This is a genomic window from Pseudoalteromonas atlantica, from assembly GCA_007988745.1.
Taxonomy (GTDB): Bacteria; Pseudomonadota; Gammaproteobacteria; order Enterobacterales; family Alteromonadaceae; genus Pseudoalteromonas; species Pseudoalteromonas atlantica.
In genome coordinates, this window is the sequence record BJUT01000019.1 from 1 (window position 1) to 56129 (window position 56129).

The window sequence follows — 56129 nt, forward strand, 5'->3', positions numbered from 1 at the left end:
AATTAGTCGCTTGGTGTTAAATTATACTTAACACATAAAAAAGCACGACTTTAAGCCGTGCTATTAATTAAATTTTTTGACAACTGACAACTGACAACTGACAACTGACAACTGACAACTGACAACTGACAGCTTACAGCTTACAGCTTACAGCTTAGTGCTTTTTCGCATATGCTTCGGCTTGCTTCCAAACCCTTAGCGTATTTTCGCTTAAAATCTTTTTAATGTCTGAATCGCTGTAGCCTCTGTCCATTAAGCCTTGTACTAGGTTAGGGTAGCTAGATACATCCTTTAAGCCAATCGGCAACGAATCTCCAACCCCATCGTAGTCAGAGCCAATGCCCACGTAATCAATGCCAATAAGCTCTACAACGTGATCAATATGATCAAGTACTTGCTCAAGGCTTGCAAACGGGAATGGGTTTTTAGCGCGGTACGCTGCATCAAAGTCTTTACTTGGCTTAGTGCCTTCTTTTTTAACGGTCTCTTTAGTGCTTTTAAGGTCTTTGTACCACGCACCGGCTTTAGAGGTTACAAAGCTTGAGCCAAAGTTAATTTGAATAACCCCGCCATTCTTTTTAAGCGCCAATAACATGTCATCATTCATATTACGCTCAAAGCCTGGCGTGTATTTGCGCAGTGAAGAGTGTGAAGCAATAACCGGCGTTTTAGATAGCTCCATTACCTGATAAAACGCATCATCTGATATATGTGATACGTCAATTAGCATACCGACGTTGTTCATTTCAGTAATTAGCTTTTTACCAAATGGGCTTAAACCTTTCCATTTACGGCGAATATCGTATGACGAGTCAGAAATATGGTTGCTTTGCGAGTGCGCAAGCGTGATGTAGCGTACACCTCGGTCAAAAAAGTGCTGAAGGTTTTCCATTTTTCCTTCAATTGGCGAGCCATTTTCCATGCCCATCGCAATTGATAGTTTGCCTTGCTCAAATTGCGCTTCTATATCCGCTGTTGAGCTAGCAATAGCAAATTTTTCAGGGGCGCGCTGTGCAATGGCTTCCATGCTATCAATCATTTGATTGGCTAGCTGGTAGCTTTTACCTTTGCCTTCAAATTCTAAGTGAGCAGGAATATAAATCGACATAAAAGGGGCGTTTAACCCCCCTTGTACTGCGCGAGGGTAGTCAAAGTCGCCGCCGTCGGTGGCTTTAGTTACATCAACCCATTTTTCGTGGATACGATAAGGTACATCAATATGGGTGTCGATTAAAATAGTGTCTTTTGCTAGTTTTACTGCTTTGTCTGACGGGCTTTTTACTTGCTCTGCAAAGGCTTGTGGTGTTAAAGCTAGTGATATGGCTACCACTAGAGTGCTGAGTTTTATCATGTTTTGGCTCTTTGGGTAAAAAGCCATTGTGTACGTTCAGCTCAAAAGTTACAAGTGTTAGGCGTTAATCAAACGACTGTGCTTCATGCTCTTCGCTTTGCAGTGCTTTAAATTCATTTTTTGAAATAATAGTGACCGACTCATGTAGCTCAGAAAAAAACACCATCGCTTCACCATTTCTAAGCTGCTGATTAACCTGCGCTACTTTACTTTGAATACTCACTTCTTGCTCACCATAATCGGTGCCTTCACGAAGCACGTAGCTTTCAATTAGGTTATAGAGGGTGTCTTTATCAAGTTGTTCAAAAGGGATAATCATAACTGCTTACTGCTCGCTTTAGTGGGGACGTGCTGGCCAAAATAATGAGGGACGGCTTGTTCAAGCCAAAATACTGGCCTAAACGGATTATTACCACTAATAAACCCTACGTGGCCGCCTTTTTCAGAGACGCTCAGGGTAACATGCTCACTCACATCTTGCCTACTTGGCACGGCTTTAATCGACAACATTGGATCGTCCTTGGCATGAATTATTAACGTAGGAATCGCAATATGCTTTAAGTAAGGCATTGCGCTGGCTTGGCGATAGTAATCGTGTGCGTTTTCAAAGCCATGCAGTGGAGCGGTTAGTTGATTATCAAACTCTAGTAAATCGTCAATTTTCATTAACTGCTCAGAGGTAATAGGTATTTGCTGCTTAATTTGTGGCAATTTACGCTGCATTGATTTTTTCATTCTATCGAGCAAGTACTTTTGATAAATCTTGCCTAAGCTTTTGCGAATAACATCGCTTGATGATGATAAATCATAAGGAGCCGAGACCACGGCTGCAGCACTTAAGGGGCAGTTTTCGCGCTCTTCGCCTAGGTATTTAGCCAGTACATTGCCCCCTAACGAAAAACCAACAGCCATAATAGGGCGGCTGGGGAATTGCTCCCTTAAATGATTTATAAAAAAAGCTAAATCGGCTGTATCGCCACTATGATAAGCACGGGGTAAGCGGTTAACTTCACTTGAGCAGTTTCTAAAGTGCATAAGTACTACGGCATAGCCTTGCTTTTTTAAGGCTTTCATCATGCCTTTGGCATAAAAGCTATTTATGTTGCCTTCAAGACCATGTAAAACCACAGCAAGGGGAGCGTTTTCATTATGAGGCAGCGACCATGCAAGTTCAATAAAATCGCCGTCGGGCGTATCAAGTTGCTCAAGTTCGTAGGACGTATTGTGAAATGGACGGAAAAAACGCGGCATTATGGTTTGAACGTGACGATTGGTCATCCACCATGCTGGTTTAAACTTATTGATCATGTTTGTACTACGCACTATGAAAAAAACGAAACGTTAGTGTACCAAATTTTTCGCTTTATAAAATAAAAAGCGCCTAATCAGTAACCTGAGTAGGCGCTTTGTGCGTCGTGCTTAATGATGCTCGGGAACTTCAGCCTCGCTAATTTTTTTAATAAAGTAAAAAGCGTAAAATAGGCAAAGAGAAATCACGACGCCTAAAATCCCAAAAGACATAAATAAAACAGGGTCGCTAAAAAAGTCTCTAAAGAATACGTTCATGATTAATCTCCTCGTTCAGTTGATGGAGACATCATAAAGTGACTTTGCAAAGCATAATGTGATCGAGATCAAACTATTTCCCTGCGTGGAAAAAGTAACCAAGTAAAGTTGATGTAGATCATGTTTTAGGGGCTATTCAGTTCCTACTACAGCGCCTATAGGCTTTGAAGAATCAATCGGCTTAAAGATTTTTTGCACAAAGAAAATAGAATGAACATTTAGAAGAGGGTATAAAAACTGACAGCCTAAGTCGCTTTCACATACAGCTCAATATTGTTTGGCTTTACAGCTTCTAAAAAGCTAAGTTTATTCGCTGTATCAATCAGTATTTGCTGTTGTTGCTTTTCAAGCTTTAATTCGGCGCTTAATAGCTCTTGGCGTATTTTTGCATAGTCGCTGATACTTTCTTGATTGGCTTTTAAATACTTGCGCGTTGCACGCAGTGGCTTAAGTGCCTGCGTATCAAACTCATTAATAGATGCTATTAACGCACTGAGCTGCTCGGCATTAATGCTTAGCTTAAGTGAGTCTAAATACAGCAAAAATAAGCACAGATTAACGTTTTTACCTTGCTGGTTTTGTAGCGCCAGCAAGGTTTGTTGTTGCCCTGGCTTTGCGTACAAAGCGCAGGCAAATTGCCAAAAGTCGTTTTTATTGAGCAAGTTCATCGGCAAAGGCCTGCTCTTTTTCTTCCATTTCTTCAAGCGCCATCAGTAGCTCTTCTTCAGTGTCGTTTACTTTAGGGGTAAGCGTTGCTTGCTTAGCGATTAGCTCTTTTAACTGGGCTTTGTTATCGTCGTTGTAGAGTGTGTTGTCGCCAAGGGCTACTTCAACTTCGCTAAGCTCTGCAGTAAATTTATCGAGCTGCTTTTCAAGCTTTTCAATTTGTTTTTTAAGCGGTTGAATGGCTTTTCTAAACTCAGCTTCTAGGCGCTTTTGCTCTTTACGATTAACGCTTGGATTTGCTTTTGGCTCGTCAGGCTGCTGGCTTTTAGCGGCTTCTTTATTTGCATTGAGTAACCATTGGTAATAGGCATCTAAATCGTAACCAAATTGAGTGACTTTGCCATCATCGACTAAATAAAATTCATCGGCGGTGTTTTTAAGCATGTGGCGATCGTGCGATACGGTAACCATGGCGCCCTCAAAGCCTTGTAGTGCCATTACTAGCGCGTGGCGCATTTCTAAATCAAGGTGGTTAGTTGGCTCATCAAGTAGTAGTAAATTGGGTTTTTGATACACTAACATGGCTAGCACTAAGCGGGCTTTTTCACCGCCCGAAAACGGCGCCACGGGCTCAAGTGCTTTATCGCCAATAAATGCAAAGCCACCTAAAAAGTCACGCAATGATTGCTCTGTGGCCTGTGGGTTTAAACGTTGAATATGGGTCACTGCGCTGGCTTTTAAATCAAGAGATTCAAGTTGGTGCTGCGCAAAGTAACCAATATTTAAGCCATGGTGCTGAACCACTTTACCTGCTTGCGGCTCAAGCTCGCCCGCTAATAGCTTTATAAGCGTTGATTTACCCGCGCCGTTACGACCGAGTAACGCAATACGACTGCCAGGAACTAGGTTTAGCGCGATATTATTTAAAATAGTAACATCGCCATAACCTGCTTTTGCTTTATCTAGGGTCATTAGCGGGTTAGGCAGGGCTGTTGGCTCGGCAAATTCAAAGTCAAACGGTGAGTCGGCATGCGCAGGTGCCAGTTTTTCCATACGTTCGAGTGCTTTTACACGGCTTTGTGCCTGTTTGGCCTTACTGGCTTTGGCTTTAAAGCGAGTTATAAACTGCTCAAGATGGGCAATTTGCTCTTGTTGTTTTTCAAACATTGCTTGTTGTTGTAACAAGCGCTCTGCTTTTTGGCGTTCAAACTGTGAGTAGTTACCTTTGTACACATTAATAAGCTGTTTATCGACATGCCAAATTTGATCAACCACGGCGTCTAAAAACTCGCGGTCATGAGATATAAGTACCAAGGTGCCTGTGTAGGCGCGTAAAAAGCGCTCAAGCCAGTAAACGGCATCTAAATCAAGGTGGTTGGTAGGCTCATCGAGTAATAGTAAGTCGGCATCGCGAATAAGTGCTTGTGCAAGGTTTAAACGCATACGCCAACCACCAGAAAACGCGCTTACAGGGTTTTCTATTTGGTGATTAGCAAAGCCTAAGCCGTGCAGTAATTCGCCCGCTTTTGACTCTATGCTGTAGCCTTTAATATTTTCAAGCTGAATATGTACTTTGGCTTGGGTGTCACCATCGTTTGTTTGCTCGGCTTCACGCAGGGCAATGCGCAATGCATAGTACTCAGGGTGGCCTTGTAGTACGTAATCAATGGCGCTTATTTCAAGGGCTGGGGTTTCTTGTTTTACAGAGGCAATAGACCAATCTTTCGGTATATTGCAATCACCCGCATCGAGTTGCAGCTCAGATTTTAATAAACTAAATAAGGTAGATTTACCACAGCCATTAGCGCCAACTAAGCCCACTTTGTGCTGAGGAAATAAAGTAGCCGAGGCATTTTTTAATAAGGCTTTTCCGCCACGAAGTAGTTCTATTTCTGAGATTTGGATCATGAATGCGTTACTTTACTGTGCCCTGGTTAAGTTGGCGCTATCATACCATAGAACGTATTGCTCTTATCAAGCGTATCAACATAGGAAGTTATACGATAAAATATGTGCAGTTCAAACCACAGGAAAAATGTTGTGAGACAAAAGAAGCGATTTATTGCTGGTGCATCGTGCCCTGAGTGTAAAGCCATGGATACCATGATGCTGTACAGAGAACATGATGTTGAAAAAGTAGAGTGTGTAGAGTGTGGCCACAAAATGGCGCAACCCGATAACGCTGTTCAGGCATCTACTCGCCAATTTGAACAAGTAATTGGTGTATTTAAACCGGGCGATTAACCCGGTTTTATTTTTTACCCACCTTAGTAATGTGGCGGAGGCGGCTCTTGCATTTGCGACATTAGCGACGGCTGCTGCGCTTCTTTAAGTTTTTCTGCTAGTAACTCAGTTTGGCGCTTCATTTTTGCAAGCTGCTGTTGGTGTGCCTTTAGCTCGTCATTTAATATTTCTATTGTTTCGTCTTGAAAAGCAACTTTTGCCTCAAGCTCCATTAAACGATTTTCAATTGTGTTCATTTGCTTCTCGTATTGTAAAGTGCTCTGCAATTCCGCTCGAGCTCTCGGTTAACAACGACTTGCCGTTATCTATAAACGTTACATCTAGCACCACAGCCGATTTAGGCTTACTGCCTTCACGTGGTGTGACTTGCCAAGTTTGAATTTTCTCTCCGCTGGGTAACTGCCATAAATCAACGCGCTTATTGGGCGAGCCTGTGGCCAGCAATGTACCTTGTTCGTTAAAGCGTACCGCAGTAAAAATTTTCTGACGCGCAATATACGCCAGTTTACTCACAAGATCACCTGTAGTCAGCTTCCATACATGTGCTTGCTTCATACTATCTGCGGTAAATGCGTAGCGACCTTGTGGGTCTAGTGTTACTTGGGTAACACGAGTCGGGTGATTAAAGCGATGAATTACTTGCCCTGTACGTGTATCCCAAAAATAAGCAACGTAATCGTTTGAGCCGCTTAAGGCGTAGCGCCCATTAGGCGACAAATCAACGGTGTTTACTTTGTCTTGGTGGCCTAAAAACTCAATGCGGCGTCCGGTTTCTAGGTTTAAAAATACCACTACGCCGTCGCTTCTGCCGTATAAAACACTGCGGCCTTGGTTACTTATCGCAATATCGCGAATAGTGGCTTGTTGAATTTTATAATAGCCGCGGTTTTCGCCGCTGCTAATATCCCACACGGCAAAGGTGGTTTTTTCTGCGGTAACGGCCACGCTATTATCAAAGGCAATAGCCACAGCATACACTAGGCTTTCTTGTGATTGCTGTTGAAACCATTGATATTTTAGTACCTGCTGTTGATTATCCCACAGGGCGACCCCATGGTGAATGGAGGAGACTAGGCTGTATTTACCATCGTTAGATACTGCCGAGGAAAACGCACCCTGTTCTGCGTGTTCAAAGCGTTGTGCAGCTTGCTGTTTTTGATCGCTACAAGCTAGGGCTAATAAACAGCTAAAAGCGATTAAAAAAGTACGAAATATCGACATATTACAGGTATTTCCTCTTAACTCTTAGTGACTGAGAGGTTAGACTAGGTCACGTTGAAGGCCTAGGGTGTTTGTCTAATCACTATAATAGGTTAGGTTTTAATTTAGTTAGTTATTAAACAAGCAGCCTATCATGTAGGCCGTTAATCTTTAACTAGTAATAATACAATAAATGACAACTGCAAAGTGTGTCGGAGATTTAAAATGAAAAAGACGATTAGATTGTCATTGATTGCAGCGTCGGTTTTAGCGCTTACAGCTTGTAATCAAGAAGCAAAACAAGAACAAGCTGAAGTTAAATTAGACACTGTAGAGCAGCAGCAAGCATACGGTATTGGTGCATCAGTAGGTAACTTTTTAAATAAAGACCTAGCTGATAAATCAGAGATTGGTATTGAACTAGACCAAGCACTATTAATTCGTGGTTTTGAAGACGCGCTTGCTGGTAATGCAAAAATCGATGAAGAAAAAATCCGTGAAGTGCTAACTGAGCTAGATACATCAGTGCGTGCAAAGCAAGAAGCTAAAGCTAAAGTTGAGTCTGAAAAAAGCAAAGAAGCAGGTAAAAAATACCTAGAAGAAAATGCTAAAAAAGAAGGCGTAACAGTAACTGAGTCAGGTCTACAGTACGAAGTACTTAGCGAAGGCGAAGGCGAAAAGCCAGCAGCAACAGACGTAGTTAAAGTACATTACAAAGGTACTTTATTAGACGGCACTGAGTTTGATAGCTCTTATGCGCGTAACGAGCCAACTACTTTCCCTCTTAACCGTGTAATTGCGGGTTGGACTGAAGGTTTACAGCTTATGTCAGTAGGGTCTAAGTACAAGTTCACTATTCCTTCTGAACTTGCTTACGGCGATCGTGACCTAGGTAAAATTCCAGCTAACTCAACGCTTGTTTTTGAAGTAGAACTACTTGAAATACAAGATGACGAAGCACCTGCGCAATAAGCGGTAGCTTATAACGCAAAAAGGGACCATAACGGTCCCTTTTTTGTAGGCTATTTTATTAATCTGTGTGGTTAGAAAACAAATTATCTATTAGCTCATCTTCTAGTTCAAAACGCGCTTCTAACGTTTCGCCAAGTACCGACAAATCGTTATCAAACTCTGCTAATAAGTCCTCTTTATCTACTTCTGCGTATTTATCGTTAAAGTCTAAAGCAATATCTGTTGTGCTAGAAATGCGCGGGTAAATTGTATTTGCCAGCTCTTGGCTTTCAAGGCCTTTGCTTTCACAGGCTTTTGCAATGTCATCGTACACTTCAAAATGGCCGGCAGATAAGTAATCCATTAAAATTTGGCAAAATGATTGAATTTGTTCTGGCTCTGGTAAGGCGTGATCTTTTTTGTCGTATGGCGAAAACCCAGCCATTTTACAATAAAGTACAATTAACTCTTGGCGCTCGTTTAACCATTTATCAATGACAGTATGGCTACCACCCCATTTTTGTTGAGCTTTCTCTACGCGCGTCAGCATTACTGTTCTCCTAAGCTGGGTCACTTTTATGGTTAAATTTAAATTTTCTTATACATCAAGATATATTTTATTTAAGTGTATATCAACAAGTAAAAGGTATGAGCTGGTGCATGTGTGTATTTATTGTAGGTAAATTATTATTTTATTGCAGGCAAGAAAAAACCACCGGTTAAGGTGGCTTAATTTCTTGTTTTGGCCTGTTAATACAAGCTTTCTTATTGTTATAGAAGATTTTTGTTATTTTTATTATAAATATTTTTGTTATTGTTGTTTAAGATTTTTATTATTGTTCTTGTTAACGCGGGACAAACAATACCAAGGTTTTTGTTATGTTGCAAACATATTAACAAAAAGTTTTTATTGTTAGTTCTTTTTGGTTGTTTAATGCTCAAATGTGACTAAATAAGCAACAAACTAGGTTCTGTTAGCTGTAACACATGTTTTACGAGCTTAGCGATAGAGAGCCGGAGAATATGGTGGTACAATCTTGAACAATTTCTATAAGCCTCAGGATTATTTACGCTATGAGCGAATTAAAAAACGACCGTTATTTACGTGCACTTGCAAAACAACCCGTTGATGTAACACCGGTATGGATGATGCGCCAAGCAGGACGCTATTTACCAGAGTACCGTGCTACACGTGCACAAGCGGGCGATTTTATGAGCCTGTGCCGTAATGCTGAGCTTGCATGTGAAGTAACACTACAACCACTTCGCCGTTACCCGTTAGATGCTGCTATTTTATTTAGTGACATTTTAACTATTCCCGATGCTATGGGTTTAGGTTTGTACTTTGAAACCGGTGAAGGCCCTAAATTTGAAAACCCTATTTCGTCACTTGCTGATGTTAAAAAGATTCCTAAGCTAGACCCAACTGACGAGCTTGGCTATGTAATGAACGCAGTAAGTACTATTCGCCGTGAACTTAAAGGCGAAGTGCCACTAATTGGCTTTTCGGGTTCACCGTGGACACTAGCAACTTACATGGTTGAAGGTGGAAGCAGTAAAGTATTTGGTAAAATTAAAAAAATGGCGTTTGCAGAGCCGCAAACACTACATTTATTACTAGATAAACTAGCTGATTCAGTCATTGATTACTTAAACGCACAAGTAAAAGCTGGTGCGCAATCGTTAATGGTATTTGACTCGTGGGGCGGCGTATTAAGCCCGCGCGATTACAACGAATTCTCACTGCAATACATGCATAAAATTGTTGATGGTTTAATTCGCGAATACGACGGCCGTAAAGTACCGGTAACGCTATTTACCAAAAATGGTGGCCAGTGGATTGAAGCAATTGCAGCAACAGGCTGTGATGCAGTAGGTCTTGATTGGACTATTAATATTGGCGACGCTAAACGCCGTGTAGGCGATAAAGTTGCATTGCAAGGTAATATGGACCCGTCAATGCTTCACGGTACGCCTGATCGTATCCGCCAAGAAGTAGGCACTATTTTAGAAGACTTTGGCACAGGTGATGGCCACGTATTTAACCTAGGCCACGGTATTACACCAGATGTAGACCCAGAAAACGCCGGTGTATTTATTAATGCAGTACATGAGCTAAGCGCGCAATACCACAAATAACAGCAGTGGTATTAATAGCTATTAAAAAGCCCGCTATAATTAGCGGGCTTTTTGCTGTGTAGTAATCGGGTTAAGTAAATAATCTATTTAATCCATTTAACGCCGCAACACGGTAGGCTTCTGCCATCGTTGGGTAGTTAAATGTGGTATTTACAAAGTAGTCAACGGTGTTGCCAGCCCCTTTTTGTTCCATAATGGCTTGGCCAATGTGAACAATTTCTGAGGCACGCTCACCAAAGCAATGCACGCCAAGTACTTCTTTTGTTTCACTGTGAAACAATATTTTTAAACTACCTACTTCTGTACCCGCAATTTGCGCACGAGCCAAGTGCTTAAACTGAGCACGGCCAACTTCATACGGTACTTTTGCAGCGGTTAGCTGTTGCTCTGTTTTACCTACCGAACTCATTTCAGGAATAGTATAAATACCGGCCGGTATATCTATAATTAGCTTATCTTCGCAATTACCGCAGGCAATAGCATCGGCAGCTATACGGCCTTGATCAAATGCTGCACTCGCTAAACTTGGGTAGCCAATTACATCGCCTACTGCGTAAACGTTGTCTACCTCAGTTTGGTACATTTCGTTGACTTTAAGCTGGCCTCGACCATCGGCTTTTAAACCAATAGCTTCAAGGTTTAGCGTATCGGTATTACCTGTGCGCCCGTTAGCAAATAAAATACAGTCGGCTTTTACACGCTTGCCCGATTTTAAATGCATTACAACGCAATCTGAGCGCGTTTCTATACGGTCAAACTCTTCGTTATGACGAATAACAATACCGCTGTTCCAAAAGTGGTAGCTAAGCGCGTCAGAGATTTCAGCATCCATAAAGGCTAATAAGCGGTCGCGCGTGTTTACTAAATCTACCTTAGCGCCTAAGCCTTTAAAGATTGAAGCGTATTCACAGCCAATAACACCCGCACCGTATATAAGTACACGTTGTGGGTCGTGCTCTAGGCCTAAAATAGTATCGCTGTCGTAAATACGTGAATGGCTAAAGTCGACTTCAGGTGGGCGGTATGGGCGTGAGCCGGTAGCAATCACAATAGTTTTAGCGGTAATACGCTCTGCTGAGCCATCAAGGCGCTTAATTTCAACCGTGTGTTTATCTACAAAGCTCGCATCGCCTTGGTACATATGAATGCGGTTACGGTCGTAAAAGCTGCTACGTAAGTTTGACTGCTTAGAAATAACAGAACTTGCATGGCTTAAAATATCAGGAAACGTTAAGCGGCTAGGGCGCTCGCCAACATTAAAAAGTGGGTTTGCTTTGTATTCAATATAGCGGCTAACCGAGTGGCGTAATGCTTTTGAAGGAATTGTTCCCCAATGTACACAGCCACCGCCAACAGCTTGTTGGCGCTCAATAACCGCTACTTTTTTATCGTTTTTAGATAGGTTCATGGCGGTGCCTTCACCGCCAGGGCCCGTACCAATAATTATTGCGTCATATTGGAAACTTACGGGTGCTTTTTTCTGTTCTGGTTGTTTGGCCACAGCCACTCCTAAATTAATTAAAAGAGGCTTTTAATAACCTCGCATTAAGTGCTAGCCATGCCTGTTTTTGATTTTCCCAGGCGGCTTCCAGCTCATGGTATTGTGTCATTAATGCTGATTGTTCACACTGCTTTGCCATGTTATTTTTTTTAGCTTCTAACACTTGTTTTTGTAGTGAACAGTAATTTTGCAGCTTTTTCAGCAGTAAATCGTACTCTTGTTGTAATAATGTAAGCTTATCTTGCGCTAAAGGCAATTTTGAAAGGCGCGTTTGCGTTTTACTCATTAGCGTTTCGGCTTTGGCTTTTTCTATGCGCTCAACCGGGGTGCGCTTTAATTTACTGGCTAAACCGAGCGCTGCTAAAGAGCGGATCATCCATTTTGTTGGGTCGTAATGAAACCACTTAATACCGTTACGGTAATCGCTTGCAAAAATATGGTGGAAGTTATGGTAACCCTCGCCATAAGTAAATAACGCTAAAAAGCCATTATCGCGCGCAGTGTTTTTCTCAGTGTATGGGCGTGAGCCCCAAATATGAGCCAATGAATTAATGAAAAAGGTAAAGTGCTGGCTCAATACTAAGCGTAATAAACCTGCAAGTAGTAGCATACCCCACACATCGCCTACTAATAAACCAAGCACAAGCGGTAAACCGACATTCATGGCTATAACAAGCTTTAAGTAGTGTTTATGCTGCCACATAACAATTTTATTGCGCTGTAAATCGCGACAATTACTGTAATCGTTATAACTGTCGCCTTGGTAATCACGTAGCATCCAGCCAATATGGCTGTACCAAAAACCGTTAGTTGCGGCGTAGGGGTCTTTTACTGGGTCATCTACTTGGCCGTGGTGTATACGGTGATCGCTACTCCAGTGCAACGCACTGTTTTGCAAAGCAAATGCGCCACCAAGGGCAAAAATAAATTCTATTGCAGGGTGTACGTTATAGGCTTTATGCGCCCATAATCGGTGGTATCCGGCAGTAATAGATAGGCCTGCGTAAAACATACAGCCTACAAATGCAATCCAATGCGCGCTGGTAAATCCGTAATTAATGCCGTACCAAGGTACAAGTGTGACAGCCGCCAAAAAGGTTAGGCTAAAAAATAGGACGTTTGTCCAAATAATCGGTGGTTTATTCATCGTTTTTACTCTCAGCGTACAACTGTAAGCTAAAATAGTGTTTCAATCTCTTGGCGTCAAGTATTAGACTAGACAATTCGGCTAATTATCATTAAAACTTCATATAAATTTACTCAGGGAGCTGTGGATGTCGGGTGTTAGAGCACAACAGAAACAAAAAACACGACAAGCCTTAATAGAGGCGGCATTTAATCAGCTTAGTGCTGATCATAGTTTTTCTAATTTAAGCTTACGCGAAGTTGCCCGCGAAGCAGGTATTGCCCCCACCTCTTTTTATCGCCACTTTAAAGATATGAACGAGCTAGGTTTAACCATGGTCGACGAAGCAGGCTTAACCCTTCGCCAGCTTATGCGCCAAGCCCGCAGACGTATAGCCAGTGGCGGCAGCGTAATAAATACCTCGGTTGTAACCTTTATGGAGTTTATTGATAACTCAAGCAACCAATTTAGATTACTGCTGCGAGAACGTTCTGGAACCTCAAAAGCCTTTAGAGCCGCCGTAGCTCGTGAGGTAAAACACTTTATTTTAGAGCTTGCGCATTATTTAGAAAGCGAAACCAAGTGTGATTCAATTCATGCTTATATTCAGGCCGAAGCCATGGTAACACTGGTATTTAATGCCGGCGCTGAAGCACTTGATATAGAAGGTCAACAACGTGAAGAACTCATTGAGCGGGTTATTTGGCAGCTACGTTATATTACCCGCGGTGCAGGTCATTATATACGTGAAACAAATAATCAGGTTTAGCTTAAAAAATTAGCAATAAGTTAATCTAAACACGTAAGTTTACTCAACACATTAATTTAAGCTAAAAAGTGTAGCTGTGTGATTTATAAAACCCGAATGTGCTATTTTTAGGTATATAAATTTCTTTAATATAGGGTTTTCATTCCCTTGTTTGGAATATTTATGCTTGCACCAACAGCTTTGTAATGTTAAAAATAGGCCTCACTGAACACACACACAAGAAACAAGATGCAAAATATTCGTTTAATTACACTAAAACTTAACCTCTTACTGCTATGGTCAGTGAGCGGGGATTAGTGTGTTTGCATCGAGTTAAACACTAAAAACCCCGCAATTGCGGGGTTTTTTATTATCTCGCGGCTGGGATAAATTGAAATTTGGGTAACAGAGGAATGAGGGGCAGTTATGCAAGACAAAGATAAAGTATGGATTTTTGATACCACCTTACGTGATGGCGAGCAGGCACTTAAAGCAAGCCTTACAGAAGACGATAAAATTCAGCTAGCGCATACTATTAGCCGCTTGAACGTGGATGTGATGGAAGTGGGTTTTCCGGTTTCGAGCCCCGCTGATTTTCGCTCGGTGCAACGTATTGCAACCGAGGTTAAAGGCCCAATTATTTGTGGTTTAGCACGTTCAGTAGCAAAAGACATTGAAGCCTGTGGTGAGGCGCTTCGCACAGCACAGCAAAGCCGTATTCATACTTTTATTGCCACAAGCCCTTTGCACCTTGAACACAAATTACGTATGAGCCTAGACGATGCAACGGCCATGGCGGTTAAATCAATTAAATTAGCGCGTAACTACACTGATGATGTTGAGTTTTCGTGTGAAGATGCCGGGCGTACGCCGCACTGGGATTTATGTAAAATTGTTGAGCAGGCAATTAACGCCGGTGCCTCTACTATTAATTTACCTGATACCGTTGGCTTTGTAACGCCAGACGAATACGCCGCAATGATCCGCCATTTAATGAATAACGTGCCGAATATAGATAAAGCGCGTTTAAGTGTACATTGTCATAACGATTTAGGTTTAGCTGTAGCTAACTCGGTAGCCGCGGTACAAGCCGGTGCTCGCCAAATTGAATGTACAATAAATGGTATAGGTGAGCGTGCGGGTAACTGCTCGCTTGAAGAAGTGGCGATGATCATGAAAATGCGCAAAGACCACTTAAACGTTCACACCGATATTAAAAGCGAAGAAATTTATCGCGCATCTCGCCAAGTGGCAAAAATATGCAATATGCCGGTACAGCCAAATAAAGCGATTGTGGGCGAAAACGCCTTTGCACATAGCTCGGGCATTCACCAAGATGGCGTATTAAAAGCGCAAAATACTTATGAGATTATGTCGCCAGAAAGCGTCGGTGTGCCAAATAACCAATTAAATATGACCTCGCGTTCGGGTCGTCATGTTATTGAGCACCGTTTAGAAGAGTTAGGTTATCAAAAAGCTGACTACGATATGGACAGCTTATATGAGAGCTTTTTAGCGTTAGCTGATCAAAAAGGCACCGTATACGATTACGACCTTGAAGCCATGATTTACTTTAATCAAATTAACGACAAAGACGAAAAATACCAATTAGAGTTTGTAAACTCAGCGTCTAACTCACAGTCGGTAGCCAGCTCTACCATTGGGATGTTAATTGATGGCGAAGCAAAACAAGAAGCTGCTACAGGTAATGGCCCTGTTGAAGCCTCATTTGCGGCTATTGAGCGCTTAACTGGTATGAGCGTTGAAATGATTGAATACAATTTAGAAGCCACTGGCCAAGGCGCAAGCTCGCTTGGTCAAGTAAACATTATTGCTAAATACGATGGTCGCCCTTATCACGGTGCGGGTATTGCTGCGGATGTGGTAGAGGCGTCGGTACGCGCCATGATCCGTGTTTACAACTTAATTTATCGTGCACAAAAAGTGTCTGATTTAAAACAACAAAGGAAAGCAGGATGAGTAAAACAAACTACAGCGTTGCCGTATTAGCAGGCGACGGTATTGGCCCAGAAGTAATGGCAGCAGCAGAGCAAGTACTTGATGCTGTAAGCAATAAGTTTGGTTTTACCCTGAACCGTCAGCATCATGCTATTGGTGGCGCAGCCATTGACGAATTTGGTGAAGCATTACCACCAAAAACGCTAAGTGCGTGTGAAAACGCCGATGCCATTTTATTTGGCTCAGTAGGTGGCCCAAAATGGGAAAACCTACCCCCTAACGAGCAACCTGAGCGTGCATCGCTTTTACCGCTTCGTAAGCACTTTGGTTTGTTTTGTAACTTACGTCCAGCACAACTTTTACCAGCGCTTAGCGCAGCATCGCCATTACGTGCAGATATTAGCGAAAAAGGCTTTGATATTTTATGTGTACGCGAGCTTACAGGCGGCATTTACTTTGGTGAAAAAGGCCGAAGCGGCGAAGGCGCTGAAGAAGCTGCATTTGATACACAAACTTACTCGCGTAAAGAAATTGAACGCATTGCCCGTTTTGCCTTTGAAGCAGCAAAATTACGTAGCAACCATGTAACGTCGGTTGATAAAGCAAACGTGCTTGCATCAAGCGTATTATGGCGTGAAGTAGTTACCGAAGTAAGCAAAGACTACCCAGAAGTAAGCCTAGATTACATATACGTAGATAACGCAGCTATGCAATTAGTTAAACAGCCTAGCCAGTTTGACGTGCTACTTTGCGATAACTTATTTGGTGATATTTTGTCAGATGAGTGTGCGATGATCACAGGCTCAATGGGCTTATTACCATCGGCCAGCTTGAATCAATCGGGTTTTGGTTTATACGAACCAGCCGGTGGGTCAGCGCCAGATATTGCTGGCAAAGGGGTTGCAAACCCGATTGCGCAAATTTTAAGTGCTGCACTTATGCTACGTTACTCATTAGGGCAAGACGAAGCTGCGCGCACCATTGAAAAAGCCGTAGCCGAAGCCGTAGAAGCAGGCGTTGGCACGCCAGATATCTACCCACAAGGTGGATACAGCACAAGCGATGTGGCAGCTGCCATCGTTTCACGTATTTAATATATAAATCGCAGCACCGTTATGCTGCGACTTAACAAAGTAGGGAATTAGCAAGTGGCCCAAACGTTATACGACAAAATTTGGCAAGCACATACCGTTGCCAGCATAAACGAGCAAACTGATTTACTTTATATTGACCGTCATTTAGTACACGAGGTGACATCACCGCAGGCTTTTGCAGGCCTACGTGAAAAAAACCGTACGGTACGTTGCCCAGAAAAAACCTTTGCAACAATGGATCATAACGTATCGACTAAAAGCCGATCACTTGATGCCGCAAGCGAAGTATCTAAAAACCAGTTAATGGCACTTGATGCTAACTGTAAAGAGTTTGGCATTGTACTTTACGATTTAAACTCAATTAACCAAGGCATAGTGCATGTAATGGGGCCTGAACAAGGTATTACCTTACCTGGCACTACCATTGTATGTGGTGATAGCCATACTTCTACGCATGGCGCGTTTGGCGCATTAGCGCACGGTATTGGTACGTCTGAGGTTGAGCATGTATTAGCAACGCAAACGCTACAGCAAAAAAAGGCAAAATCGTTAAAAATTCAAATTAACGGTGTGCTTCGCCCAACAGTAACTTCTAAAGATTTAATTATGGCGGTTATTGGTAAGTTAGGTACAGCTGGCGGTACAGGTTATGTTGCTGAATTTTGTGGTGAAGGCATTGAAGCACTTTCAATGGAAGCCCGTATGACGTTATGTAACATGAGTATTGAAATGGGTGCAAAAGCAGGTTTAATAGCACCAGATCAAATCACGTATGATTACTTAAAAGGTCGCCCATTTGCACCTAAAGGCGCTGACTTTGACGCCGCAGTTGAATACTGGGAAACCTTAAAATCAGATGAAGGCGCAGAGTTTGACTTGAGTGTTGAGCTTGAAGCTGACGACATTCAGCCGCAAATTACGTGGGGTACAAGCCCAGAGCAAGTAATTGGCGTTGATGAATGCATACCAGATCCTGACCAAGAACCAGATTTAATTAAAGCTGATGCTATACGCAGCGCACTTAGATACATGGACTTAAAAGCCGGCGATAAATTATCAAGCGCAAAAGTAAATACAGTCTTTATTGGCTCATGTACTAATAGCCGTATTGAAGATTTACGTGCAGCGGCAAAAATTGTTGAAGGCAAGCAAGTAGTCGCAGGCATTGAAGCACTTATTGTACCGGGCTCTGGTCTTGTTAAAAAGCAGGCCGAAGACGAAGGCTTAGCCGATATTTTTAAAGCGGCAGGTTTTGAGTGGCGCGAGCCGGGCTGTTCAATGTGTTTAGCAATGAACGACGACCGCTTAGAAGCGGGCAAACGCTGTGCATCTACGTCTAACCGTAACTTTGAAGGCCGCCAAGGCCGTGGCGGGCGTACGCACTTAGTAAGCCCTGCAATGGCAGCGGCTGCTGCAATACATGGTCACTTTGTTGATATAAGAGGAGAAGCCTAATGAGCGTATTTTTTAGTGGCTTAATGGCCCCACTTGATAAAAACAATGTAGATACAGACCAAATTATTCCTAAGCAGTTTTTAACATCAACTAGCCGTGATGGCTTTGATGCAGCACTGTTTTACGATTGGCGTTACCTCGAAAACGGCGAACCAAATCCTGATTTTATTTTAAACCGCCCATGCTACCAAGGCGCGCAAATATTATTAACGCGCGACAACTTTGGTTGTGGCTCATCACGCGAGCATGCACCATGGGCGCTTAAGCAATATGGTTTTGAAGTAATTTTAGCGGAAAGCTTTGCTGATATTTTCTTTAATAACTGTGGCAACAACCAAATGCTAGCCATTGCGCTACCCGCTGATACGCTTGAGCAATTGTTTGTACTTAGCGAGCAACACGACGATATAAACATTCAAATCGATCTTGAAAACCAAACACTAACAAGCGATAAGTTTGCGCCAATTAGTTTTGATATTCGTAAAGACGTAAAAGAGCGTTTATTAAGTGGCTTAGATTTTATTGGTGTGACCGAAACGCTAAATCCACAAATTGATGCGTTTGAAAAACAACTTGCTGCTGAGCGCCCTTGGCAGTAACGAAAAGCAATTAATTACATATGAAAACAAAGCGCGGCTGAGTATATAAGCCGCGCTTTTTTTATGTTTAACTCTTCAAATTATTAATGTCTAAAATCTGTCATTAGCGCAGGTATGCCTGGCAGCATACCAACAATAGCCATAACGGTAGTTAAAATAACAAACATAATTAGCGGAATAACCCAACGGCTCATTTTAGTTAAATTAGCACTGCGCTCTTTACAGCCAATTAAGCCTAAGTTATCAAGCAGCATAGTCAGTGACCAACCAAAAGCAGGGTTAACCAAGCTTGACGCAAATACAACAATAGCGGCCGATTGCGTTGTTTTACCTTCGCGTGTCATTTCCATACCCGCCTCAAGCAGCGGAATAAACACACCTACAATAAGCGCAACACACAGCACAGGTTGCCAAATGGCTAAATCCATTGGGTAGCCCCATAAACCCGCAATAATACAAAATACGGCTGTTAAAATGGCGCCCGCCGGGATAGGGCGTTTAGCAATAGCGGCAGGGACAATGTAAGTCCCCCACGATGAAGTAAAGTTAGCACCACCGGCCAGCGAGCCAAAGGTTTGTCTAACCGATGCGCTTAGCATGGTGTCGTCTATGTTCATTTGAACTTTTTCAGTGCGTTGCGGGTAACTAATTTTTTGAAATACTTGATGCCCTAAAAAATCCGGTGACCACATAGCCACAGCCAATACCGCAAACGGCAGCACAACCACAAAGCTTTCAAGCGTAGGTAAGCCAAGCATCCAGCCTGTGTTCTCGCCCCACCAATAAGCTGGGTTCATATTTGGTAAGCCCGGCGCGGTATTAAATTCAAACGGCGCACCGAGTGCAAATGCAACCACACCGCCAATAAGGCAGCTAAGCGGCACAGCTAACCAGCGCTTTTTAAAGTGCTCAAGTAACGCATACAATAAAATGGTCGCCAAAATAACAATAAATGCAATGTGCGCCATATCAATGGCCTCAGCCCATGCAAACAGCTTTTTAACCTGCGAAATTGTGCCAATAAAGCCTAAATATATAAGTAAGCCCCCGCACACGCCTTTACTCGTTAAGCGTGCCAGCAAGCTCCCTCCTTTGGTTATGGCTAAAATAAAGCCAAAGGCACCAATCAGTAAGCCAAACGCCATAGGGTGGCCACCAGCGGCAACCACAATAGGAATAAGAGGAATAAGTGGCCCATGAGTACCTGCTAAGTTAGCGGTAGGTAAAATAAAGCCCGAAAACAAAATAATAAAAATAGAAACAATCAGTAATTCATAGCGTACGTTTTCTAACACAAACGCATCGCTTAAACCCAGGGGCGCTGCAAATGTAGCGGCAATAGCACCCACCATAACGACTTTACCAATGGTGCCCGCCATGGCAGGAATCGTGTCTTCAAATTCAAAGCGGTAGTCTCTAAATGGTAAATTAGGCCGCCAGCGTTTAGGCTGCATAATTTGCAGCTCGTGCTCTAGGTATTCGTCGCGGGTATTAAACTCTGAACTAGCTTTATGCTTATTTTGATAGCTGTTGGCATCATCTACGTGCGGTGCGCTTGTTTTTTCTGGCTCGTGACCCTTTGGGGTTACTGACATAGTCCCTCCTGTTACTCGTTGCTTATTTATTAATACGGCTTTTGTTAAAGCAAATGAATAGTGAAGGAGCAGAGTAGATCAGCTTTTACTCAGGAATGTATAGGCAAAAGGTCGTGTATGGCTTTATTTTATGCTAAATCATTGTGTTGGCATTCTTAAATGTAAAGTATATTTTGTTTAAAATCAGTGTGTTGATTTGTTTTTTTATGTGTTCTAATTTGGTGAAACATTGTAAAAACAAGGCTGTTATCCTTTAGTCTAAGTAGTGGCTTATGTATTTTAATTGAACTGAAATAGCGCATCTGCTAGGTTCAATGGTTACTCAAATAATAAGAAATACAATGCAAATTCAATCTCCTAAATCAATTGGTATTTTACTCGGTACGCTTTACGGCATATTTATGCGGCTGTTTGTGGAGCTGCTTGATACTTATAATTTAAGTAGCCTTGTATCCATTTCATTTATGTTTTTAGTGCCCGTTGCAATTGGCTATATTCGTATTCATTTTGAATTTAAAAGCTCAAATACATTAACTAAAAGGCAAATGGTGACAATTGCTTGGCAGCCAATTTTTGTTTTTTTACTTGTAAGCGTTATTACACTGCTGGAAGGCAGTATTTGTGTGGCAATGGCTTTGCCTGCCTTTATGCTCTTTGCAAGTATGGGTGGTTTACTGGCAGGCTTTATTAAAAACCGTCAAACAAAAAACGCTAACAGGCCTTTACTTTCAATAGCTTTGCTTCCTGTATTGCTCTCACCGATTGAGGTAAATTATTTACACTTATCAAAAACGTACGAAGTCACCAACTCTATAGTTATTGAAGCGCCTATAAATCGTGTGTGGCAGCAGCTTACAAATGTAAGCACCATAGAGCCAAAAGAATTGCCATTTTCGCTTACCCAATTAATAGGTGTACCTAAACCTTTAGAGGCAAATATGAATGCTACGGGGGTTGGGGCTGTTAGAACCAGTAAATGGCAAAAAGGAGTTAAATTTAAAGAAGTGATTACGGATTGGCAGCCAAATAAACAGATGCTTTATAGATTTGAGATAGACCCTGATGCTATTCCCGATGACGCACTCGATAAACACGTAAAACTAGGCGGGGAATACTTTTCACCTCTGTATGGTGGGTATGCGTTAAGTGAAGATAAAAGCGGCAATACGATTTTAACTTTAAAAACGACTGTGCAAGATAATACAAATTTTGGTGTTTATTCGCGAATATGGGGTGAGATGATTTTTCAAGACTTCCATTATTCACTTTTAACATTAATGAAAAACAGAGCAGAAAAGCCACTTGTCGCAGCTATTTCCCATTATTAACTTAAACCGCTATGGTATTAAAAAACTATTATAAGAGTACTTTATGAAATTATTAACGGCAGCAACGTTATTACTTGCCTCATCAGCGGCTATTGCGCGTCCTGCGCCTTTGGTATCTATACCTACACACGATGCATTTTTTAATAATATAGCTGCACATTGTGGTAAAGCGTTTGAGGGCAAAGTAAGCGTAGATAACGCAAAAGGCCCAAGCTCATTTGAGAATAAAAAACTAATTATGCATGTTCGTAAATGCACAGATAGCGAGCTACAAGTACCATTTCATGTGGGAGATGATGCATCGCGTACATGGCTCATTACTAAAACGGGCAGTGGTTTGAGCTTAAAGCATGATCATCGCCATGAAGATGGCAGCGACGATGCCTCAACTATGTATGGCGGTCATACTCTTGATGCGGGTTTTGCACAAATGCAGTCTTTCCCGGCCGATCAATACTCTAAAGAGTTATTTGTAGCACAAGGGATAGCGCAGTCGGCAGGTAATACATGGCAAATGTATATTTATCCTGAGGTATTTACGTATCGGTTAATTCGCCAAGGGCGCGAGTTTAAGGTGGACTTTGATTTAACTAAACCAATTACTCCACCAGCAGCGCCGTGGGGCTACGAAAAATAAACTATTTTTCTTTTTTCTTGGGTGCGTCACATTGTAGTAAAACGTTTAATGGTGGTTGATAAGCGCGTGGTTTAGTAGGAAAACGTTCGTACTCTTGCACGCCTTCAAGCACTTTTAACATAAAGGTTCTGCCGCGGCATAATCTGTCTGCGTGGCGCAGTAAAAACATACTTTGATTAGCAAAGTGTTTGTAATCGTCTGATTGTATTTCTATTTTATAGTTGTCTTCACCAATTTTGGTTTGGTAATAATGTACTTTGTTATCAAAGTCGTATGACTTTTCTTTTTCGCCTACTTCTGCAAAGGCGCTCCCTATACCAGAAAAGGCTAGCAATGCAGCGCCAACAACTAAATGCGGTGTGTATAAGCCTTTCATAAAAATGTATCCTTTAATTTGCGAACTTAATACCCATTAATAAAGCATTAAGTGCGATGTATTTAAGTTAAGTCTAACACCCAAAAAGAGAATATGTGATGTTCAAACAAATAAAACAACTGTTTGCCGCTTTTGACGAGCAACAGCCAAGCATAGAGCAGCATGATCTAAAAACAGCGGTTGCTGCGCTGCTTATTGAAGTAATGCGTGCTGATTCTAAGCTCGACCATAATGAACAACACACCCTGACTGTAACCTTAAAAAAATACTTTAATTTAACAGAATCGGAAGTTGATGAGCTCACCAACAATGCCGCTGGTAGCTTAGATGGGGCTATTGATTACTTTCAATTTTCTAAGCAGATTAACGATCACTGCAGTGCGGCGCAGCGCATTGAAATAATTGAGCTATTATGGCGATTGGCGTATGCTGATGGAGAGATAGACCCCCAAGAAGAGTATGTAATACGCAAAGTGGCTGGGCTTTTATATGTAGCGCACACCGATTTTATCGCTGCTAAATTAGCAGCGACACAATCGTAAAAATTAGCTTAATTTACTAGCAACAGAAACGAGCTGCTGCGTTAATACGCTAATTTTTTCTGCTGTGGTTGGGTCGCTAATTTTTCCATCTTCGTCAAATACAGTAAATGCAGATGGGATAGCGAGCTGATCGGCAAGTACTAACGAGCCAATCCCGCTTAAAATATCGCGTACATGGTTTAAGCCGCGCAAACCACCAAGCCCACCCGGTGATGTAGCAAATAACGCCACTACTTTGTTGCGAAATGCGGGGACTGCGCCTTGCTCAGTTCGCGATGCCCAATCAATTGCATTTTTAAGTGCAGCAGTAATTGAGCCGTTGTACTCTGGGCTTGCTAGTAAAATACCATCAGCATTACGCAGTTTATCTTTTAATAGTTGGGCATCGGTGGGTGTGCCTTGCGCTTCAATGTCTTCGCTAAATAATGGCAAATTTAACTCAGCGAGTGTAATTACTTCCACTTCAGCACCGGTTTGCAGAGCAAAACGAGCTGCTTCGTTAATGAGTTTTTGGTTAAAGCTGTCTTTACGCAGGCTACCCGCGAGCGCGATAATTTTTGGTGCTGACATAATTAAGACCTTTTATTGGTTGGGTATGACACTAATGTAGCAAATTTTTGCTTGTAGAAAACCCGAATAAACGCAACACTTATGTGCGTATATGCACATAAGTAGAAGGTGGGTAGCGTGGCAATAAAATTTGACGACTGGCAAGACGTAAAAGTTGCCTTTGAAGTGGCAAGGCTAGGTACTTTGACCGCCGCAGCAGAGGCATTAAGTGTGCACCATAGCACAGTGCTGAGACGCATAAATAACTTAGAGAAAAACTTAAATGTACGGTTATTTCATCGCCATGCGCGCGGATATAAAGTAACCGAAAGCGGGGCAAAATTATTTGAAACCGCACAAGCAATAGATAACTCACTCGAAGGTTTACATAATGCCATTGCCGCAGCCGATAGTGAGCTCAGAGGGAGCTTGTTACTGACTACCGTAAGTGGTTTTATGGATATGCTAAGCAACGTGTGTGAGCAATTTCAAACATTGCATCCGCAAGTGCAGCTAGAAGTGATTTTAGAGCAAAAGCGCTTAAGGCTTGACCACGGACAAGCTCATATAGCAATACGTGTAGGCCCCAAACCTGATGAAGGCGACTATATAGCGCAGCACTTAGCTAAGCTATCGGCCGGCCTATATGCGCACAAACGTTATATTGCTAAACACGGCATGCCAAAAACCTTAGATGACTTAAAGCAGCATAATTTTATATCGGGTATTGCGGGATTTAATGCGCGTGTACCGTACTTTAGCTGGGTTGATGAGTTTATTCCTCAGTCGCAAATTAAATTAAGAGTATCAGAAACCTCAGAAGCGGCGCGCGCGGTTATTAAAGGCTTAGGCATAGGGGGGTTGCACCAAAGCGCGATAGAAAATAACCCCGACGTAGTGCCTATATTGCACGACAAATTACATTGGGAGTTTGACTCTTGGTTGGTTACTCACCATTTAGTACACCGCACCGCGAAAGTACAAGCTTTTGCTGGCTTATTAAAAACCTACTTTAGTAACATGCCACACGTTAAATAGTTTTTTTAACTTTAATGCCTAGGCGTTTGGCAAGCCTAACTAGGTTGGCTCTGTCGAGTTCAAGGGTTCGTGCAGTAGCTGCCCAATTATAATTATGCTGTTTTAATTGCTCGGTAATAACCGTAAATTGCAAAGATTCAACGGCCTGTTTTAAAGGCTGATGATGGGCAGTGTGGGCGGTAATTGGCGTGCTAACGTGCGCGTTGTTGTTTGGTTGTTGGGTTAAATCGCAGTGCTCGCTTGTAATTGTTATTATTGGGTTTTGCCACTGGCTTTGTTTAGCTTTTAATGCGCTGCGGCTAATAACATGCTCAAGCTCGCGTACATTACCAGGCCAACTGTATTGGTTGAGCAATACTTGCGCTTCAGTGCTTAGCTTTAATTGTTTAATACCTAATTTACGGGCAGTTTGTTCAATAAAATAACCAGCCAGTAAAGTTATGTCGTGCTCGCGTTTATTAAGTGGCGGCACGGTAATAGGGTAAACACTTAGCCGGTGATATAAATCGGCTCTAAAGCGGCCTTGCGCTACCTCATGTTTTAAATCACGATTAGTGGCTGCTATTACCCTTACATCCACATATTTTGGCGTGTCTTCTCCCACTGTTTGTATTTCACCACTTTGCAACACCCGCAATAATTTGCTTTGCATAGCCAATGGTAGCTCGCCAATTTCGTCTAAAAATAACGTGCCGCCATCAGCTAGCTGAAACTTACCTTGGCGGGCATTTTGTGCGCCAGTAAATGAGCCTTTGGCGTGGCCAAAAAACTCACTCTCTGCAAGGTTCTCGGGAAGAGAGGCACAATTTAAGTGAATCAGCGGTTGATCTTTTCGGGCAGAATTTAAGTGAATATTACGCGCTACTAGCTCTTTTCCTACGCCCGTTTCTCCTAACACCAATACACTAAAATTAGAGGCCGCTACGAGTTTTATTTCATTTTTAAGCGTTTGCATTACAGGGCTTTGGCCAATAATTTCGCCGCCATCGCGAGTAAGTGCATCACGCGTTAGCGCTTGTACAAGGGCGTTTGAATGCTGTGCATGGTGTTTGTAATGGGCAAGCTCCAGGGCTGTTTTAAAATGCGCACTGCACAGTGTTTGTAAGGTGCTTAGCGTATCCACGCTGATACTGCTAAAGGCATTTGCGTTTAAGCTATCGAATGTAAGCACGCCTAGCAAAGTGCTTTTATCGTAAAGGGGTAAACCTAAGCAAGCATGCACAGGAATATCGCCCGTTTTGGCCAGCAGCAGGCCGTCGTATGGGTCGGGCAGGGGGCAGTCGTGTGCAAACTGTAATGCGTGGTTTGCACTACAAATGGCCGCTAATCGAGGGTGCTCTGCTATTTTAAAGCGCCTACCAAGGCTATCGGGCATCAGACCTTTGATGGCTAAGGGCTTAAGTTGCTCGCCCTGCACCACAAGTAATGCACTGGCATCACTAGGTATTGCACGTTCAACCGTTGCCAATAATTGATCAAAGCTGTGCTCGTGCAGCGTGCTTTGGGCAAGCTCTAAAGCCACTTGGGTAAGGTTGAATTGTTGGTTCATGTCAAAATGACCTATTCGTGTTTTTATGATTTAAATTAGAGTGTGTCATAAAGACTCAATTTGTAAAGTGTTTATATTTAACTTACTGAATATTAGTGTTTTATTTTATTGGCACACTATGTGTAATAGCTAAGTAACGTTAATGGTTGCTGAGGTAGTTATGAACACACTTACACTAAATAATGTAAACAACCAGGTTGAGTTAGGCGCATTTTTTAAATCGCTATTATTTACTGCTAATACAGTATTAGGGCTTAGCGCTATTTGTATGGTTGTGAGCATTTTAATTAGTTACCCGTACGCAGAGCACTTTTCGATGCAGGTACAAATATCAGCGCATATTAGTACGATTGTAGTGGCAGCTATTTTAAAAGTTAGTTATGTGCTGCGTTGTGTTGCTCAACATGGTTTAGGGCAGGAAGTACGCTAATGCGCCCACTAAATTTAACAGAGCCAATGCCAGCGCACATAGCTATTCATCACGTAACAAAATGGCCGTTATGGATGCTTGCATTTAGACCCTACTTTTTAGCAGGCGGTTTGCTGGCATTTTTATCGATAGGGTATTGGCTACTTATTTTAACGGGCTATGCTAGTTGGCACTTAACCATGCCAGCCACACTTTGGCACGCGCACGAAATGCTGTTCGGCTTTGCAGGAGTGGTAGCCGTCGGTTTTTTACTTACGGCGGCACAAACTTGGACAGGCGTTGAAAGTATAAATGGCAAAGCACTTATGCTGCTTACTTTTGTATGGATAAGTGCTCGTTTAGCGTTTTTTATAAAGCTGGCTGATTTTGCTAATGCTAATTTATGGCTTGTTACTGTGCTACAGCTAGCATGGTGGCTAGGGGCAATTACGGCACTGGCTAATATGCTAATAACAGCACGCAGTAAAAATAATTACCCTTTTTTAGTTATTTTAAGCGTGTTGTGCGCCCTTAATACTCTTTATTTACTACTTGTTTTAAATAACAACATGCAGCTTGCATTAGCTGTGGTTGACACTGCGGTACTGGTTGTCAGTTTACTGGTCGGCATTGTAGCAGGGCGGGTTATTCCTTTTTTTACAGCTAAAGGCTTAGCGCTTAGCGAGCAAGTACGCACTCATAAAATTGATAAAGCACTGCTGTATTTATCAATATTGGCAATTACTTTATTTTTTATCAGTAAATTATTTTTAAGCTCAATTAGCCCTGCATTAATTGTTGCAATAGTGGCTGCGCTTCACTTAATTCGCGCAAAACTTTGGTGGCATGCAAACGTGCTAAAAGTGCCTTTATTATGGTCTTTGCATTTTTCTTATTCTGCTTTAGGTGTTGGCTTAATGATGATTGCACTGAGCTTTTACACAAGCGAAGTACATTTTAAAGATGCGCTCCACCTTATCACTATTGGCACAATAGGGATGATGATTTTAGCCATGATGACCCGTGTATCGCTAGGGCATACAGGGCGCACGCTTAATACACCTAAATATATATCTGTTGCTTTTGCGCTTGTGCTGGTGGCAGCTATTACTCGCTCCATACTCCCTTTAATTATTGCGCCACACTTTGCTTGGCAGATCAGTGCCTTGCTGTGGTTAGTGGCTTTTTTGTTATTTTTAATTTACTGCACACCTATATTAACGCGGCGTCGTGTTGATGGGCGCCGTGGTTAGTTTACCTACAGGACTACATTATGTTATCTGATAAAACCATTGAGATTGTTAAAAGCACTGTTCCGTTATTAGCGCAAGCCGGCACGGTTGTGACCGATCATTTTTATAAGCGACTATTTAGCCATAACCCAGAGCTTAAAAATATTTTTAATATGGCTAACCAAAACACCGGGCGCCAGCAATTTGCTTTGTTTAACGCCTTAGCGGCATACGCCCAAAATATTGATAACTTAGCGGTGTTAAAAGAGGCATTAGCGCGCATTAACCATAAGCACACCAGTTTAAATATTTTACCAGAGCACTACCCCATTGTTGGTGCTCACTTAATTGGCACCTTAAAAGAGCTAATACCAGAGCAGTTCACGCCGGATGTAGAATACGCTTGGCGTGAAGCTTACACACTGCTTGCTGATATTTGTATTACCGAAGAAGCGGCTTTATATGAGCACAGTAAAAATAAACACGGTGGTTGGGCGGGCACGCGCCAATTTGAAATAACCAACAAACAGGTTGAATCAGCACTCGTAACAAGTTTTACACTAACGCCTATAGATGGCAAAGCGGTGATTACCCATAAACCAGGCCAGTATTTAGGGGTTAAAGTTAAACCAGCGGGCGCTGAATATGAAGAAATTCGCCAGTATTCTATTTCACAAAAAGCCAATGGTAAAAACTACCGTATTAGCGTTAAAAAAGAGCTACAGCCAAAGCCTGGCATGGTGTCTAATTATTTACACTCACTAGCTCAAGGCGACGTAGTTGAACTGTACCCGCCGGCAGGTGATTTCTTTTTACGAAATAGTAAAAACCCAGCGGTACTTATTTCAGCAGGTGTAGGGCAAACCCCAATACTTGCGATGCTCGAAACGCTATTAAGCGATAACCCTAAGCAAAATATTATGTATTTACATGCGTGCGAAAATACGCAGCAGCACTCGTTTGCACACTATTTAAATGAATTAAGTACGGCTTATAACAGCTTGCAAACTATTACGTGGTTTAATCAAAGTAGTGAAGGGGCTGATTTTACAGGGTTAATGGACTTAACCGCCATAAAAACACAGTTACCTCTTACAAATGGCGATTTTTACTTATGTGGCCCCGCTGGGTTTATGGCGTTTGTGAAAAGCCAATTACTGGCACTCGGTGTTAAAAACGAGCATATTCATTACGAAGTGTTTGGTCCGCATCAAGACTTATAAACCAAGTGAAAAACGATAAAGGCACACAGTATTAATGCTGTGTGCCTTTTTAATAGTATTTTATTGTGCTTTACAACTTACGTTTTTAAGCTCAATAGACATATCTTTTTTAGGATAATAAAGCACGCACTGCTTGTCGATTATTTGTAAAACAAACTTTTCTGGCTTGATATTATGCGCGCCCATTATGGGCATACCATTTGAGTCTTTACTATTTCCATGGCTTAATAATAGCTCGCTGCGTTTAGTAAAAACGGTGTCGGCCAGTGTAACTAGTGTGCCGCCCTTTGCTTTTATAATCGCTTGCTGGAGCGTGGCTATAACGCCTGGGTTTACCTCGGTTAGTAGTGCAGGCTTAGCAGTGGCATTATTCATACTGTTACAGCCTCCAATAAATAATAAGGTTAATATTGCCAGTAGTTTAGCCATTACTTATCCTTATTTAACGTAGGCCATGTTAAATCCATATTGCCACGGTTAACGTTATTAGGTGCGTTTAAAGGTAATAGCTGCTTGCTATCGCCAGCAGCGCTTTGTACTTGCGTTTTAATACTCGCAGAGGCGGTGCTAACAGGGCACGTGCCGTTATTATCAATATGATAAAGCGCAGTAGAGAGTATCCCTTCGTTTGGATCGCCTAATTGATTATCAAAGTCGTCACTGACTACACAGCCTTTTACATCAGCATCAAACTGCGGTGTAGGCGTTGGCGTAAAGCCTGCTGCATATTCACCAAACCCTTTACTGTTAATACCGCTAAATTGAATGGTGTAATAGGTGGTGCCACAGTTATGTGTTGGGGTAAAACCGTATGGTTTACCGCAGGTTGTGTCGCCAATGAGCACAACTTCGGCGTCAATGCCTTTTAAGCCATTAATAAAGGCTTCTGATGCCGAACACGTACCCGATGTACTAAGCACATACACCTTAGATAGGTTTAAATCGGGGAGGCTTTCGCCAGTGCTAAAAAAAGTTGAGTAATCAATTTCTTCATCTATAAACGGAAAAGGCGACTCTACCGGTTGTTTATCGTTTTGCTGAGTTTGGTAATAAATACGGTTTTGAATGTTGGCGCTGCCCGCCACCATGTAAGCCAGCTGCGAAGAAAGCGCTAATAAACCGCCTCCGTTATATCTAAAGTCGATAACAAGCTCTTCTACGTTATCGGTTTTAAATTTATTAACTGCAGCAATTAAGCCTTCTTGGGCAATACCTATATGGCTATTAAACTGCATGTACCCTACGCTAGTGCCATTTGCAGTGGTAATGGTTTTTACGTTTTGTACAGGTGTTTGCTCTATGTTGCCGGCAGTTACGTTAAAGGTTTTTTCAGCGCCATCGTTACTGCGCACAACGATGGTGTGCGAGTCGCCATTAGTGGGGCTAAATAATCCTTCGTTTAAGGTATCTACGCCTGCTTGTGTGCTGGTATTAATGCTTACGCCATCAACTTCAAGTACGGTATCGCCACGTTGAAAACCAATTTGGCTTGCTGGTGAGTCGTCTTCTAGGTAGGCAACACGTAAAATTCTATCAGCTGGGTCGCCAATAAATGCCCAATTTATACCATAGCCTGAGGTTACACCTGATTGCGCTTCTTGAAAGTAGTCCTCAGAAGGCTCTGAAAAATGAAAATTATCTTTTTTATCACCAGAGTCGGTTAGTTCTTCGGTTTTTAGTTGGGCAAAATAATCGGCCACTGTAGCAAAGTTTTCAGGGTCGTTATCGGCTATTTCATCATACCAAAGGTAGGTTTCGTCGCTCCACGAGCGAAGCCAAAGCTTTTCGTAAAGTGCTGAGCCTGCTTGGTCAGGGTAGGGCTCATTATTATTAAACGGATCGTTACCTGTGCGTGGGTTTTCGCAAAAGTTTTTTAACTCCTCCGATGGCTCAAATACACCTGCCGTCCATGTCGGGGCTGTGTTTGCAGGAGGTGTGACGACTGGGTCGGGCGTTTCATTCATGCTGCTACCACCGCCACAGCCCACAAGCGTTAGGCTTGAAAGTGCAGCAATAATAGCGAGTGTTGCTTTATTATTTTTAAACATACAAAACTACTTTTTGTAAATAAGTTGTTTAAAATACTACAACACCCGCTCATTTATTCAACGTATTAGGTTCTAAATTATGTAAATGAGTGTATACATTTAGGTGTGCTACAGCTTACTTGCGCTGCTTTTATCTGCAAATGCTTGTTTTTGCCAGGCATCAAATAGCTTTTGTTGTTTAGCTGATATTTTTAAGCCGTATGTTTTTTGCATATAGGCGTAGGTGTCGGCAATGCGCTTACGGGCATAAAAAGGAGGCTCTACAACGCGTTGTTTAAAGTTAACCTTTACTTGGCAGCGGCCATATTGGGTAGCGTTTTCGCTAAGCATGCCAAAGCGATAGTTAGAGCGATCTGCGTTAATTTCGCCAATAGCAGGGGCTAAATTGTTTATATCGGCTTCCATTTTTCTAAATTTAGCACTGACCTTGCGACAGTTTTTACGACCACCGTTTTGCCAGCATTGTAGCTGGTGACCAAATTCCCACGCCGGCACTATATGCTCCCACTCTATACGCAGTGCACGTACATTAACCTTGCCAGAGGAAGTTAACGTATTACGTGGAATATAACCACAGTTGCTAGGGTCGGGGATTAGCTTTTTACCTTGTTTTTTAATGTTGCAGCCGCAGTAAAGGCTTTTGGCGTTTTCGGGTAGGGTTTTAATTAAGTGCCTTTTAGCCGTTGAAAAACGGGTAAATTCTTCACTCGATGCAGAAAAACAAATACAACAAGCCACAAAGGCCAAAATAAATTTAAGCATATCCATCACATACGTGAACTACAGGAGGCGCTAGTCTAAAGTTTTGCTGCTAAAAGATAAAGCCTGAACAAATTTGAATCCGCAATGCTTAGTACACTCTATACTGATATAAAAATAGCGAGGAGATGACTATGCTAGGTGCTTTTTCAATAAGTTTAACAGTTAAAGATATTAGAGCCTCAAAAGCGTTTTACGAAAAGTTGGGCTTTAGCGAGTTTGCAGGTGAGATAGAGCAAAACTGGCTAGTGATGAAAAACGGTGAGCATTTAATTGGTTTGTTCTCGGGTATGTTTGATAAAAACATGCTGACCTTCAATCCTGGCTGGGATCAAAACGCACAAACCGTTACAGAGTTTAAGGATGTTGATGCGCTTAGCGAATATTTTCAAAACGCTCATATCCAGGTTGAACCTGTGGGTGATAAAAGTTTTATTATTACCGACCCAGACGGCAACCCTATTTTGATTGACCAACACGTGTAAGTTTTTTTAGCCTAACGTTTTGTATTAATAAAATAATACCGCATAAACAAAATAGTACGCTGGTGGCTGCAAAACTGATGAGAAGCGGGTTGTTAAAATCTTCACGCTCGTCGTAATCCATTATGTGTAGCATCCAAAAAAAGTCGAATATGTGCCATAGTGTGCTGCGAACGGTGATAACTTTGCCGTTAATTGCATTTAAATACAGCGTAGTATTAAAGGTGTCGTTAAATTGTACTTGCCACACATTTGTTTTGTATCCCACCTCTCGAGTGCCTTGTTTTAAAAGCGTTGTGCTAATTGGCTTAGCATCGATGAGTAAATGCGCTTGTGCATTAGCGGTAATTTGTATTTTAGTCGGTGGCTGAAAAGGGCGGCCCGTTAAACCATTAAAGCTTTGCTGCTCGCCACTATTAATAACAGTAATAAGCGGGGTCGTTAAAAAGTGCTCAAACACTATTTGCGTGGGGTTAGGCACTTGCGCAGTAATATTATCGAGTGATGTGGGGTAGTCTGCTTGAGTAAATGGGTTTGTAAGTATGCGCTTAGCAAGGTGTTTACCGTGTACGTATTCAAGTGGTATCGCGCTCATTACTAAGCCGCCTAAAAGCCAAGCTAAAATTTGTAAGGCAAGTAAATAGCCTAGCCACTTATGTAGTTTTCGAGCGCGCTTAAATAGTTGTTTTCTCATTTTGTGCTTCTTATTATTTTTAGCGTTAGTGTATTACAGCAGCCCATGCTTTTACTGCGGCATTTTGTCGCAGTTATTCATAAGCTTACTCTAACTTTATAAAAATAATAAAAAGGAGCGGTAAAAAATCAGTGAGGCTGTGTTTAATGCTCACGTAAGGCATTTATTAGCCCTTGTTTGCTCATTTTTGAGCGGCCGCTAATGCCGAGCTCTTTAGCTTTATTGTACAGCTGCTTTTTAGTGCGCTGCTCATACTTTGAGGCTTTGCCGCCTTTAACTGCGGTTTTATGAGTATTGCTATTAGCAATGCGCGCGGCTTTTTGTTTGCTCATGCCTTCATCTCGAAGCGCATCGTACTGATCGTCGTTTTTAATTTGCGGGCCATGATCTGCCATAATTGTCCTCCTGAAGCGTTTAATTACACAGTGTGTGTATAACTTTCATACATAAACGGTAAAATTAAGCGTAACTAGCCTAACCCGTTTTATAAGGCAAATTAGATGCCAATGGCGTTTAAACAGGTATTTTCTATTAATAAAGCCATGTTTAGCGCTTAGTTGATTTGGTATAAAAGTAAAACTGCGTTAAAGTTTGCGATGAAACTATAAGAGGGTAAAAAGCAGACAATGTCGGAAATTCAATTTTTAAATGTAGATCTAGAGCTTGAGTCTAAACAAGATATTAGTGCCCTAGTGGCAGACTTAAAGAAAAACGCGATGGTTTTGCATTATGACAAAGACGAATATCGTCAATTGGCGCGTATTGAAGCCTCAGGTGATATAACCACGCCAGACAAAGCAATCAACCACTTATGTGAATTAATAGAGTCGTGTTCACGTAATGCGCTTAAGCAGTGGCTAAGCTGTTCGCGCAGAACGTTTGATATAGGCTTTGAGTCGGGCACGTCACCTAAGTGTTTTAACCAAGCTCTACATGCAGATACACTGCTACGTATATCTGCAATTGGCGCTGGTATGGAAATAACGATTTACCCTATCGAAAAGTAGCCATAGTTAATTATTTGCGCTCGACAACCGCTGCGGTCATTTTTGATACGCAGCAAAGCTCGCCGCGGCTATTGGTTATTTTTATTTCCCATACAGAACTGCGCTTACCAATATGAAATGCACGAGTAACGGCGGTTAAAGTGCCATTTCGAGAGGCCTTTAAGTGGCTGGCGCTAATTTCCTGTCCAACACAATAAAATTTTGTAAAGTCCACTACAAAGTTAGCGGCGTAGCTTGCTACGGTTTCAGCAAGTACCACATTTGCGCCACCATGTACCATACCAATAGGATTATGATGCTCAGGAATAGCAGGCATGGTAGCCACTAGGTAATCATCTCCTATTTCGGTTATTTCTATGCCCATGGTTTTCATCAGCGTGCCTTGGCCGTTTATTCCCTCATCTAACTGTTTGCAAAGCTCTAATGTGATGGGTTGATGCCAAATACTCATAATTACTCCTTTATATTGAAAGCAAATTTATAGCATTTTAAATACTGAACGTCTGTAATTACCTAAAATTTATCCAGGTGCGGTGTATTTAGCTATTTTAAAGCACAATTTAAATTTGCGATTTTTATTTAACTGTATATACTCACAGTTAAATGTACTGTATGGAAAACCAGTTGTATGCGACCATTAACTAAACGCCAAGCTCAAATACTCGAACTAATAAAAGTTTTTATTAAAGACACTGGTATGCCTCCTACACGTGCCGAAATTGCGCAAACACTCGGTTTTAAAAGTGCCAATGCCGCAGAAGAGCACTTAAAAGCGCTTGCCAAAAAAGGTGTTATTAAAATGAAACCAGGCGCAAGCCGTGGTATTCAATTGGTTGAAGAAGAGGAGCCTGAGCAACTAGGTCTACCATTAATAGGTAGAGTTGCAGCGGGTTCGCCTATTTTGGCGCAAGAACATGTTGAGAGTCACTGTAAAATAGACCCACTTATGTTTAAACCAGCCGCCGACTTTTTATTGCGTGTTAACGGCATGAGTATGAAAGATATAGGTATTATGGATGGCGACTTACTTGCTGTACACCGTACTCAAACAGCAGAAAACGGCCAAGTTGTGGTTGCACGAGTAGATGAAGACGTAACCGTAAAACGCCTAGAAAAAGCAGGCCGAAAAGTATTATTACACGCCGAAAACGAAGAGTTTACGCCAATTGAAGTAGACCTTGAAAACGAATCTTTTAATATTGAAGGGTTAGCCGTTGGCGTAATAAGAAATGCCGACTGGATGTAATTTTTAACTGTTTTTAAGTAATATCTATAAATGCGCACTTTTTAGTGTGCATTTTTGTTTTAAAAACAGACCTTCCACCATCTCAAAGCGCCCTAAAATTATTTAGGCTGTAAACTTTTTTTCACTCATACTTTTATCTTCCTAGGCGTGTTACATCCCTTAATTTTGCTCGTATCTTGGCTGTTAAATAACAATTTAATACGCCGTCATTTAGTCAATTTTAAAATATCACTTGATTGTTTTTTATACTAAAACTTGCTTGTTGTACGTTTTTTAGCTAATCATTAATGTGCTGGACTAACAATAACTCACAGCTTTTTAGTTATGAGAACACACAATATACACAAACCTTTTGTTGTCCTAGCGATACCAATTAAAAATAAGATTGGTTAAAAAATAAAAATAACGAATTGGCGTTTAAGCCGTATGCCTCTTCGCTTTGCATTCGCAATAGCATCAAAGGAGCCGTCACATGGGTAAACTGACCTCTACCTTGTGGCTTGTGTTGATTATGTTCCCGCAGCAAGTGCTGGCTAATAGCCAATACAATATGCGCAAGGGCGTAACCGATATAAGTAATAATGTATATCAGCTACACATGACCATATTTTTAATATGTTGTGTGATTGGGGTGATAGTGTTCGCAATAATGTTTTGGGCACTGATTCATCACCGTAAATCTAAAGGGGCAGTTCCTGCCCAATTTCATGAAAGTACCAAAGTAGAAATTCTTTGGACTGCCATTCCGTTTGTTATTTTAATTGCCATGGCAATCCCTGCCACTAAAACCCTCATTGCGATGGAAGATGCCAGTAAGGCTGACTTAACCATTAAAATTACAGGGTCACAGTGGAAGTGGCATTATGAATATATGGGCGAAGACGTAGAGTTTTACTCTATTTTATCTACCCCTCAAGACGAAATAGCCAACCTTGCTAATAAAAACCCTAATTACTTACTTGAGGTTGATAAACCTTTAGTACTGCCAATTAATCAAAAGGTGCGTTTTTTAATGACCTCTGATGATGTTATTCACTCTTGGTGGGTACCCGATTTTGCCGTTAAAAAAGATGCCAATCCGGGGTTTATCAACGAAACGTGGACCAACATTAACGAAGAAGGTATTTACCGAGGACAGTGTGCAGAGCTGTGCGGTAAAGATCATGGTTTTATGCCCGTGGTGGTTGAAGCTAAATCGCAAGAGGACTTTAACGCATGGCTTGCAGATGCTAAGCAAGCTAAGCAAAAAGCCGCACTTGCTGATGAAGCACTGCTTGAGACAACAATTCCTAAAGAAGAGCTAATGACACTAGGTGAGCAAGTGTATATGGCAAGTTGCGCTGCGTGTCATCAACCTACAGGTATGGGCTTACCGGGCGTATTTCCTGCGTTAAAAGGCAGCCCCATTGTTTTGGGTGATATAAAAGATCACATTGATGTAGTGATTCATGGCCGCCCAGGAACTGCAATGCAGGCATTTGCAAAGCAGCTCTCAATTAAACAACTTGCAGCGGTAATTACCTATAAACGTAATGCGTGGGGTAATGAAACGGGTGATGTCATCCAACCTAGTGAAATTCAGGCAGCACTTGATGCGGAGGCGAACTAATGAGTAGCATAGTAGAACAACCTAACGCCAATGACGCTCACCACGGCCACCACCCAGCCAAAGGTTTTAAACGTTGGTTATACACAACAAACCATAAAGATATTGGCAGCATGTACTTAATTTTTTCGCTGACTATGTTTTTAATTGGCGGTGCAATGGCCATGGTTATTCGGGCTGAGTTATTTCAGCCAGGATTACAATTGGTAGACCCACACTTTTTTAACCAAATGACCACAGTACACGGTTTAATTATGGTGTTTGGTGCTGTAATGCCAGCCTTTACGGGACTTGCTAACTGGATGGTACCGCTCATGATTGGCGCGCCAGATATGGCACTGCCTAGAATGAACAACTGGAGCTTTTGGATTTTACCCTTCGCTTTTTTAATTTTATTGGCCTCGTTATTAATGCCTGGAGGCGGCCCCGCATTTGGCTGGACGTTCTATGCGCCGCTTTCAACAACGTACAGTAACGACAACACCGCAATGTTTGTGTTTGCAGTGCACATTATGGGGATTAGCTCAATTATGGGCGCAATAAACGTAATTGTGACCATTGTTAATTTACGTGCCCCAGGCATGACATGGATGAAACTACCATTATTTGTTTGGACATGGCTAATAACCGCATTTTTATTAATTGCTGTTATGCCCGTACTGGCCGGAGCGGTCACTATGGTGCTCACCGATAAATACTTTGGAACCAGCTTTTTTGATGCGGCAGGCGGCGGCGATCCGGTGATGTTTCAGCACATATTTTGGTTTTTTGGCCATCCCGAAGTGTACATCATGATTTTACCCGCCTTTGGTATTATTTCGACCATAGTGCCTACATTCTCACGTAAAAAACTATTTGGTTATGCTTCAATGGTTTACGCAACCTCCTCTATTGCATTACTGAGCTTTATAGTGTGGGCGCATCATATGTTTACGACTGGTATGCCCGTTGCTGGCGAGCTATTTTTTATGTACGCGACCATGCTGATATCGGTGCCTACAGGGGTAAAAGTCTTTAACTGGGTAGCCACTATGTGGCGAGGGTCAATAAGTTTTGAAGTGCCCATGCTATTTAGTATTGCCTTTATTGTGCTGTTTACTTTAGGGGGCTTTTCGGGGCTGATGTTGGCTATAACCCCTGCTGATTTTCAGTATCACGATACTTACTTTGTGGTGGCGCACTTTCATTACGTGTTAGTTACGGGGGCAATATTTTCGATTATGGCGGGGGCTTATTATTGGCTGCCTAAGTGGACGGGCAACATGTACAACATTGCCTTGGCTAAGTGGCATTTTTGGTTATCGCTGGTAAGCGTAAATGTATTGTTTTTCCCTATGCATTTTGTAGGGCTGGCAGGCATGCCGCGCCGTATTCCCGATTACGCCCTGCAGTTTGCTGATTTTAACGCAATCATAAGCATAGGTGGGTTTGCCTTTGGTTTATCGCAGTTACTCTTTGTGGCGGTGGTAATTAAATGTGCCCGAGGGGGCGATAAAGTCCCTGCAAAAGTATGGGATGGTGCTGAAGGTTTAGAGTGGGAAGTGGACTCTCCTGCGCCGTATCATACTTTTTCTACGCCGCCGGAAATTAAATAATGACACATGCACCGCTATTAAAGCGCCTAATTCTTATTTGTATAGGTATGTTTGCTTTTGCATTTGCCTTAGTGCCCTTATATGACGTGTTTTGCGACATAACTGGGCTTAATGGCAAGCCGTCGCTTGAGCAAGCTAAACAAAGTACACAGGTTGCACAAAACCGAGAAATAGGTGTGAGCTTTACAACCCATGCGCAAAGTGGTGCGCCGTTTATTGTTAAATCTAAAGAATACAGTGTTGATGTGAAACCAGGTGCCATGCGTGAGGTAATGTTTAGCGCAAAAAACACCAGTGATATTGATAAAGTAATGCAAGCGGTGCCTTCTGTATCGCCCGGAAAGGCAGCCAAGTACTTACATAAAATAGCGTGCTTTTGCTTTGATCAACAACCGCTAAAAGCGGGTGAAGAGCTTGAGTTTAAGCTGCTGTTTTATGTTGATACTGCACTGCCGAGTGATGTAGAAGAGCTAACTTTATCGTACACCGTATTTGATATTAGTGAGCAGCTAGTAGCAAGTAATAACTAGCCTGCATGTCTAGTGTAAAACTAGGAGCAAGTAACATGAATCAAGATTATGAAAACTACTACGTACCCGAGCAAAGTCCTTGGCCCATAGTGGGCGCGGTGGCGTTATTTTTTATTGCAGTGGGTGCGGCTTTAACAGTCATGAACTTAGAAAGTGAAGGGGGCAGCGGTGTGTACCTGCTGTATGCAGGCATTGCAGTGCTGCTGTATATGATTTTTAGCTGGTTTAAAAATGTAATTAGCGAGTCTGATCAGGGCTTATATTCAGCGCAAATGGACCGCTCATTTCGACAAGGAATGAGCTGGTTTATATTCTCTGAAGTTATGTTTTTTATGGCCTTTTTTGGCGCATTATTTTACGCCCGCATACTGTCGGTGCCTTGGCTTGGCGGCGATGGGAATAATGCGATGACCAACGAGGTGCTTTGGCCTACCTTTGAGGCCGTATGGCCACTACTAACCACACCAGCAGGTGAAACCACGCAAGCTATGGGGTGGCAAGGCTTACCCCTTATTAATACGCTTATTTTATTAGCGTCTTCGGTTACTTTGCATTTTGCTCACGTAGCCATTGAAAACAATAAACGTAAACCGCTAAAAGTGATGCTAGGGGCAACCATTTTATTGGGTGTGTGCTTTTTAGCATTGCAGGTAGAAGAATATATTTATGCCTACAACGACTTAAACTTAACACTAGATGCAGGCATTTACGGGAATACATTCTTTTTGCTGACAGGTTTTCATGGCATGCATGTGACCCTTGGTGCCATTATTTTGTTTGTTGTATTTGTGCGTATTTTAAAAGGCCACTTTACGAAAGATAAACATTTTGCGTTTCAAGCAGCGGCTTGGTACTGGCATTTTGTTGATGTGGTGTGGCTGTGTTTATTTGTTTTTGTGTATGTGTTGTAACGGCTAATGGTGAGTGATTAGCCTTTATAAAACCAAGTTTTACAGCGGCTATCACCATCACCAAAACCACCACAGAAAACAGCACGCGACGGCCTAAAAAATGCGACATAGGCCGACCGCCAGATTTATCGGTCACCATAATAAATAGCGCTCTAAACAAGTTGAAAAGTATAAATAGTAACAGCAGCACAATAATAATTTTAATAATCACTGGGTTGACCCTTTATGCAGTTAATTTTAAGGCGTAAACAAAAGCTTAGCTCATTTATCGCACTTTGCGTTGTGGTAGCTGTGGTGCTGGTATGTGTACGTTTAGGGTATTGGCAATTAGCAAGGGCTGAGCAAAAGCAGCAACAGCTAACAGCTATAGCTAACATGCAAACCCAAGGCGTTATGAGCTGGCAGCAATTACAGGCAATGCCTTCAAAGTGGAATAAAACAGGTGTAGTGGTTGAGCTTGTCGGAAAAATAATAAATCAGCAATACTGGCTTTTAGATAACCAAGTTTACCAAGGGCAAGTCGGTTACGATTTATTGGTGTTATTTAAGCCAAGCCAAGCAAGTGACGCTTTACTCGTTAATTTAGGGTGGGTAAAAGCGCCTATTTCACGCAGCGAATTACCTAACATCCAACTTCCTAAACGTAATATTACGTTTAAAGCGCAGATAAAAGAGCGAAATTTAACGAGCTTTAACTTACAAACCAATGCGACAAAACAAGACCTTCAAAAACGAATCCAATCAATAGATTTACAAAAGCTAAGTGAGCAGAGTAATCAATCGTTATTTAATTTTATGGCTTATCGTCAAGGTGCAGGAGATGCGCTAGCTATACCGCATTATAAAGCGGTGGTGATGAGTCCGCAAAAGCACCAAGCGTATGCAGTGCAATGGTTTTTAATAGCCTTAGCCTGTGTAGTGGTGGCCATTTTTGCCAGTAAAAAGAGGACTAACAATGAAAAATAACCCCTTAGTTTTGTTTGTTGTATGTTGCGCTGTACCGCTAATACTTGCATACGGTGCGCTAAAGCTAGACTGGTTGCCAAGCGCTATTACCAATAATGGCGAGTTTTTACAGCACGAAGTAAAGCTTGAAAACTGGCAGCAACATAACCCTAAGCAATGGACAATTGCGCTTAATTACTCCAATAAATGTAACGCTTCGTGCAATGAGCAGCTCAATGCGCTTAATAACTTATATATCGCCTTAGGAAAAAATCAGGGCAAGGTTGATATGGCTGTAATGGGAGCGCCTAAAGTTAAAAACATTCCTTGGAAAACCTTTAACGCGCAACAAAATTTGCAGCCCGCTAGCCTATATTTAATCGATCATATGGGGTTAGTGGTGCTTGAGTATCCGTTTAAAGAGCAGCCACAAGAAAACCGTTTAGTGCAAAAAGGTTTATTAAAAGATTTAAAAAAACTACTTAATTATTCTCGTTCAAGCTAATTAATAGCGCATTGTTAATGGGAGATTCCTATGTATAAAAATTATAAAAACTGGGTACTTGCAACGGGGTTACTTGCGCTGCTGGTGGTAGGGCTAGGTGCTTATACACGTTTAAGTGACGCAGGTCTTGGTTGCCCTGATTGGCCCGGTTGCTATGGCTTTTTAACTGTACCAAAGCATGAAGCCGATATCGCATTGGCTACCCAAAGTTATCCAGATATGATGTTTGAAACCGCCAAAGCGTGGAAAGAAATGATCCACCGTTACTTTGCAGGCGCGCTGGGGTTGCTTATTTTAGCGCTATTCGTATTGGCTTTTGTAAAGCGCCATTACTCAAACACGCCGGTTAAATTACCGCTAGCCTTATTATTGTTAGTTATATTTCAGGCTGCGCTGGGTATGTGGACCGTTACTATGAACTTGCAACCACTTATTGTGATGGGGCATTTGCTGGGGGGGTTTAGTATTTTATCGCTAATCACTCTTTTATACCTACGTTTAACTACTAAACCCATAGAGGGCGGAGATAGTAGCGCTAAAGGCTATTTTTCATTGAGCTTAGTTGCATTGGCTGTGTTGGTTATTCAAATTGCATTAGGAGGATGGCTTGCAGCAAATTATGCAGCGCCACACTGCAATGGCTTACCGCTGTGTAGTTATGCGCAGCCATTTTCACTCAGTAGTGTGTTTCAGCTGCCGCTTGAGCACAGTAATTATGAGTACGGAGTGCTATCGCAACAGGCGCGTATGTCTATTCATCTACTACACAGAATTTGGGCGCTAGTTACATGTGTTGTGTTGGCGCTAATTATGTGGCGTATATACAGTCAGGCGCAATCTGCAAAAATAAAACACTGTACTGTCAGCGTGCTTGTTGCGCTACTTTGCCAAATTAGTTTGGGGCTTGCAGTGGTGCATTGGCACTTTCCGCTTGGAGTGGCGCTGGCACACAATTTAATGGCAGCTATCTTGTTATTGACTATGGTTAGGTTGTGTTACTACCTAAAAGCACGCACTTAAAGGGGAATAATTATGGCACTCACACTCGACAAAAAAGAACTACAGGTTATTAGCGCACACCCTTTTATTCAACGTGCTTATAATTTACTGCAAGATTACTTAGCTATTAGCAAGTTTAAAGTAGTGGCTATGTTGGTACTTACTGCCTGGGTTGGCTTGGCACTGGCGCCTGATGTAGGGCGAGGCATTGCAGTACAATTTATTAGTTTATTAGGCATTGGTTTGCTCTCTGGCGCTGCGGCGGTAATAAATCATGTTGTTGATAGCGAAATAGATACAAAAATGGCGCGTACACGCCACCGCCCTGTAGCCAAAGGCCGGCTTAGTAAAACCCATGCGCTAAGCTTTGCAGGCGTGATAGGGGTTGCTGGTTTTATAATGCTAATGCTTTGGGCAAACACTCTAACAGCCGTACTTACTTTGTTTGCATTAGTTGGGTATGCTTTTATTTATACCTCTTTTTTAAAGCGTGCCACACCGCAAAACATTGTGATTGGTGGCTTAGCTGGGGCAATGCCGCCTTTATTGGGTTGGGTTTCTGAAACCAATCAAATGGCAGCCGCGCCATGGTTACTCGTAATGATTATATTTACGTGGACCCCACCGCATTTTTGGGCACTGGCAATAGCACGCAAAAGCGATTACGAACGCGCTAAAATTCCTATGCTGCCAGTAACTCACGGTATCGACTTTTGTAAAACTTGTGTTGTGGCTTACACCATATTACTGGCGCTTGTATGTGTATTACCTTATTTAATTGGTATGTCGGGCGGTATTTATTTAGTAGGCGCATGTGTACTCAACGCACTCTTTTTGTATAAAGCGGTTAAGCTTAAATTAGCCCCTCGCGATGACACCGCAATGGACTTATTTCGCTTTTCAATTGTGCATTTAATGGTACTCTTCGTGATCTTATTTATAGATAAATGGCTCCCTTTATGAAGCAGTTACGGATTAGCTTAGTTGTAATTTTTTCGTTTTTATTAGTCGCTTGCTCAGAGCAAAATAGTGCACCCGATGTGCAAGCCTTAGTGTATGAGCAAGCAAAGCCTCTTTCTGATTTTACACTTAACGACCAAAACGGTGAGTTAGTCACCAAAGCGCAATTTTTGGGGCAGTGGAACTTAGTGTTTTTAGGCTATACCAGTTGCCCAGATATTTGCCCATTAACGCTTGCTAAACTAAACAGCGTGTATAAAAAGTTACATAACGAATACCCACTGCAAATTTGGTTTATGTCGGTAGACCCTCAACGCGATACGCCGGAAAAACGCAAAGCGTATATTGATTATTTTAACCCTGACTTTTTAGCTGTTTCGGGTGAGCACAAAAACCTATTCCCGGTGGTTAGAGAGCTTGGCCTAATTTATGCCATTAGTGACTCACAAGAATCAGAATATGCGGTCGATCATAGTGCTTCTGTGGCTTTAGTTGATGAAAATGGAGCGGTAAGAGCCATATTTAAGCCTGAGTTCCAACAAGGAAATGTGCCCCTTATTAATACCACTCAACTCATTAGCGAATTTAAACAAATAGCGGATTACTATAAAAACTAGTTTTAAACTTTTCACGCATTTTAAAAGGAGCTTAGGCTCCTTTTTTGCTTTTTAGCGCCACTTTTAAAAGTTTTATTAATTTTTTTGAGCCTTTTATGGCAATTTTAATAACTAAGGCTAAGCTTTTGTTATGAATTGAATTGACAGGGAAAGTCCTGAAAAAATGCTAAAACTTCCAAGCGAACTTGCGATTATGCAAGTAGAGACTCTTCACCAAGATTTATTACAAGAACTCAATAGTAACAACGATATTTGTTTAGATGTCAGTGAGGTTGTTTCAGCCGATACCGCGTCAATTCAACTTTTGTGTGCCTTACAAAAACACCTACTTACCATACACCATAAAATTGTATGGGTAGGCAGCAGTGATGCACTTCAAAACGCCATTAATCAACTTGGCTTAAGTCAATATTTAACACTTGAAAGTAAAGGTTAGAGGTTTATATGAAGAAAATTTTAGCGGTTGATGATTCTGCGTCAATGCGTCAAATGGTGAGCTTTACGCTTAAAACCGCAGGGTTTGATGTTACCGAAGCAAAAGATGGCAGCGAAGCCCTCGCGATTGCCAAGCAGCAAAGTTTTGATGCGGTAATTTCAGATGTAAATATGCCCATTATGGATGGCATTACGCTTATCAGAGAGCTCAGAGGCCTTCCTGATTACAAATTTACGCCGCTACTTATGCTAACTACAGAGTCAGGATTAGATAAAAAAGTAGAAGGTAAAGCAGCTGGCGCAACAGGCTGGATTGTAAAGCCTTTCAACCCGGATCAGTTACTAGCGGTACTTAAAAAAGTAATTCGTTAACTGAGGAGTGCGGCGTGAGTATAGATTTAAGTCAATTTTTTGAAGTGTTCTTTGAAGAAAGTTTTGAAGGCCTAGATACAATGGAGGCCGAGCTATTAAATTTAGAGCCCGGCGAAGAAGACTTAGAAACAATAAATACTATTTTTAGAGCTGCGCACTCAATTAAAGGGGGCAGTGGCACCTTTGGCTTTAACTCTGTTGCTGAGTTTACCCATGTGCTAGAAACCCTACTGGATCAAATACGCCAAGGTGAGCGCGAACTCACCACCGAGCACGTTAATTTATTGCTTAAAGCTGTTGATTGCTTGCGTGGGTTACTCGGTGAGCTGCAAGCAGAGCAAGAGCCTGATTTATCACACGCTACAACCTTAAAAAAACAGTTTGAAATTGTACTCGAAATGCAAGCCGATTCAGCCCCAAGCGAGGCAAGCGAAGTAACGGCTGCTGCTGAGGTAAATACCTTTCAAATTGATTTTAAACCGCATCATCACCTTTTTAAAACAGGCAACGAGCCTTTATTTATGATCAGCGAATTAGCTGAACTCGGTGAGCTTGAAACACAGGCATTTTTAGACGATATCCCAGATATTAAAGATTTAAGCAGTGACGAGTGCTACTTACACTGGCGCTTTTTTTTAAATACCAGCGAAAAAGAAGCCGCCATTAAAGAGGTATTTGAATGGGTAGAAGATGATGCCGATATAAAAATAGAGCTTTGTGGCGGGTTATTTGATGAAGACACTTCTCACACCGCAAACGCTGATGAAAAGAGCAACGATAGCACAGCTCAAACACAGCCTATTAGCGATGCTAAAAAAGCACCCGACAAACCTAAAAGCAAACCCACAGCCGATAAAAAGCCAACATCAGCACCAGAGTCTACCTCCATAAGAGTAGGAATAGACAAAGTAGACTCGTTAATAAATATGGTTGGTGAGCTGGTAATAACACAAGCCATGTTAAATCAGTTGAGCGAGCAAGAAATTAGCGAATCAACCATTACGTCATTACAAGAAGGTTTGGCACAACTGGCGCACAATACCCGAGACCTGCAAGAAAATGTTATGCGTATTCGTATGTTACCGATTAACTTTGTATTTAGCCGGTTTCCGCGTTTAGTGCGCGATATAGCGCAAAAACTAAATAAACAGGTGGAGTTAAAATTATTAGGCGAGCAAACCGAGCTAGATAAAACGGTAATGGAAAAAATATCTGACCCCATGGTGCACCTAGTCAGAAATTCGCTCGACCATGGCCTTGAAACAATTGAACAGCGGGTTGCCGCAGGTAAAGACCCAGTGGGCACCGTGACCTTAAATGCCTTTCATCAAGGCGGCAATATCGTGATAGAAATAATGGACGATGGGCAAGGCTTAAATACGCAAAAAATTAAAGAAAAAGCCATTGCTAATGGGCTGATCACCGCTGATTGTAATTTAACAGATGATGAAATTAACGAGCTTATTTTTATGCCCGGCTTTTCTACCGCCGATGCGGTTAGCGACTTATCTGGGCGTGGTGTAGGAATGGATGTTGTTAAGCGCAATATTCAATCTTTAAATGGCTCGGTTGAGGTTTCATCAGCGCCTGGCGTTGGCTCTACCTTTACAATTAGGCTGCCCCTTACACTTGCCATTTTAGATGGTCAATTAGTTAAAGTTGCCCAGCATACTTATATTATTCCGCTTATTTCTATTGTTGAATCACTACAGATTGATATCACTAAAGTAAGCCGAGTGGGTAAAGACTTAGATGTACTAAGGCTGCGTGACGAATACATTCCTATTTTACGCTTATATCAAATTTTTAATCATCAAAACGCCATAGAGTCATTAGACAAAACCTTGCTGGTGGTTGTTGAAACCGACAACCAAAAAGTGGGTTTGCTGGTTGATGACTTACTTTCGCAGCAGCAGGTAGTCATAAAAAGTTTAGAGGCCAATTACCAAAAAGTAGATGGGGTGTCTGGAGCAACTATTTTAGGCGACGGGCGTGTATCGTTAATTGTTGATATTAGCGGCTTAATAAAATTATCAGGGCTTAAAAAACCAGGTAGCCAAGAGCTAATCATAGAATCAAAAACACCTCTGGAGGCTTCATGATTAGTGAACAAAGCGAGCTAAACAACAAAATTGATTTAGGGCAACAGCAAGGCGTTAAGCAGTTTTTAACCTTTATTATGGCTGGCGAAGAATACGGCGTAGATATATTAACCGTGCAAGAGATCAGAAGTTGGGAAGAAATTACCGTACTGCCCAACGCGCCGGATTTTGTTAAAGGAGTGATAAACCTTCGCGGCACTATAGTGCCAATAATAGATTTACGCTTACGTTTTGGCCTGCCAAGCACTGAATATGGGCCATTAACGGTTGTTATTGTTGTAAAAGTTATTTTTGAAAACGATTCAAAAATAATGGGCATCGCAGTAGATGCGGTGTCAGATGTTTACAGCATTGCAGAGCAAGACGCCAAGCCCGTCCCTAGCCTGTCTGATTCGAGTAATTGTGAATATGTCGCAGGGTTGGTGAACGTGGGCGAAAAAATGGTCTCGTTAATTGATTTACAAAGAACAATGGATATATAGCCACAGCGCTATGTAGCAACAAAAACAAACATAAAGGTGGTGATGGGCATGGGATGGTTTAGTAATCCGAAGCAGTCAGAATCAAGTAATGACTTAATCGTTAATGCATTAAATAAATCATTAGCGGTTATTGAGTTTGAACCCAGCGGCAGAATAATTACGGCTAATTCAAACTTTTTAAATGCAATGGGATACCGTTTAGAGGAAGTGCAAGGGCAGCACCACTCTATGTTTGTTGAACCAGATGAAGCACAGAGCAGCGAGTATAAAAATTTTTGGCAACGCTTGCGCGGTGGTGAGTTTATTTCTAATGAGTTTAAGCGTCTTGCTAATGGAGGGCGAGAGGTATGGATCCAAGCTACCTATAACCCAATTATTGATAGCCAAGGGCAAGTGCTAAAAGTAATTAAATTTGCTACCGACATTACCGAACAAAAGAAACAGGCCGCTGAAGCGCAAGGCCAACTTGAGGCAATTAGTAAATCTCAGGCGGTGATTGAGTTTAATCTTGATGGCACAATCATTACTGCCAATGACAATTTTTTAAATGGTTTAGGCTATCAACTTAGCGAAATAAAAGGCCAGCATCATAAATTATTTGTCGACCCAGAATACGCTAAAACAAACGAGTATAAACAATTTTGGGATAAGTTAGGACGAGGCGAGTACGACTCGGGCGAGTACATGCGAATAGGCAAACAAGGGCAAGAAATATGGATTCAAGCCTCTTATAACCCTATTTTCGATTTAAACGGCAAGCCTTATAAAGTTATTAAATACGCCAGTGATATCACCGCGCAAAAACAGCTAGAGCGCGAGTCTAAAAAGGCTGCCGATTTAGCAAGTGCGTTAACTGTTTGCCAAGCTAATGTAATGATTGCCGATAAAGACCTAAATATTGTATTTGTAAACGATCAGGTTAAGTTAATGCTCAAAGCGCGAGAAACTGAGTTGCAAGGTGTGCTACCTAGTTTTTCTGTTGATAATTTAATAGGCACGTGTGTTGATGATTTTCATAAGCACCCAGCTCATCAACGCGAACTATTAAAAAACTTAAAACAACCTTATAAAACTGAGTTACGTTTAGCGGGGCTTATTTTTAGTTTAATTGCTACACCGTGGATAAATCATGAAGGTAAGCATTTAGGCACCATTGTTGAGTGGGAAGATATTACCGATAGCGTAGCAAAAGCAGAGCAAGAACGTGCTGAAGCACAAGAAAACTTACGAGTAAAACAAGCGCTTGATACCGTAGCAACAAACACCATGATAGCCGATGCTTCAAATGTAATTGTATACATGAACAACGCGGTTAAATCGATGATGAGTATTGCCGAAGATGATTTGAAAAAGGAGCTGCCAAACTTTGATAGCACCAATTTAATGCAGCAAAACATAGATATATTCCATAAAAATCCGGCTCATCAACAAAACCTACTAGCTAAACTTACAGCAACTTACCGAGCCGAAATAAAAGTAGGCGGGCGCACCTTTGGTTTAGTTGCAAACCCTATTTTTACACCAGAACAAGAACGCATAGGCACCGTAGTTGAGTGGGAAGATAGAACGGGCGAAGTTGCAATAGAAAAAGAAATTGCACAATTAGTCAGCGATGCAGGAAATGGCGATTTAGAAACCCGAGTAGATGAAAAAGGTAAAGAAGGCTTTTTCTTACGCTTAGCGCAGGGCTTAAACAGCTTAGTTGAAATTGTGGATGATGCCGTTAGTGATACCGCGCAAATGCTTGATGCAATGGCCAATGGCGACCTATCAAAACGCATAGAAAAAGAGTATCAAGGCTCGTTTGATAAGCTCAAGCAAGATGCTAATACCACAGCAGATAAATTGACCGATGTGATTAACCGAATTAACTCATCGGCCACGTTAGTGGCCAGTGGCGCAGAGGAAATTTCGCAAGGCAACGCCGATTTAAGCCAGCGTACCGAAGAACAAGCTTCATCACTTGAAGAAACGGCGTCAAGTATGGAGGAAATGACCAGTACCGTAAGGCAAAATGCAGATAACGCAAAAGTCGCTAACGATTTAGCCGAAGAAACCTGTGAGAAAGCAATTCAAGGTGGTGAAGTAGTTAATAGGGCTGTAACGAGTATGTCGGCCATTAACGAGTCGAGTAAAAAAATTGCAGACATTATTGGCGTGATTGATGAAATTGCCTTTCAAACTAATTTACTGGCACTTAACGCCGCCGTTGAAGCAGCCAGAGCGGGTGAGCAAGGCCGTGGCTTTGCCGTTGTTGCTGGTGAGGTGCGTAATTTAGCGCAGCGCTCAGCTGGAGCAGCCAAAGAAATTAAAGAGCTTATTAGAGACAGCGTTGCAAAAGTTACCGATGGCTCTGTGCTTGTAAATGAGTCGGGCGAAACACTCAGAGAAATTGTTTCAAGCGTACAACGTGTTACGCAAATGATTTCGGATATAACCGAGGCCTCTGAAGAGCAAAGCGCAGGCATTGAGCAAGTTAATAAAGCGGTTGCCCAAATGGATGAAATGACCCAGCAAAATGCGGCGCTTGTAGAAGAAGCGTCTGCGGCGGGCGAGTCAATGGCTGAGCAAGCAAACGAGATGCGTCAGTTATTGCACTTTTTTTCACTCGGGCAGCAAGGCATGAACACATTGCCAAATACGCACTTTGAACGCTCAGCGCCCCCTGCGCGCCAACCTAGTGGCTATTTAAAAAATACCCAACCCAAAGGCGAAAACTTTATAGACTCAGCAGATGAATGGGAAGAGTTTTAGTCATTACTGGCTTGCTAGTTAATACCCTAGCAAGCCTGCTTTACAAGGGATGGTATGACAATGAAAGAATTTTTATGTACCGATAAAGATTTTAAAGACATTGCCACTTTAGTTTATAACGCGTGCGGAATTGTGCTTGGCGATCATAAACGCGAAATGGTGTATTCCCGCTTAGCAAGAAGGGTAAGAGAGCATAAACTTAAAAACTTTTCTCAATACTTAGAGTACTTACACAATAATAAAGAGGCTGAGTTTGACGCATTTATTAATGCTATTACCACTAACTTAACCTCCTTTTTTAGAGAGCCCCACCACTTTGAGTTTTTAAAAAACACCATAGTGCCGCAGTTACTTAGCAGTAACAAAGTAACAAAACGAGTACGCGTATGGTCAGCGGGTTGCTCTACAGGCGAAGAGCCTTACAGCTTAGCAATAACCCTTGCCGATTTATTCCCAAGTTCTTGGGATGTAAAAATTTTAGCAACCGATTTAGATTCTAATGTATTAGCCAAAGCACAAGCGGGTATTTATACCGCGGCTAATGTAAATGGCTTAGAAAACAATGTACTTAAAAAGTGGTTTTTAAAAAGCAAAGACGGGCAAACATATAAAGTAAAACCACAGTTAAATAAGCACATTTTTTTTAAACGCCTTAACCTTTTACAAGAATGGCCTATGAAAGGGCAGTTTGACTTAATTTTATGTCGTAACGTGGTTATTTATTTTGATAAAGAAACAAAAGACACCTTGTTTAAACGTTATGCAAATGCACTTAATCGTGACGGTTATTTGTTTTTAGGGCACTCAGAGAGTATGGGAAAAGAGCATTCTGAGTTTAAAAATTTAGGGAAAACCATGTATCAAAAGCAACACAATGCACGCACAGTTTAGGCCGGTGCTCCCAGGGTTTGAACATATAAAACGTTACTGGGATGCAGGGCGCACAAGCGTGGTGGCAAAAATATTACCTGGCGAATTTTATGTCTCAAAAAATGATGAGCTTATTTCTACAGTGCTTGGGTCGTGCATAGCCGCGTGTGTTTACGATGAAAAAGCCGGTATAGGTGGCGTAAATCATTTTATGTTGCCAGTAAAAAAAGGCCTAGAATTAAACAGTGCCCATAGTTTGAGCTGCCGCTACGGAAACTGGGCAATGGAATACCTGATCAACGAAGTACTCAAAGGTGGTGCTGCGCGAAAAAATTTAAAAATAAAACTCTTTGGTGGCGGCAAAATAATTAGCGCAATGACCGACATAGGGATAGGTAATATTAGCTTTGCCAATGCGTATATTCAGGAAGAGTCGCTCAATCTTGTTGCACAAGATATGGGAGGGCCGTGGCCTCGAAAAATTTTTTTTCATCCGCATACGGGCAAAGTCCACGTAAAAAAGCTGAAGAATTTGCACAACAATACAATTGAAAAACGCGAAGTGCGCTACCTGCAAAACCTTAAGCAACAAGATAAAGCCACCGAGACTAACATAGAGCTGTTTTAGGAGCCGTAATGGTTAAAGTTCTGATAATAGATGATTCACCACTGATAAGGCGTTTGCTGAGCGAAATATTATCTCAGGCTAGCGATATCGAGGTTGTTGGCTGTGCTGAAGACCCTTATCAAGCACGAGAAATGATTAAATTGCTCAATCCGGATGTGCTTACCCTCGATGTAGAAATGCCAAAAATGGACGGCATTAGCTTTTTAAGAAACCTAATGCGCTTAAGACCTATGCCCGTTGTGATGATTTCTACACTAACCCAGCAAGGCTCGCCTATCACCTTAGAAGCGCTTGAGCTTGGTGCAGTGGATTTTATTGCTAAGCCAACGGTGAATGTTAAGCAGCAAATGAGTCAATATGCATATGTTGTGCAGCAAAAAGTGCGTGTGGCGGCAGGTGCAAGGGTAAGAAGTTTTAAAAAGGTAAGCACCGTAAGTGAGCCTTTACCTAGCAATGCACAATTTTTATTAAACAAGGTAATAGCGATAGGGGCTTCAACAGGGGGCACAGAAGCAATAAAAGAAGTGCTTATAAAAATGCCGACCAATTGCCCTGCGATCGTGATTACCCAGCATATTCCTCCGGTATTTAGTACCTCGTTTGCCCAGCGTATGGACCGCACCTGTGCAATTAACGTAAAAGAAGCGCAGCACGGCGACAAGCTAACTGCAGGATGGGCTTATATAGCCCCTGGTGGTTTACACTTAAGCATAAAAAAAAGAGGGGCAAGTTTATATTGCGAGCTTGATGATTCTGAGCCTGTTAACCGCCATAAACCGGCAGTAGATGTATTATTTAACTCGTTACTTGAGTGCGGTGCAAAAAACATTGTGGCAGCGTTACTAACCGGTATGGGGAGCGATGGAGCAAAGGGCTTGCTTAGCATTAAACAAGCGGGTGGCTACACCATTGCACAGGATGAGTTTTCTTCTGTGGTGTGGGGAATGCCCAAAGCGGCGGTTGATTTAGGTGCCGCTCACGAAATTGTTGCGCTTGATAAAGTAACCCAGCGCTTATTGCATCAGGCTATAAAGGTGTAATTGCTACTGAATAACCCATGGCTGCGAAAACCAATAGTAACTACCAGGGAACTCAATAGAAGGGGCGGTACAATTAAAGCGTGAACGGCCTTTATTTAGCGCCTTTGGCGAGTCAATTTTTACAGTTGTGTCGTTTATCCAAGTTAACTTAGCCTGCCCAACACTTGAGACATAACACGCAAACTGACTTTTATGAAAATCACCCATTTCAAATTCAATGCTGAGCGTTGGTGGGTTTTGTGAGGTTACACTGTCTTGGTAATCTAGGGTTTTAATACTAAACGCCCGAGAGTTTAATTTTGTAATTAACGTATCTAATTTACTGTAAAAGCCAGAGGCTGGAAAACGCGGTAAGCGGGTAAAGTTAGCGTTTTTATTTACAGCGCCTGAGTGCTGACCAATGCCAATAAAGCCAAGCTCTTCTACAAGCGCTTGTAGTTTGTTATTAAACTCACCATACGGGTACGCTAGGTATTTATAATCGTGGCCTATTTCTTCTTTAATACGCTGTTGAGAATGCAAAATATCTTGTTTTATACGTGCTTGCCACTGTGCATCGCTCTCATCTTTTAGCTTAATATGCAGGTAGTCATGCTGGGCAGTGTGATTGGCAATTAGCGCCCCTTTGCCTGCGAGCTCTTTTAATTTATCCCACCCCATTACGTAGCCTTTGCCTTCATCAATAAGGGTAGGGTTTACAAAAATAGTATAGGGGTAACCAAATTTTTCTAAAATAGGCGCTGCTTGTTCGTAGTTATTGTTGTAACCATCGTCAAAGGTGATAGCGACTGTTTTCTCAGGTAAGGTTTTGCCTTGTTGTATAGCGCTTATTAGCTCATTTAGTGCAATAACATTAAAATTATGCTCTTTTAAGTAGCTCAAATGCTTGGTAAACGTATTTGCGCTTACACTGGTCACAGCCGGAAGGGTTTCGCTTACATGGTGATACTGTAAAATAACCGCCGCATGAGCACGTACAGATAAACAAATGAGAGTAATTAAAACTAAATGAAACAATTTCTTAAACATAATAAGGCACACCATAAAAGCTTGCTGTTGCTAGCGGGTCCAATGATATTATCAAATATTACTGTCCCACTGTTAGGAATTGTTGATACCGCTGTTATTGGCCACTTAGGTAGCGCACATTACTTAGCGGGTATCGCACTTGGCTCAGCTGTTATTTCTATTTTATTTTGGCTCGCCGGTTTTTTACGTATGAGCACCACAGGGTTAGTGGCCCAAGCATACGGGCAAAATAACTTAACACAGTTAGCAGCGCTTTTAAAACGCAGCTTATTACTTGCCGTGTGTGTGGCGTTAGCGCTTATTGCCTTATCGCCCTTGATAAAACAAGCCATTGCATTTTTATCAGGCGCAAATAGCGAGGTTCTTGCTCAAGCATATCAGTATTTTAGTATTCGTATATTTAGTGCCCCTGCCGCACTTTGTAATTTAGTGCTGCTTGGCTGGATGCTTGGCGTACATTATGGGCGAGGGCCATTTTACTTGCTGTTAGTGACCAATATTACCAACATAGTGCTCGATATATATTTTGTGGTGTATTTAGACTGGGCAGTAGCGGGAGCAGCATGGGCGTCGTTAATTGCAGATTACAGCGCGTTGGCTTTTGCGTTGCTACTAGTGATTAAGCTCGCTAAAAAGCAAGGCGTGGAGCTAAGCGTGCCCAACTGGCTCAGTGTTAGCAAAATGGCAGAGCTACTTAGTTTAAATAGAGATATATTTATTCGCTCTTTAATTTTGCAATTATGCTTTAGCTTTATGACCTTTTATGGCGCCCGCATAGGCGAAACAACGCTTGCAGCAAATGCCGTGTTACTTAATTTTTTAATGTTAGTAAGCTTTGCACTTGATGGAATAGCCTATGCAAGCGAAGCCAAAGTTGGTCAAGCTAAAGGCCAGCGAAGCGTTAATAACATTAGATTGTGGGTAAAAATAAGTGTGTTTTGGGGGATGCTTTTTGGCGTGTTATACAGCGTATTTTTTGCTGTGTTTGGCAGCGCTATTATTAAGCTTTTAACCAATGTACCCGAGGTGATAGAAGCTGCGACAAATTACTTACCGTGGGTAATAGTATTGCCTATGTTAGCAATGAGCTGCTTTTTGTTTGATGGCGTATTTGTAGGGCTTACACGGGCAAAAAATATGCGTAACAGTATGATTCTTTCTGCTGCTGTTGGCTTTTTTGGGGTGTTTTGGGTGTTTATAGAGTGGCAAAATAATGCGTTATGGCTGGCTATGAGTTGCTTTATGCTTATGCGCGGCGTTACGTTAATTATTAAGTATTTGCAGTTAAAAGCAACTAATCAGCTGCTAGATTAAGCGAACATGTCATTTCCATAGGTCGGGGTCGTGATCTTTTGGCCCCATATCTTTTAAAACTTGCGAGAAACGATTGGCAAAAATACCGCTATAACCCCATGCAGCAAAAAATAATGCCGGGATTAAAATAACCACACCTATAATTTGTAAGCTAAAGTGGGTGTAGTAGCCAAGGGCAATAAATATCACGGCTAGCACAAACAGTGCTAAGCCGCGAAAAAAGCGCGTTAAACTCAACTTAGGGTTACTCCCTAAGCGATAAATAAGCGGCTTTAACATTATTGCTTAGTAATAAGAGTGATCGCCCGCTTGGTGCTCGGTAATGTCGGCAACACCGGTGATTTCATCAAACTTTGCAATCATTTCTTTCTCGATGCCTTCTTTAAGCGTTACATCGATCATAGAACAGCCATTACAACCACCACCAAATTGAAGTACTGCAATACCTTCAGCGGTTACTTCAACTAGGCTTACTTGGCCACCGTGGTTAGCTAGCTGCGGGTTTACTTCGGTTTCTAGCATGTGTTGAACACGCTCATTTAGCGATGCGTTATCGCCTAGTTTACGTGCCTTTGCATTAGGCGCTTTTAAAGTTAACTGAGTGCCCATTTTGTCGGTAACAAAATCAATTTCAGCTTCTTCTAAAAAAGGAGCGCTTTCTGTATCTACTACGGCATCAAAACCATTAAAGTTAAGACGAATATCGCTGTCTTCTACGGCGTCTTCTGGGCAATAAGAAACACCACATTCCGCTTGTGATGTACCAGGGTTTACAACAAACACACGAATATTAGTATGTTGTGCTTGATCTGCTAAAAGTTTAGCAAAATGCGCTTGTGCTGTTTCGGAAATAGAAATCATAAAACCGTCTATACTTGACTAAATTACTCGGATACTGCATATCATACTCCGCTCATCGTGTTGCGGCTAGTGTTGAGCGTAAAAAGTTGGCATCTATTTTAAGCAATGCTAGCGTGCAAATAACAAACATTTTTAGAGTGATTTATATGCGCTGGATAGTAACTATAATGGTGGCAATGCTTAGCTTTTCAAGTATGGCAAAACCACTTTCGTATTATTTTGAACAAGATGTAGAGTTTGATAAAACAATACCCACCCCAC

The 56129-nt window shown here is 41.9% G+C and carries 62 protein-coding genes (1 of these 62 running past the window's edge); 37 read left to right on the top strand and 25 right to left on the bottom strand.

What is annotated here, in order from left to right:
- Positions 1-154 precede the first annotated feature (154 nt).
- The 6 genes from PAT01_RS09770 to PAT01_RS09790 all read right to left on the bottom strand — a co-directional run bounded on the left by PAT01_RS09770 (position 155) and on the right by PAT01_RS09790 (position 5491).
- Entirely contained in the window at positions 155-1351 is a 1197-nt protein-coding gene (locus PAT01_RS09770; RefSeq protein WP_029773025.1) for a dipeptidase, read from the bottom strand.
- Positions 1352-1415: 64 nt separating this feature from the next.
- Positions 1416-1670: a YheU family protein gene (locus PAT01_RS09775; protein ID WP_004589625.1), complete on the bottom strand. Its 255-nt coding sequence runs from the start codon at positions 1668-1670 to the stop codon at positions 1416-1418.
- Positions 1667-2659 carry a hydrolase gene (locus PAT01_RS09780; protein ID WP_024033940.1) on the bottom strand — a complete coding sequence of 331 codons (993 nt, stop codon included), beginning with the start codon at positions 2657-2659 and terminating at the stop codon, positions 1667-1669. The genes PAT01_RS09775 and PAT01_RS09780 overlap by 4 nt, the downstream gene beginning before the upstream one ends.
- Positions 2660-2770: 111 nt before the next feature.
- Entirely contained in the window at positions 2771-2917 is a 147-nt protein-coding gene (locus tag PAT01_RS20075; RefSeq protein ID WP_004589623.1) for a hypothetical protein, read from the bottom strand.
- A 245-nt stretch (positions 2918-3162) separates the two neighbouring features.
- Positions 3163-3585 carry a TIGR02444 family protein gene (locus PAT01_RS09785; protein ID WP_055255260.1) on the bottom strand — a complete coding sequence of 141 codons (423 nt, stop codon included), beginning with the start codon at positions 3583-3585 and terminating at the stop codon, positions 3163-3165.
- Positions 3569-5491, bottom strand: a complete 1923-nt coding sequence (locus tag PAT01_RS09790) for an ATP-binding cassette domain-containing protein (protein ID WP_064384660.1) — start codon at positions 5489-5491, stop codon at positions 3569-3571. The genes PAT01_RS09785 and PAT01_RS09790 overlap by 17 nt, the downstream gene beginning before the upstream one ends.
- Positions 5492-5623: 132 nt before the next feature.
- Between PAT01_RS09790 and PAT01_RS09795 the strand changes: the two genes are divergently transcribed.
- A complete protein-coding gene (locus PAT01_RS09795) occupies positions 5624-5827 on the top strand; it encodes a YheV family putative zinc ribbon protein (RefSeq protein WP_004589620.1) in 204 nt (67 codons plus the stop codon).
- Between the two features lie 23 nt (positions 5828-5850).
- On the opposite strand, the gene PAT01_RS09800 is transcribed toward PAT01_RS09795, so the two are convergent.
- Both PAT01_RS09800 and PAT01_RS09805 read right to left on the bottom strand, forming a co-directional pair.
- A complete protein-coding gene (locus PAT01_RS09800; RefSeq protein ID WP_004589619.1) occupies positions 5851-6063 on the bottom strand; it encodes a SlyX family protein in 213 nt (70 codons plus the stop codon).
- The gene (locus tag PAT01_RS09805) at positions 6050-7048 is read right to left on the bottom strand and encodes a WD40 repeat domain-containing protein (RefSeq protein WP_154945404.1); all 999 of its coding nucleotides are present in this window, start codon (positions 7046-7048) and stop codon (positions 6050-6052) included. The genes PAT01_RS09800 and PAT01_RS09805 overlap by 14 nt, the downstream gene beginning before the upstream one ends.
- Positions 7049-7252: 204 nt before the next feature.
- Between PAT01_RS09805 and fkpA the strand changes: the two genes are divergently transcribed.
- The gene (gene fkpA / locus PAT01_RS09810) at positions 7253-7999 is read left to right on the top strand and encodes an FKBP-type peptidyl-prolyl cis-trans isomerase (protein WP_004589617.1); all 747 of its coding nucleotides are present in this window, start codon (positions 7253-7255) and stop codon (positions 7997-7999) included.
- A gap of 58 nt (positions 8000-8057) precedes the next feature.
- On the opposite strand, the gene PAT01_RS09815 is transcribed toward fkpA, so the two are convergent.
- Positions 8058-8528: an Rsd/AlgQ family anti-sigma factor gene (locus tag PAT01_RS09815; protein ID WP_004589394.1), complete on the bottom strand. Its 471-nt coding sequence runs from the start codon at positions 8526-8528 to the stop codon at positions 8058-8060.
- 524 nt (positions 8529-9052) lie between these two features.
- On the opposite strand from PAT01_RS09815, the gene hemE reads away from it, so the two are divergent.
- Positions 9053-10117 (top strand): uroporphyrinogen decarboxylase, encoded by a 1065-nt coding sequence (gene hemE, locus PAT01_RS09820; protein ID WP_024033935.1) that lies wholly within the window; start codon positions 9053-9055, stop codon positions 10115-10117.
- Positions 10118-10187: 70 nt separating this feature from the next.
- Here the strand turns inward: hemE and sthA are convergent, their stop codons facing one another.
- Positions 10188-11618, bottom strand: coding sequence for a Si-specific NAD(P)(+) transhydrogenase (gene sthA, locus PAT01_RS09825; protein WP_055255264.1), 1431 nt, complete (start codon positions 11616-11618; stop codon positions 10188-10190).
- Positions 11619-11631: 13 nt separating this feature from the next.
- Positions 11632-12765, bottom strand: coding sequence for an acyl-CoA desaturase (locus tag PAT01_RS09830; RefSeq protein ID WP_055255265.1), 1134 nt, complete (start codon positions 12763-12765; stop codon positions 11632-11634).
- 127 nt (positions 12766-12892) lie between these two features.
- On the opposite strand from PAT01_RS09830, the gene fabR reads away from it, so the two are divergent.
- The 5 genes from fabR (at position 12893) to leuD (ending at position 18599) form a co-directional block, all read left to right on the top strand.
- The gene (fabR, locus tag PAT01_RS09835) at positions 12893-13513 is read left to right on the top strand and encodes an HTH-type transcriptional repressor FabR (RefSeq protein WP_004589390.1); all 621 of its coding nucleotides are present in this window, start codon (positions 12893-12895) and stop codon (positions 13511-13513) included.
- Positions 13514-13918: 405 nt separating this feature from the next.
- Positions 13919-15472, top strand: a complete 1554-nt coding sequence (gene leuA, locus PAT01_RS09840) for a 2-isopropylmalate synthase (protein WP_004589389.1) — start codon at positions 13919-13921, stop codon at positions 15470-15472.
- Entirely contained in the window at positions 15469-16545 is a 1077-nt protein-coding gene (gene leuB / locus PAT01_RS09845; RefSeq protein WP_004589388.1) for a 3-isopropylmalate dehydrogenase, read from the top strand. Before leuA ends, leuB begins: the two co-directional genes overlap by 4 nt.
- A 54-nt stretch (positions 16546-16599) precedes the next feature.
- A complete protein-coding gene (leuC, locus tag PAT01_RS09850) occupies positions 16600-18000 on the top strand; it encodes a 3-isopropylmalate dehydratase large subunit (protein WP_154945405.1) in 1401 nt (466 codons plus the stop codon).
- Positions 18000-18599 carry a 3-isopropylmalate dehydratase small subunit gene (gene leuD / locus PAT01_RS09855; RefSeq protein WP_004589386.1) on the top strand — a complete coding sequence of 200 codons (600 nt, stop codon included), beginning with the start codon at positions 18000-18002 and terminating at the stop codon, positions 18597-18599. The genes leuC and leuD overlap by 1 nt, the downstream gene beginning before the upstream one ends.
- A gap of 83 nt (positions 18600-18682) precedes the next feature.
- On the opposite strand, the gene PAT01_RS09860 is transcribed toward leuD, so the two are convergent.
- Positions 18683-20194, bottom strand: coding sequence for a DUF3360 family protein (locus PAT01_RS09860; protein ID WP_154945406.1), 1512 nt, complete (start codon positions 20192-20194; stop codon positions 18683-18685).
- A 341-nt stretch (positions 20195-20535) separates the two neighbouring features.
- Here PAT01_RS09860 and PAT01_RS09865 point away from each other — a divergent pair, with 341 nt between their 5' ends.
- Positions 20536-21522 carry an SRPBCC family protein gene (locus PAT01_RS09865; RefSeq protein ID WP_126008552.1) on the top strand — a complete coding sequence of 329 codons (987 nt, stop codon included), beginning with the start codon at positions 20536-20538 and terminating at the stop codon, positions 21520-21522.
- A 43-nt stretch (positions 21523-21565) separates the two neighbouring features.
- The gene (locus PAT01_RS09870) at positions 21566-22159 is read left to right on the top strand and encodes a hypothetical protein (RefSeq protein WP_126008550.1); all 594 of its coding nucleotides are present in this window, start codon (positions 21566-21568) and stop codon (positions 22157-22159) included.
- 1 nt (position 22160) lies between these two features.
- Here the strand turns inward: PAT01_RS09870 and PAT01_RS09875 are convergent, their stop codons facing one another.
- Positions 22161-22535, bottom strand: a complete 375-nt coding sequence (locus PAT01_RS09875) for a hypothetical protein (RefSeq protein WP_126008548.1) — start codon at positions 22533-22535, stop codon at positions 22161-22163.
- 98 nt (positions 22536-22633) lie between these two features.
- Here PAT01_RS09875 and PAT01_RS09880 point away from each other — a divergent pair, with 98 nt between their 5' ends.
- Positions 22634-23077: a tellurite resistance TerB family protein gene (locus PAT01_RS09880; RefSeq protein WP_024033928.1), complete on the top strand. Its 444-nt coding sequence runs from the start codon at positions 22634-22636 to the stop codon at positions 23075-23077.
- A 3-nt stretch (positions 23078-23080) separates the two neighbouring features.
- Here PAT01_RS09880 and PAT01_RS09885 read toward each other — a convergent pair whose 3' ends face one another.
- Complete coding sequence (locus PAT01_RS09885; protein ID WP_126008546.1) at positions 23081-23647, bottom strand: NADPH-dependent FMN reductase; 567 nt, start codon at positions 23645-23647, stop codon at positions 23081-23083.
- Between the two features lie 117 nt (positions 23648-23764).
- On the opposite strand from PAT01_RS09885, the gene PAT01_RS09890 reads away from it, so the two are divergent.
- On the top strand, positions 23765-24664 hold the full coding sequence (locus tag PAT01_RS09890; RefSeq protein ID WP_024033926.1) for a LysR family transcriptional regulator: 900 nt from the start codon (positions 23765-23767) through the stop codon (positions 24662-24664).
- On the opposite strand, the gene norR is transcribed toward PAT01_RS09890, so the two are convergent.
- Positions 24657-26213 (bottom strand): nitric oxide reductase transcriptional regulator NorR, encoded by a 1557-nt coding sequence (norR, locus tag PAT01_RS09895; protein ID WP_126008544.1) that lies wholly within the window; start codon positions 26211-26213, stop codon positions 24657-24659. The two genes, PAT01_RS09890 and norR, sit on opposite strands and share 8 nt — an antisense overlap.
- A 160-nt stretch (positions 26214-26373) precedes the next feature.
- On the opposite strand from norR, the gene PAT01_RS09900 reads away from it, so the two are divergent.
- From PAT01_RS09900 to hmpA, 3 genes are read left to right on the top strand one after another with little or no spacing between them, the layout of a single operon-like run.
- Positions 26374-26643, top strand: a complete 270-nt coding sequence (locus tag PAT01_RS09900; RefSeq protein ID WP_055255306.1) for a hypothetical protein — start codon at positions 26374-26376, stop codon at positions 26641-26643.
- Positions 26643-27875 carry an NnrS family protein gene (locus tag PAT01_RS09905; RefSeq protein WP_126008542.1) on the top strand — a complete coding sequence of 411 codons (1233 nt, stop codon included), beginning with the start codon at positions 26643-26645 and terminating at the stop codon, positions 27873-27875. The genes PAT01_RS09900 and PAT01_RS09905 overlap by 1 nt, the downstream gene beginning before the upstream one ends.
- Before the next feature lie 20 nt (positions 27876-27895).
- Positions 27896-29077, top strand: a complete 1182-nt coding sequence (gene hmpA, locus PAT01_RS09910) for an NO-inducible flavohemoprotein (RefSeq protein WP_154945407.1) — start codon at positions 27896-27898, stop codon at positions 29075-29077.
- A 60-nt stretch (positions 29078-29137) separates the two neighbouring features.
- Here hmpA and PAT01_RS09915 read toward each other — a convergent pair whose 3' ends face one another.
- The 3 genes from PAT01_RS09915 to PAT01_RS09925 form a co-directional block, all read right to left on the bottom strand.
- The gene (locus PAT01_RS09915; RefSeq protein ID WP_126008538.1) at positions 29138-29506 is read right to left on the bottom strand and encodes a hypothetical protein; all 369 of its coding nucleotides are present in this window, start codon (positions 29504-29506) and stop codon (positions 29138-29140) included.
- Positions 29506-31125 carry a S41 family peptidase gene (locus PAT01_RS09920; protein ID WP_126008536.1) on the bottom strand — a complete coding sequence of 540 codons (1620 nt, stop codon included), beginning with the start codon at positions 31123-31125 and terminating at the stop codon, positions 29506-29508. The genes PAT01_RS09915 and PAT01_RS09920 overlap by 1 nt, the downstream gene beginning before the upstream one ends.
- A 108-nt stretch (positions 31126-31233) precedes the next feature.
- Positions 31234-31893: an endonuclease gene (locus PAT01_RS09925; protein WP_126008534.1), complete on the bottom strand. Its 660-nt coding sequence runs from the start codon at positions 31891-31893 to the stop codon at positions 31234-31236.
- 125 nt (positions 31894-32018) lie between these two features.
- Between PAT01_RS09925 and PAT01_RS09930 the strand changes: the two genes are divergently transcribed.
- On the top strand, positions 32019-32369 hold the full coding sequence (locus PAT01_RS09930; RefSeq protein WP_054983318.1) for a VOC family protein: 351 nt from the start codon (positions 32019-32021) through the stop codon (positions 32367-32369).
- Here PAT01_RS09930 and PAT01_RS09935 read toward each other — a convergent pair.
- Both PAT01_RS09935 and PAT01_RS09940 read right to left on the bottom strand, forming a co-directional pair.
- Positions 32344-33060: a hypothetical protein gene (locus PAT01_RS09935; protein WP_126008532.1), complete on the bottom strand. Its 717-nt coding sequence runs from the start codon at positions 33058-33060 to the stop codon at positions 32344-32346. The two genes, PAT01_RS09930 and PAT01_RS09935, sit on opposite strands and share 26 nt — an antisense overlap.
- A gap of 143 nt (positions 33061-33203) precedes the next feature.
- On the bottom strand, positions 33204-33455 hold the full coding sequence (locus PAT01_RS09940) for a DUF7218 family protein (RefSeq protein ID WP_241232283.1): 252 nt from the start codon (positions 33453-33455) through the stop codon (positions 33204-33206).
- A gap of 231 nt (positions 33456-33686) precedes the next feature.
- Here PAT01_RS09940 and PAT01_RS09945 point away from each other — a divergent pair, with 231 nt between their 5' ends.
- Positions 33687-34067, top strand: coding sequence for a hypothetical protein (locus PAT01_RS09945; RefSeq protein WP_004589368.1), 381 nt, complete (start codon positions 33687-33689; stop codon positions 34065-34067).
- Positions 34068-34077: 10 nt separating this feature from the next.
- Here the strand turns inward: PAT01_RS09945 and PAT01_RS09950 are convergent, their stop codons facing one another.
- Positions 34078-34518 carry a PaaI family thioesterase gene (locus PAT01_RS09950; protein ID WP_004589367.1) on the bottom strand — a complete coding sequence of 147 codons (441 nt, stop codon included), beginning with the start codon at positions 34516-34518 and terminating at the stop codon, positions 34078-34080.
- Positions 34519-34695: 177 nt separating this feature from the next.
- Here PAT01_RS09950 and lexA point away from each other — a divergent pair, with 177 nt between their 5' ends.
- The 5 genes from lexA to PAT01_RS09975 all read left to right on the top strand — a co-directional run bounded on the left by lexA (position 34696) and on the right by PAT01_RS09975 (position 39955).
- Positions 34696-35313, top strand: a complete 618-nt coding sequence (gene lexA, locus PAT01_RS09955) for a transcriptional repressor LexA (protein WP_004588213.1) — start codon at positions 34696-34698, stop codon at positions 35311-35313.
- Between the two features lie 472 nt (positions 35314-35785).
- Positions 35786-36922: a cytochrome c oxidase subunit II gene (gene coxB, locus PAT01_RS09960; RefSeq protein WP_154945408.1), complete on the top strand. Its 1137-nt coding sequence runs from the start codon at positions 35786-35788 to the stop codon at positions 36920-36922.
- Positions 36922-38514, top strand: coding sequence for a cytochrome c oxidase subunit I (ctaD, locus tag PAT01_RS09965; protein WP_004588215.1), 1593 nt, complete (start codon positions 36922-36924; stop codon positions 38512-38514). The genes coxB and ctaD overlap by 1 nt, the downstream gene beginning before the upstream one ends.
- Positions 38514-39044 carry a cytochrome c oxidase assembly protein gene (locus tag PAT01_RS09970; protein ID WP_004588216.1) on the top strand — a complete coding sequence of 177 codons (531 nt, stop codon included), beginning with the start codon at positions 38514-38516 and terminating at the stop codon, positions 39042-39044. Before ctaD ends, PAT01_RS09970 begins: the two co-directional genes overlap by 1 nt.
- 35 nt (positions 39045-39079) lie before the next feature.
- Complete coding sequence (locus PAT01_RS09975) at positions 39080-39955, top strand: cytochrome c oxidase subunit 3 (protein ID WP_154945409.1); 876 nt, start codon at positions 39080-39082, stop codon at positions 39953-39955.
- Here the strand turns inward: PAT01_RS09975 and PAT01_RS09980 are convergent.
- Positions 39855-40166, bottom strand: coding sequence for a DUF2909 domain-containing protein (locus tag PAT01_RS09980; RefSeq protein ID WP_085065488.1), 312 nt, complete (start codon positions 40164-40166; stop codon positions 39855-39857). The two genes, PAT01_RS09975 and PAT01_RS09980, sit on opposite strands and share 101 nt — an antisense overlap.
- Before the next feature lie 14 nt (positions 40167-40180).
- Between PAT01_RS09980 and PAT01_RS09985 the strand changes: the two genes are divergently transcribed.
- The 13 genes from PAT01_RS09985 to PAT01_RS10045 all read left to right on the top strand — a co-directional run bounded on the left by PAT01_RS09985 (position 40181) and on the right by PAT01_RS10045 (position 52664).
- Positions 40181-40921: an SURF1 family protein gene (locus PAT01_RS09985; protein WP_121638116.1), complete on the top strand. Its 741-nt coding sequence runs from the start codon at positions 40181-40183 to the stop codon at positions 40919-40921.
- The gene (locus PAT01_RS09990) at positions 40911-41405 is read left to right on the top strand and encodes a hypothetical protein (RefSeq protein ID WP_054983321.1); all 495 of its coding nucleotides are present in this window, start codon (positions 40911-40913) and stop codon (positions 41403-41405) included. Before PAT01_RS09985 ends, PAT01_RS09990 begins: the two co-directional genes overlap by 11 nt.
- 30 nt (positions 41406-41435) lie before the next feature.
- On the top strand, positions 41436-42425 hold the full coding sequence (locus PAT01_RS09995) for a COX15/CtaA family protein (protein ID WP_126008517.1): 990 nt from the start codon (positions 41436-41438) through the stop codon (positions 42423-42425).
- Between the two features lie 12 nt (positions 42426-42437).
- The gene (gene cyoE, locus PAT01_RS10000; RefSeq protein WP_154945410.1) at positions 42438-43367 is read left to right on the top strand and encodes a heme o synthase; all 930 of its coding nucleotides are present in this window, start codon (positions 42438-42440) and stop codon (positions 43365-43367) included.
- Positions 43364-43981, top strand: coding sequence for an SCO family protein (locus tag PAT01_RS10005; protein WP_096740286.1), 618 nt, complete (start codon positions 43364-43366; stop codon positions 43979-43981). The genes cyoE and PAT01_RS10005 overlap by 4 nt, the downstream gene beginning before the upstream one ends.
- Before the next feature lie 163 nt (positions 43982-44144).
- Positions 44145-44417 (top strand): STAS domain-containing protein, encoded by a 273-nt coding sequence (locus PAT01_RS10010; RefSeq protein ID WP_004588224.1) that lies wholly within the window; start codon positions 44145-44147, stop codon positions 44415-44417.
- A gap of 8 nt (positions 44418-44425) precedes the next feature.
- On the top strand, positions 44426-44788 hold the full coding sequence (locus PAT01_RS10015) for a response regulator (protein WP_029773320.1): 363 nt from the start codon (positions 44426-44428) through the stop codon (positions 44786-44788).
- A 14-nt stretch (positions 44789-44802) separates the two neighbouring features.
- Entirely contained in the window at positions 44803-46890 is a 2088-nt protein-coding gene (locus tag PAT01_RS10020) for a chemotaxis protein CheA (RefSeq protein ID WP_126008513.1), read from the top strand.
- Positions 46887-47372 (top strand): chemotaxis protein CheW, encoded by a 486-nt coding sequence (locus PAT01_RS10025; protein WP_004588228.1) that lies wholly within the window; start codon positions 46887-46889, stop codon positions 47370-47372. Before PAT01_RS10020 ends, PAT01_RS10025 begins: the two co-directional genes overlap by 4 nt.
- A 48-nt stretch (positions 47373-47420) precedes the next feature.
- Complete coding sequence (locus PAT01_RS10030) at positions 47421-50126, top strand: methyl-accepting chemotaxis protein (RefSeq protein WP_126008511.1); 2706 nt, start codon at positions 47421-47423, stop codon at positions 50124-50126.
- A 60-nt stretch (positions 50127-50186) separates the two neighbouring features.
- Positions 50187-51017, top strand: coding sequence for a CheR family methyltransferase (locus PAT01_RS10035; protein WP_054983326.1), 831 nt, complete (start codon positions 50187-50189; stop codon positions 51015-51017).
- A complete protein-coding gene (gene cheD / locus PAT01_RS10040) occupies positions 51001-51624 on the top strand; it encodes a chemoreceptor glutamine deamidase CheD (RefSeq protein ID WP_029774194.1) in 624 nt (207 codons plus the stop codon). The genes PAT01_RS10035 and cheD overlap by 17 nt, the downstream gene beginning before the upstream one ends.
- Positions 51625-51632: 8 nt before the next feature.
- Positions 51633-52664, top strand: coding sequence for a protein-glutamate methylesterase/protein-glutamine glutaminase (locus tag PAT01_RS10045; protein ID WP_055255281.1), 1032 nt, complete (start codon positions 51633-51635; stop codon positions 52662-52664).
- Between the two features lie 3 nt (positions 52665-52667).
- On the opposite strand, the gene PAT01_RS10050 is transcribed toward PAT01_RS10045, so the two are convergent.
- Entirely contained in the window at positions 52668-53693 is a 1026-nt protein-coding gene (locus PAT01_RS10050) for a polysaccharide deacetylase family protein (protein ID WP_126008509.1), read from the bottom strand.
- A 42-nt stretch (positions 53694-53735) separates the two neighbouring features.
- On the opposite strand from PAT01_RS10050, the gene PAT01_RS10055 reads away from it, so the two are divergent.
- Entirely contained in the window at positions 53736-55007 is a 1272-nt protein-coding gene (locus PAT01_RS10055; protein WP_054983329.1) for an MATE family efflux transporter, read from the top strand.
- A 9-nt stretch (positions 55008-55016) separates the two neighbouring features.
- Here PAT01_RS10055 and PAT01_RS10060 read toward each other — a convergent pair whose 3' ends face one another.
- The gene (locus PAT01_RS10060) at positions 55017-55286 is read right to left on the bottom strand and encodes a hypothetical protein (RefSeq protein WP_029774191.1); all 270 of its coding nucleotides are present in this window, start codon (positions 55284-55286) and stop codon (positions 55017-55019) included.
- A gap of 6 nt (positions 55287-55292) precedes the next feature.
- On the bottom strand, positions 55293-55868 hold the full coding sequence (nfuA, locus tag PAT01_RS10065; protein WP_154945411.1) for a Fe-S biogenesis protein NfuA: 576 nt from the start codon (positions 55866-55868) through the stop codon (positions 55293-55295).
- A gap of 146 nt (positions 55869-56014) precedes the next feature.
- Here nfuA and PAT01_RS10070 point away from each other — a divergent pair, with 146 nt between their 5' ends.
- Positions 56015-56129, top strand: the beginning of a protein-coding gene (locus PAT01_RS10070; protein WP_186807279.1) for a M14 metallopeptidase family protein. The gene runs 2441 nt beyond the window's last position; 115 of the gene's 2556 nt are visible here — the first part of the coding sequence; its start codon is at positions 56015-56017; its stop codon lies beyond the right edge, outside the window.

Excerpts from the sequence above, each read along its gene's own strand:
- PAT01_RS09770 (WP_029773025.1), bottom strand. The coding sequence starts at position 1,351 with ATGATAAAACTCAGCACTCTAGTGGTAGCCATATCACTAGCTTTAACA.
- PAT01_RS09775 (WP_004589625.1), bottom strand. The coding sequence starts at position 1,670 with ATGATTATCCCTTTTGAACAACTTGATAAAGACACCCTCTATAACCTA.
- PAT01_RS09780 (WP_024033940.1), bottom strand. The coding sequence starts at position 2,659 with ATGATCAATAAGTTTAAACCAGCATGGTGGATGACCAATCGTCACGTT.
- PAT01_RS20075 (WP_004589623.1), bottom strand. The coding sequence starts at position 2,917 with ATGAACGTATTCTTTAGAGACTTTTTTAGCGACCCTGTTTTATTTATG.
- PAT01_RS09785 (WP_055255260.1), bottom strand. The coding sequence starts at position 3,585 with ATGAACTTGCTCAATAAAAACGACTTTTGGCAATTTGCCTGCGCTTTG.
- PAT01_RS09790 (WP_064384660.1), bottom strand. The coding sequence starts at position 5,491 with ATGATCCAAATCTCAGAAATAGAACTACTTCGTGGCGGAAAAGCCTTA.
- PAT01_RS09800 (WP_004589619.1), bottom strand. The coding sequence starts at position 6,063 with ATGAACACAATTGAAAATCGTTTAATGGAGCTTGAGGCAAAAGTTGCT.
- PAT01_RS09805 (WP_154945404.1), bottom strand. The coding sequence starts at position 7,048 with ATGTCGATATTTCGTACTTTTTTAATCGCTTTTAGCTGTTTATTAGCC.
- fkpA (WP_004589617.1), top strand. The coding sequence starts at position 7,253 with ATGAAAAAGACGATTAGATTGTCATTGATTGCAGCGTCGGTTTTAGCG.
- PAT01_RS09815 (WP_004589394.1), bottom strand. The coding sequence starts at position 8,528 with ATGCTGACGCGCGTAGAGAAAGCTCAACAAAAATGGGGTGGTAGCCAT.
- hemE (WP_024033935.1), top strand. The coding sequence starts at position 9,053 with ATGAGCGAATTAAAAAACGACCGTTATTTACGTGCACTTGCAAAACAA.
- PAT01_RS09830 (WP_055255265.1), bottom strand. The coding sequence starts at position 12,765 with ATGAATAAACCACCGATTATTTGGACAAACGTCCTATTTTTTAGCCTA.
- fabR (WP_004589390.1), top strand. The coding sequence starts at position 12,893 with ATGTCGGGTGTTAGAGCACAACAGAAACAAAAAACACGACAAGCCTTA.
- leuA (WP_004589389.1), top strand. The coding sequence starts at position 13,919 with ATGCAAGACAAAGATAAAGTATGGATTTTTGATACCACCTTACGTGAT.
- leuB (WP_004589388.1), top strand. The coding sequence starts at position 15,469 with ATGAGTAAAACAAACTACAGCGTTGCCGTATTAGCAGGCGACGGTATT.
- leuD (WP_004589386.1), top strand. The coding sequence starts at position 18,000 with ATGAGCGTATTTTTTAGTGGCTTAATGGCCCCACTTGATAAAAACAAT.
- PAT01_RS09860 (WP_154945406.1), bottom strand. The coding sequence starts at position 20,194 with ATGTCAGTAACCCCAAAGGGTCACGAGCCAGAAAAAACAAGCGCACCG.
- PAT01_RS09865 (WP_126008552.1), top strand. The coding sequence starts at position 20,536 with ATGCAAATTCAATCTCCTAAATCAATTGGTATTTTACTCGGTACGCTT.
- PAT01_RS09870 (WP_126008550.1), top strand. The coding sequence starts at position 21,566 with ATGAAATTATTAACGGCAGCAACGTTATTACTTGCCTCATCAGCGGCT.
- PAT01_RS09875 (WP_126008548.1), bottom strand. The coding sequence starts at position 22,535 with ATGAAAGGCTTATACACACCGCATTTAGTTGTTGGCGCTGCATTGCTA.
- PAT01_RS09880 (WP_024033928.1), top strand. The coding sequence starts at position 22,634 with ATGTTCAAACAAATAAAACAACTGTTTGCCGCTTTTGACGAGCAACAG.
- PAT01_RS09885 (WP_126008546.1), bottom strand. The coding sequence starts at position 23,647 with ATGTCAGCACCAAAAATTATCGCGCTCGCGGGTAGCCTGCGTAAAGAC.
- norR (WP_126008544.1), bottom strand. The coding sequence starts at position 26,213 with ATGAACCAACAATTCAACCTTACCCAAGTGGCTTTAGAGCTTGCCCAA.
- PAT01_RS09900 (WP_055255306.1), top strand. The coding sequence starts at position 26,374 with ATGAACACACTTACACTAAATAATGTAAACAACCAGGTTGAGTTAGGC.
- PAT01_RS09905 (WP_126008542.1), top strand. The coding sequence starts at position 26,643 with ATGCGCCCACTAAATTTAACAGAGCCAATGCCAGCGCACATAGCTATT.
- hmpA (WP_154945407.1), top strand. The coding sequence starts at position 27,896 with ATGTTATCTGATAAAACCATTGAGATTGTTAAAAGCACTGTTCCGTTA.
- PAT01_RS09915 (WP_126008538.1), bottom strand. The coding sequence starts at position 29,506 with ATGGCTAAACTACTGGCAATATTAACCTTATTATTTATTGGAGGCTGT.
- PAT01_RS09920 (WP_126008536.1), bottom strand. The coding sequence starts at position 31,125 with ATGTTTAAAAATAATAAAGCAACACTCGCTATTATTGCTGCACTTTCA.
- PAT01_RS09925 (WP_126008534.1), bottom strand. The coding sequence starts at position 31,893 with ATGGATATGCTTAAATTTATTTTGGCCTTTGTGGCTTGTTGTATTTGT.
- PAT01_RS09930 (WP_054983318.1), top strand. The coding sequence starts at position 32,019 with ATGCTAGGTGCTTTTTCAATAAGTTTAACAGTTAAAGATATTAGAGCC.
- PAT01_RS09935 (WP_126008532.1), bottom strand. The coding sequence starts at position 33,060 with ATGAGAAAACAACTATTTAAGCGCGCTCGAAAACTACATAAGTGGCTA.
- PAT01_RS09940 (WP_241232283.1), bottom strand. The coding sequence starts at position 33,455 with ATGGCAGATCATGGCCCGCAAATTAAAAACGACGATCAGTACGATGCG.
- PAT01_RS09945 (WP_004589368.1), top strand. The coding sequence starts at position 33,687 with ATGTCGGAAATTCAATTTTTAAATGTAGATCTAGAGCTTGAGTCTAAA.
- PAT01_RS09950 (WP_004589367.1), bottom strand. The coding sequence starts at position 34,518 with ATGAGTATTTGGCATCAACCCATCACATTAGAGCTTTGCAAACAGTTA.
- lexA (WP_004588213.1), top strand. The coding sequence starts at position 34,696 with ATGCGACCATTAACTAAACGCCAAGCTCAAATACTCGAACTAATAAAA.
- coxB (WP_154945408.1), top strand. The coding sequence starts at position 35,786 with ATGGGTAAACTGACCTCTACCTTGTGGCTTGTGTTGATTATGTTCCCG.
- ctaD (WP_004588215.1), top strand. The coding sequence starts at position 36,922 with ATGAGTAGCATAGTAGAACAACCTAACGCCAATGACGCTCACCACGGC.
- PAT01_RS09970 (WP_004588216.1), top strand. The coding sequence starts at position 38,514 with ATGACACATGCACCGCTATTAAAGCGCCTAATTCTTATTTGTATAGGT.
- PAT01_RS09975 (WP_154945409.1), top strand. The coding sequence starts at position 39,080 with ATGAATCAAGATTATGAAAACTACTACGTACCCGAGCAAAGTCCTTGG.
- PAT01_RS09985 (WP_121638116.1), top strand. The coding sequence starts at position 40,181 with ATGCAGTTAATTTTAAGGCGTAAACAAAAGCTTAGCTCATTTATCGCA.
- PAT01_RS09990 (WP_054983321.1), top strand. The coding sequence starts at position 40,911 with ATGAAAAATAACCCCTTAGTTTTGTTTGTTGTATGTTGCGCTGTACCG.
- PAT01_RS09995 (WP_126008517.1), top strand. The coding sequence starts at position 41,436 with ATGTATAAAAATTATAAAAACTGGGTACTTGCAACGGGGTTACTTGCG.
- cyoE (WP_154945410.1), top strand. The coding sequence starts at position 42,438 with ATGGCACTCACACTCGACAAAAAAGAACTACAGGTTATTAGCGCACAC.
- PAT01_RS10005 (WP_096740286.1), top strand. The coding sequence starts at position 43,364 with ATGAAGCAGTTACGGATTAGCTTAGTTGTAATTTTTTCGTTTTTATTA.
- PAT01_RS10010 (WP_004588224.1), top strand. The coding sequence starts at position 44,145 with ATGCTAAAACTTCCAAGCGAACTTGCGATTATGCAAGTAGAGACTCTT.
- PAT01_RS10015 (WP_029773320.1), top strand. The coding sequence starts at position 44,426 with ATGAAGAAAATTTTAGCGGTTGATGATTCTGCGTCAATGCGTCAAATG.
- PAT01_RS10025 (WP_004588228.1), top strand. The coding sequence starts at position 46,887 with ATGATTAGTGAACAAAGCGAGCTAAACAACAAAATTGATTTAGGGCAA.
- PAT01_RS10030 (WP_126008511.1), top strand. The coding sequence starts at position 47,421 with ATGGGATGGTTTAGTAATCCGAAGCAGTCAGAATCAAGTAATGACTTA.
- PAT01_RS10035 (WP_054983326.1), top strand. The coding sequence starts at position 50,187 with ATGAAAGAATTTTTATGTACCGATAAAGATTTTAAAGACATTGCCACT.
- cheD (WP_029774194.1), top strand. The coding sequence starts at position 51,001 with ATGCACGCACAGTTTAGGCCGGTGCTCCCAGGGTTTGAACATATAAAA.
- PAT01_RS10045 (WP_055255281.1), top strand. The coding sequence starts at position 51,633 with ATGGTTAAAGTTCTGATAATAGATGATTCACCACTGATAAGGCGTTTG.
- PAT01_RS10050 (WP_126008509.1), bottom strand. The coding sequence starts at position 53,693 with ATGTTTAAGAAATTGTTTCATTTAGTTTTAATTACTCTCATTTGTTTA.
- PAT01_RS10055 (WP_054983329.1), top strand. The coding sequence starts at position 53,736 with ATGATATTATCAAATATTACTGTCCCACTGTTAGGAATTGTTGATACC.
- PAT01_RS10060 (WP_029774191.1), bottom strand. The coding sequence starts at position 55,286 with ATGTTAAAGCCGCTTATTTATCGCTTAGGGAGTAACCCTAAGTTGAGT.
- nfuA (WP_154945411.1), bottom strand. The coding sequence starts at position 55,868 with ATGATTTCTATTTCCGAAACAGCACAAGCGCATTTTGCTAAACTTTTA.